At 62.3% G+C, this 53,880-nt stretch carries 60 protein-coding genes and 2 pseudogenes (1 of these 62 only partly in view); 33 read left to right on the forward strand and 29 right to left on the reverse strand.

Translation table 11 applies throughout. From position 1 onward, the window contains the following. Nucleotides 1-18 precede the first annotated feature (18 nt). Nucleotides 19-1,155, forward strand: a complete 1,137-nt coding sequence (locus tag NKH90_RS12750) for an IS91 family transposase (protein ID WP_352819760.1) — start codon at nt 19-21, stop codon at nt 1,153-1,155. A gap of 600 nt (nt 1,156-1,755) precedes the next feature. Here NKH90_RS12750 and NKH90_RS12755 read toward each other — a convergent pair. Beyond that, complete coding sequence (locus NKH90_RS12755; RefSeq protein ID WP_352541455.1) at nt 1,756-2,319, reverse strand: TetR/AcrR family transcriptional regulator; 564 nt, start codon at nt 2,317-2,319, stop codon at nt 1,756-1,758. A 110-nt stretch (nt 2,320-2,429) separates the two neighbouring features. Here NKH90_RS12755 and NKH90_RS12760 point away from each other — a divergent pair, with 110 nt between their 5' ends. Both NKH90_RS12760 and NKH90_RS12765 read left to right on the forward strand, forming a co-directional pair. After that, complete coding sequence (locus NKH90_RS12760; protein ID WP_352472053.1) at nt 2,430-3,218, forward strand: SDR family NAD(P)-dependent oxidoreductase; 789 nt, start codon at nt 2,430-2,432, stop codon at nt 3,216-3,218. 58 nt (nt 3,219-3,276) lie between these two features. Next, nucleotides 3,277-4,371, forward strand: a complete 1,095-nt coding sequence (locus NKH90_RS12765) for an alkene reductase (RefSeq protein WP_352501563.1) — start codon at nt 3,277-3,279, stop codon at nt 4,369-4,371. Between the two features lie 547 nt (nt 4,372-4,918). On the opposite strand, the gene tyrS is transcribed toward NKH90_RS12765, so the two are convergent. Then, nucleotides 4,919-6,172: a tyrosine--tRNA ligase gene (tyrS, locus tag NKH90_RS12770; protein ID WP_352501564.1), complete on the reverse strand. Its 1,254-nt coding sequence runs from the start codon at nt 6,170-6,172 to the stop codon at nt 4,919-4,921. 387 nt (nt 6,173-6,559) lie between these two features. On the opposite strand from tyrS, the gene NKH90_RS12775 reads away from it, so the two are divergent. Both NKH90_RS12775 and NKH90_RS12780 read left to right on the forward strand, forming a co-directional pair. Continuing rightward, on the forward strand, nt 6,560-7,288 hold the full coding sequence (locus NKH90_RS12775; RefSeq protein WP_352766841.1) for a glycosyltransferase family 2 protein: 729 nt from the start codon (nt 6,560-6,562) through the stop codon (nt 7,286-7,288). Continuing rightward, nucleotides 7,281-7,613 carry a lipid-A-disaccharide synthase N-terminal domain-containing protein gene (locus tag NKH90_RS12780; RefSeq protein ID WP_023674681.1) on the forward strand — a complete coding sequence of 111 codons (333 nt, stop codon included), beginning with the start codon at nt 7,281-7,283 and terminating at the stop codon, nt 7,611-7,613. The genes NKH90_RS12775 and NKH90_RS12780 overlap by 8 nt, the downstream gene beginning before the upstream one ends. Before the next feature lie 40 nt (nt 7,614-7,653). On the opposite strand, the gene NKH90_RS12785 is transcribed toward NKH90_RS12780, so the two are convergent. Then, nucleotides 7,654-8,304 (reverse strand): FMN-binding negative transcriptional regulator, encoded by a 651-nt coding sequence (locus NKH90_RS12785; RefSeq protein WP_352766839.1) that lies wholly within the window; start codon nt 8,302-8,304, stop codon nt 7,654-7,656. Between the two features lie 6 nt (nt 8,305-8,310). Then, complete coding sequence (locus tag NKH90_RS12790; RefSeq protein ID WP_023674683.1) at nt 8,311-8,985, reverse strand: alpha/beta hydrolase; 675 nt, start codon at nt 8,983-8,985, stop codon at nt 8,311-8,313. 255 nt (nt 8,986-9,240) lie between these two features. On the opposite strand from NKH90_RS12790, the gene NKH90_RS12795 reads away from it, so the two are divergent. From NKH90_RS12795 to NKH90_RS12835, 9 genes and pseudogenes are all read left to right on the forward strand, one after another. Beyond that, entirely contained in the window at nt 9,241-10,419 is a 1,179-nt protein-coding gene (locus NKH90_RS12795) for a cysteine desulfurase family protein (RefSeq protein ID WP_352766837.1), read from the forward strand. Nucleotides 10,420-10,607: 188 nt separating this feature from the next. Beyond that, on the forward strand, nt 10,608-12,125 hold the full coding sequence (sufB, locus tag NKH90_RS12800) for a Fe-S cluster assembly protein SufB (RefSeq protein ID WP_352745715.1): 1,518 nt from the start codon (nt 10,608-10,610) through the stop codon (nt 12,123-12,125). A gap of 19 nt (nt 12,126-12,144) precedes the next feature. Further along, nucleotides 12,145-12,411 carry a hypothetical protein gene (locus NKH90_RS12805; protein WP_352819639.1) on the forward strand — a complete coding sequence of 89 codons (267 nt, stop codon included), beginning with the start codon at nt 12,145-12,147 and terminating at the stop codon, nt 12,409-12,411. Next, nucleotides 12,411-13,166: a Fe-S cluster assembly ATPase SufC gene (gene sufC / locus NKH90_RS12810; RefSeq protein WP_023674687.1), complete on the forward strand. Its 756-nt coding sequence runs from the start codon at nt 12,411-12,413 to the stop codon at nt 13,164-13,166. The genes NKH90_RS12805 and sufC overlap by 1 nt, the downstream gene beginning before the upstream one ends. 25 nt (nt 13,167-13,191) lie before the next feature. Then, nucleotides 13,192-14,460 (forward strand): Fe-S cluster assembly protein SufD, encoded by a 1,269-nt coding sequence (sufD, locus tag NKH90_RS12815; protein ID WP_352819642.1) that lies wholly within the window; start codon nt 13,192-13,194, stop codon nt 14,458-14,460. A 179-nt stretch (nt 14,461-14,639) separates the two neighbouring features. Beyond that, nucleotides 14,640-15,881, forward strand: coding sequence for a cysteine desulfurase (locus NKH90_RS12820; protein ID WP_352819644.1), 1,242 nt, complete (start codon nt 14,640-14,642; stop codon nt 15,879-15,881). 5 nt (nt 15,882-15,886) lie between these two features. Beyond that, nucleotides 15,887-16,279: an SUF system Fe-S cluster assembly protein gene (locus NKH90_RS12825; RefSeq protein WP_352474719.1), complete on the forward strand. Its 393-nt coding sequence runs from the start codon at nt 15,887-15,889 to the stop codon at nt 16,277-16,279. 111 nt (nt 16,280-16,390) lie between these two features. Continuing rightward, nucleotides 16,391-16,777: a Fe-S cluster assembly scaffold SufA gene (sufA, locus tag NKH90_RS12830; protein WP_352474720.1), complete on the forward strand. Its 387-nt coding sequence runs from the start codon at nt 16,391-16,393 to the stop codon at nt 16,775-16,777. 80 nt (nt 16,778-16,857) lie between these two features. Beyond that, nucleotides 16,858-17,321, forward strand: a pseudogene (locus NKH90_RS12835) (DUF2199 domain-containing protein). On the opposite strand, the gene NKH90_RS12840 reads toward NKH90_RS12835, so the two are convergent. Continuing rightward, nucleotides 17,318-17,815: a GFA family protein gene (locus NKH90_RS12840; protein ID WP_352458423.1), complete on the reverse strand. Its 498-nt coding sequence runs from the start codon at nt 17,813-17,815 to the stop codon at nt 17,318-17,320. The pseudogene NKH90_RS12835 and the gene NKH90_RS12840 sit on opposite strands and share 4 nt — an antisense overlap. Nucleotides 17,816-17,905: 90 nt before the next feature. Between NKH90_RS12840 and NKH90_RS12845 the strand changes: the two genes are divergently transcribed. After that, nucleotides 17,906-18,229, forward strand: coding sequence for a TfoX/Sxy family protein (locus NKH90_RS12845; protein WP_023674693.1), 324 nt, complete (start codon nt 17,906-17,908; stop codon nt 18,227-18,229). A gap of 34 nt (nt 18,230-18,263) precedes the next feature. On the opposite strand, the gene NKH90_RS12850 is transcribed toward NKH90_RS12845, so the two are convergent. Then, nucleotides 18,264-19,187, reverse strand: coding sequence for a PfkB family carbohydrate kinase (locus NKH90_RS12850; protein WP_352819646.1), 924 nt, complete (start codon nt 19,185-19,187; stop codon nt 18,264-18,266). Between the two features lie 276 nt (nt 19,188-19,463). Between NKH90_RS12850 and recA the strand changes: the two genes are divergently transcribed. The 3 genes from recA to NKH90_RS12865 all read left to right on the forward strand — a co-directional run bounded on the left by recA (nt 19,464) and on the right by NKH90_RS12865 (nt 24,346). Continuing rightward, nucleotides 19,464-20,561 (forward strand): recombinase RecA, encoded by a 1,098-nt coding sequence (recA, locus tag NKH90_RS12855; RefSeq protein WP_023674696.1) that lies wholly within the window; start codon nt 19,464-19,466, stop codon nt 20,559-20,561. Between the two features lie 259 nt (nt 20,562-20,820). After that, the gene (alaS, locus tag NKH90_RS12860; protein WP_352819762.1) at nt 20,821-23,487 is read left to right on the forward strand and encodes an alanine--tRNA ligase; all 2,667 of its coding nucleotides are present in this window, start codon (nt 20,821-20,823) and stop codon (nt 23,485-23,487) included. Between the two features lie 64 nt (nt 23,488-23,551). Beyond that, nucleotides 23,552-24,346: a PhzF family phenazine biosynthesis protein gene (locus NKH90_RS12865; RefSeq protein WP_352819648.1), complete on the forward strand. Its 795-nt coding sequence runs from the start codon at nt 23,552-23,554 to the stop codon at nt 24,344-24,346. Between the two features lie 134 nt (nt 24,347-24,480). On the opposite strand, the gene NKH90_RS12870 is transcribed toward NKH90_RS12865, so the two are convergent. From NKH90_RS12870 to NKH90_RS12880, 3 genes are read right to left on the reverse strand one after another with little or no spacing between them, the layout of a single operon-like run. Then, complete coding sequence (locus tag NKH90_RS12870; RefSeq protein WP_352819650.1) at nt 24,481-25,062, reverse strand: demethoxyubiquinone hydroxylase family protein; 582 nt, start codon at nt 25,060-25,062, stop codon at nt 24,481-24,483. A 15-nt stretch (nt 25,063-25,077) separates the two neighbouring features. Further along, nucleotides 25,078-25,698: a glutathione S-transferase family protein gene (locus tag NKH90_RS12875; protein WP_352819652.1), complete on the reverse strand. Its 621-nt coding sequence runs from the start codon at nt 25,696-25,698 to the stop codon at nt 25,078-25,080. Nucleotides 25,699-25,709: 11 nt separating this feature from the next. Continuing rightward, a complete protein-coding gene (locus tag NKH90_RS12880) occupies nt 25,710-26,921 on the reverse strand; it encodes an NADP-dependent isocitrate dehydrogenase (protein WP_292659842.1) in 1,212 nt (403 codons plus the stop codon). A gap of 206 nt (nt 26,922-27,127) precedes the next feature. On the opposite strand from NKH90_RS12880, the gene NKH90_RS12885 reads away from it, so the two are divergent. The 4 genes from NKH90_RS12885 to NKH90_RS12900 all read left to right on the forward strand — a co-directional run bounded on the left by NKH90_RS12885 (nt 27,128) and on the right by NKH90_RS12900 (nt 29,935). Further along, a complete protein-coding gene (locus NKH90_RS12885) occupies nt 27,128-27,994 on the forward strand; it encodes an RNA methyltransferase (RefSeq protein WP_352819654.1) in 867 nt (288 codons plus the stop codon). A gap of 67 nt (nt 27,995-28,061) precedes the next feature. Continuing rightward, entirely contained in the window at nt 28,062-28,700 is a 639-nt protein-coding gene (locus tag NKH90_RS12890) for a DUF805 domain-containing protein (protein WP_352819656.1), read from the forward strand. A gap of 157 nt (nt 28,701-28,857) precedes the next feature. Next, complete coding sequence (gene murI / locus NKH90_RS12895) at nt 28,858-29,670, forward strand: glutamate racemase (RefSeq protein ID WP_352681936.1); 813 nt, start codon at nt 28,858-28,860, stop codon at nt 29,668-29,670. Nucleotides 29,671-29,746: 76 nt separating this feature from the next. Further along, on the forward strand, nt 29,747-29,935 hold the full coding sequence (locus tag NKH90_RS12900) for a DUF3008 family protein (protein ID WP_023674705.1): 189 nt from the start codon (nt 29,747-29,749) through the stop codon (nt 29,933-29,935). Nucleotides 29,936-30,025: 90 nt separating this feature from the next. Here NKH90_RS12900 and NKH90_RS12905 read toward each other — a convergent pair whose 3' ends face one another. After that, nucleotides 30,026-30,238 (reverse strand): hypothetical protein, encoded by a 213-nt coding sequence (locus NKH90_RS12905; protein WP_023674706.1) that lies wholly within the window; start codon nt 30,236-30,238, stop codon nt 30,026-30,028. A 379-nt stretch (nt 30,239-30,617) separates the two neighbouring features. Here NKH90_RS12905 and rpsD point away from each other — a divergent pair, with 379 nt between their 5' ends. The 4 genes from rpsD (at nt 30,618) to NKH90_RS12925 (ending at nt 33,552) form a co-directional block, all read left to right on the forward strand. After that, on the forward strand, nt 30,618-31,235 hold the full coding sequence (rpsD, locus tag NKH90_RS12910) for a 30S ribosomal protein S4 (protein ID WP_352772765.1): 618 nt from the start codon (nt 30,618-30,620) through the stop codon (nt 31,233-31,235). Nucleotides 31,236-31,389: 154 nt separating this feature from the next. Continuing rightward, nucleotides 31,390-32,277, forward strand: coding sequence for a tRNA 2-thiocytidine(32) synthetase TtcA (ttcA, locus tag NKH90_RS12915; protein ID WP_352819658.1), 888 nt, complete (start codon nt 31,390-31,392; stop codon nt 32,275-32,277). Continuing rightward, nucleotides 32,267-33,094: an inositol monophosphatase family protein gene (locus tag NKH90_RS12920; protein WP_352819660.1), complete on the forward strand. Its 828-nt coding sequence runs from the start codon at nt 32,267-32,269 to the stop codon at nt 33,092-33,094. Before ttcA ends, NKH90_RS12920 begins: the two co-directional genes overlap by 11 nt. Nucleotides 33,095-33,144: 50 nt before the next feature. After that, complete coding sequence (locus tag NKH90_RS12925) at nt 33,145-33,552, forward strand: UCP034077 family protein (protein WP_352501584.1); 408 nt, start codon at nt 33,145-33,147, stop codon at nt 33,550-33,552. A gap of 18 nt (nt 33,553-33,570) precedes the next feature. Here the strand turns inward: NKH90_RS12925 and NKH90_RS12930 are convergent, their stop codons facing one another. Together NKH90_RS12930 and grxD are read right to left on the reverse strand one after the other, a co-directional pair. Then, nucleotides 33,571-34,770, reverse strand: a complete 1,200-nt coding sequence (locus tag NKH90_RS12930; RefSeq protein WP_502893744.1) for a multidrug effflux MFS transporter — start codon at nt 34,768-34,770, stop codon at nt 33,571-33,573. 207 nt (nt 34,771-34,977) lie between these two features. After that, on the reverse strand, nt 34,978-35,313 hold the full coding sequence (gene grxD / locus NKH90_RS12935) for a Grx4 family monothiol glutaredoxin (RefSeq protein WP_023674712.1): 336 nt from the start codon (nt 35,311-35,313) through the stop codon (nt 34,978-34,980). Between the two features lie 163 nt (nt 35,314-35,476). Between grxD and NKH90_RS12940 the strand changes: the two genes are divergently transcribed. After that, on the forward strand, nt 35,477-36,271 hold the full coding sequence (locus NKH90_RS12940) for a phosphodiester glycosidase family protein (RefSeq protein ID WP_352474643.1): 795 nt from the start codon (nt 35,477-35,479) through the stop codon (nt 36,269-36,271). A gap of 2 nt (nt 36,272-36,273) precedes the next feature. On the opposite strand, the gene NKH90_RS12945 is transcribed toward NKH90_RS12940, so the two are convergent. The 4 genes from NKH90_RS12945 to NKH90_RS12960 all read right to left on the reverse strand — a co-directional run bounded on the left by NKH90_RS12945 (nt 36,274) and on the right by NKH90_RS12960 (nt 41,146). Next, nucleotides 36,274-37,008, reverse strand: a complete 735-nt coding sequence (locus NKH90_RS12945) for a class I SAM-dependent methyltransferase (protein WP_352541435.1) — start codon at nt 37,006-37,008, stop codon at nt 36,274-36,276. Nucleotides 37,009-37,028: 20 nt separating this feature from the next. Then, on the reverse strand, nt 37,029-37,262 hold the full coding sequence (locus NKH90_RS12950; RefSeq protein ID WP_023674714.1) for a BolA/IbaG family iron-sulfur metabolism protein: 234 nt from the start codon (nt 37,260-37,262) through the stop codon (nt 37,029-37,031). An 85-nt stretch (nt 37,263-37,347) separates the two neighbouring features. Then, nucleotides 37,348-39,585 (reverse strand): phosphoribosylformylglycinamidine synthase subunit PurL, encoded by a 2,238-nt coding sequence (purL, locus tag NKH90_RS12955; RefSeq protein WP_352819662.1) that lies wholly within the window; start codon nt 39,583-39,585, stop codon nt 37,348-37,350. A gap of 148 nt (nt 39,586-39,733) precedes the next feature. After that, nucleotides 39,734-41,146, reverse strand: a complete 1,413-nt coding sequence (locus tag NKH90_RS12960) for an aminotransferase-like domain-containing protein (RefSeq protein WP_352541433.1) — start codon at nt 41,144-41,146, stop codon at nt 39,734-39,736. Between the two features lie 187 nt (nt 41,147-41,333). Between NKH90_RS12960 and NKH90_RS34855 the strand changes: the two genes are divergently transcribed. Continuing rightward, complete coding sequence (locus NKH90_RS34855) at nt 41,334-41,486, forward strand: DUF1127 domain-containing protein (protein ID WP_502898832.1); 153 nt, start codon at nt 41,334-41,336, stop codon at nt 41,484-41,486. A gap of 27 nt (nt 41,487-41,513) precedes the next feature. Here NKH90_RS34855 and NKH90_RS12970 read toward each other — a convergent pair. From NKH90_RS12970 to purQ, 4 genes and pseudogenes are all read right to left on the reverse strand, one after another. After that, nucleotides 41,514-42,154, reverse strand: a pseudogene (locus NKH90_RS12970) (Pr6Pr family membrane protein). A 4-nt stretch (nt 42,155-42,158) separates the two neighbouring features. After that, nucleotides 42,159-42,569: a hypothetical protein gene (locus NKH90_RS12975; RefSeq protein WP_352474652.1), complete on the reverse strand. Its 411-nt coding sequence runs from the start codon at nt 42,567-42,569 to the stop codon at nt 42,159-42,161. A 2-nt stretch (nt 42,570-42,571) separates the two neighbouring features. Continuing rightward, entirely contained in the window at nt 42,572-43,237 is a 666-nt protein-coding gene (locus tag NKH90_RS12980) for a glutathione S-transferase family protein (protein WP_352819664.1), read from the reverse strand. Between the two features lie 31 nt (nt 43,238-43,268). Beyond that, nucleotides 43,269-43,937, reverse strand: coding sequence for a phosphoribosylformylglycinamidine synthase subunit PurQ (purQ, locus tag NKH90_RS12985; protein WP_352750203.1), 669 nt, complete (start codon nt 43,935-43,937; stop codon nt 43,269-43,271). Nucleotides 43,938-44,056: 119 nt separating this feature from the next. On the opposite strand from purQ, the gene NKH90_RS12990 reads away from it, so the two are divergent. Continuing rightward, a complete protein-coding gene (locus tag NKH90_RS12990; protein WP_352766805.1) occupies nt 44,057-44,803 on the forward strand; it encodes a hypothetical protein in 747 nt (248 codons plus the stop codon). Here the strand turns inward: NKH90_RS12990 and NKH90_RS12995 are convergent. The 3 genes from NKH90_RS12995 to purC are packed head-to-tail and all read right to left on the reverse strand — an operon-like array spanning nt 44,789 to nt 46,103. Continuing rightward, nucleotides 44,789-45,007: a hypothetical protein gene (locus tag NKH90_RS12995; protein ID WP_352766803.1), complete on the reverse strand. Its 219-nt coding sequence runs from the start codon at nt 45,005-45,007 to the stop codon at nt 44,789-44,791. The genes NKH90_RS12990 and NKH90_RS12995 overlap by 15 nt on opposite strands. Before the next feature lie 18 nt (nt 45,008-45,025). Then, complete coding sequence (gene purS / locus NKH90_RS13000) at nt 45,026-45,268, reverse strand: phosphoribosylformylglycinamidine synthase subunit PurS (RefSeq protein ID WP_352766801.1); 243 nt, start codon at nt 45,266-45,268, stop codon at nt 45,026-45,028. Between the two features lie 40 nt (nt 45,269-45,308). Further along, on the reverse strand, nt 45,309-46,103 hold the full coding sequence (gene purC, locus NKH90_RS13005) for a phosphoribosylaminoimidazolesuccinocarboxamide synthase (protein WP_023674725.1): 795 nt from the start codon (nt 46,101-46,103) through the stop codon (nt 45,309-45,311). Nucleotides 46,104-46,373: 270 nt separating this feature from the next. Between purC and NKH90_RS13010 the strand changes: the two genes are divergently transcribed. Both NKH90_RS13010 and NKH90_RS13015 read left to right on the forward strand, forming a co-directional pair. Then, nucleotides 46,374-46,694, forward strand: coding sequence for a DUF1476 domain-containing protein (locus NKH90_RS13010; RefSeq protein WP_254817651.1), 321 nt, complete (start codon nt 46,374-46,376; stop codon nt 46,692-46,694). A 120-nt stretch (nt 46,695-46,814) separates the two neighbouring features. Further along, complete coding sequence (locus tag NKH90_RS13015) at nt 46,815-47,588, forward strand: HpcH/HpaI aldolase family protein (RefSeq protein WP_352819666.1); 774 nt, start codon at nt 46,815-46,817, stop codon at nt 47,586-47,588. Between the two features lie 98 nt (nt 47,589-47,686). Here NKH90_RS13015 and NKH90_RS13020 read toward each other — a convergent pair whose 3' ends face one another. After that, a complete protein-coding gene (locus tag NKH90_RS13020) occupies nt 47,687-48,235 on the reverse strand; it encodes an RBBP9/YdeN family alpha/beta hydrolase (protein ID WP_352766961.1) in 549 nt (182 codons plus the stop codon). Nucleotides 48,236-48,509: 274 nt separating this feature from the next. On the opposite strand from NKH90_RS13020, the gene NKH90_RS13025 reads away from it, so the two are divergent. Then, nucleotides 48,510-49,322, forward strand: coding sequence for a VOC family protein (locus tag NKH90_RS13025; RefSeq protein WP_352819668.1), 813 nt, complete (start codon nt 48,510-48,512; stop codon nt 49,320-49,322). A 1-nt stretch (nt 49,323) separates the two neighbouring features. On the opposite strand, the gene NKH90_RS13030 is transcribed toward NKH90_RS13025, so the two are convergent. The 4 genes from NKH90_RS13030 to NKH90_RS13045 are packed head-to-tail and all read right to left on the reverse strand — an operon-like array spanning nt 49,324 to nt 52,500. Then, nucleotides 49,324-49,896, reverse strand: a complete 573-nt coding sequence (locus NKH90_RS13030; protein WP_352637835.1) for an alpha/beta hydrolase — start codon at nt 49,894-49,896, stop codon at nt 49,324-49,326. Continuing rightward, nucleotides 49,896-51,203 (reverse strand): adenylosuccinate lyase, encoded by a 1,308-nt coding sequence (gene purB / locus NKH90_RS13035; RefSeq protein WP_352819670.1) that lies wholly within the window; start codon nt 51,201-51,203, stop codon nt 49,896-49,898. Before purB ends, NKH90_RS13030 begins: the two co-directional genes overlap by 1 nt. A gap of 59 nt (nt 51,204-51,262) precedes the next feature. Then, a complete protein-coding gene (locus NKH90_RS13040; protein ID WP_352614092.1) occupies nt 51,263-51,763 on the reverse strand; it encodes a hypothetical protein in 501 nt (166 codons plus the stop codon). An 11-nt stretch (nt 51,764-51,774) separates the two neighbouring features. Continuing rightward, a complete protein-coding gene (locus tag NKH90_RS13045; RefSeq protein ID WP_352501595.1) occupies nt 51,775-52,500 on the reverse strand; it encodes a DUF2259 domain-containing protein in 726 nt (241 codons plus the stop codon). A 249-nt stretch (nt 52,501-52,749) separates the two neighbouring features. Between NKH90_RS13045 and NKH90_RS13050 the strand changes: the two genes are divergently transcribed. Continuing rightward, nucleotides 52,750-53,004 carry a DUF2171 domain-containing protein gene (locus NKH90_RS13050; protein WP_352474015.1) on the forward strand — a complete coding sequence of 85 codons (255 nt, stop codon included), beginning with the start codon at nt 52,750-52,752 and terminating at the stop codon, nt 53,002-53,004. 46 nt (nt 53,005-53,050) lie between these two features. Here NKH90_RS13050 and NKH90_RS13055 read toward each other — a convergent pair whose 3' ends face one another. Continuing rightward, nucleotides 53,051-53,880, reverse strand: partial view of a P1 family peptidase gene (locus NKH90_RS13055; protein ID WP_352819764.1) — the 3' portion only. 190 nt of this gene lie beyond the right edge of the window; only the last 830 of its 1,020 coding nucleotides appear in the window; its start codon lies beyond the right edge, outside the window; it ends in the stop codon at nt 53,051-53,053.

Genomic DNA, 53,880 nt, shown 5'->3' on the forward strand with positions numbered 1-53,880 from the left:
GCCGGCCCCGGATACCGGATCTCCCACGCCGGGCATCTGAGCTTGCAGCAGCTCAAGGTCATGTCGGCGATCGAACAGTGTCGCACCGCTGCATTGGGTGGTCATGTCGAAGCCTGTGCGGACTGCGGCCAATGGCGGATCGCCTATAACAGCTGCCGTAACCGGCACTGTCCCAGGTGCCAGGGCGCGGCCGCGCGTACATGGCTCGCCGAGCGCGAAGCCGACCTGCTGCCGGTCGGCTACTTCCATGTCGTATTCACGCTGCCGGCCGAAGTCGCCGAGATCGCGTTCCACAACAAGGCGCTGGTCTATGACCTGCTGTTCAAGGCGGCATCGGAGACGATGCTGACCATCGCCGCCGATCCGAAGCACCTCGGCGCGCGCATCGGCATCACTGCCGTGCTCCACACATGGGGCTCGGCAATGACCCACCATCCGCATGTCCACATGATTGTGCCGGGCGGCGGCATCGCGCCGGACGGGAGCCGCTGGATATCGTCGCGCGCGGCCTTCCTGCTCCCGGTCAGAGTACTGGGCAAGTTGTTCCGCCGCCTGTTCCTCACCCGGCTGATCGCGCTGCACGACGCCGATCGGCTCGCCTTCTTCGGCACCCTTGCTCGTCTCATCGAGCGGCAGGCCTTCCTGCGGCACCTGTCGCCGGTCCGGAACAAGCGCTGGGTGGTCTATGCCAAGGCGCCCTTCGCCGGGCCGGAAGCGGTGCTCGCCTACCTGTCGCGCTACACGCACCGGGTCGCGATCTCGAACCGCCGCCTGATCGCCTTCGACGAGGCTGGAGTCACCTTCCGCTACAAGGACTATCGCCGCGATGGTGTCGAGCGCCAGCGCGCCATGACGCTTGCCGCCGACGAGTTCATCCGCCGCTTCCTGCTCCATGTCCTGCCGCGTGGGTTCCACCGCATCCGTCACTATGGGCTGCTCGCCACCTCCGCCCGCAAGGCCAGCCTCGCACTCGCGCGCGAACTGCTGAACGTCGATCTGCCGCCCCAAGACGACACTTCGGAAGAACCGGCTGACGTCCGCCGGCCTTGCCCTTGCTGCGGCGGGCGCATGGTCGTCATCGAGAGGTTCGAACGGTGGTGCCAGCCTCGTGCACCGCCTGCCTCAAGGGCGCCGAACCGGGAGAACGCCCCATGACCCGGCATGGACCGTTTGTCCACACGGCCGCGCCACGCTGGCGCCGGTCAACGGGATGTTATGTGCACGTTGCCGTGACGCCGGTCGTCACGCACACCAATCCCGTCGGAATCAACGCTACAGGCTCTGCGACCTGGCCCGGAAGCCGCTTCCACGACATGCCCACCGCGTCCTATGCGGAAGTTCGCGACAGGCGCTGGCACACCCCGAAACACAAATCCCCATAGCTCACCGCCTGCGGCCCGCGGGTTCCTGCATCAGAGACTTTCGTACGCCTGACGGCACCCGAAACCCTTCAGCAATGTCGGCCGTTAAAGTTAGTTGTGCCACCGCCTTACAGCGGACATCACCGGCGATCGCGCTTGAGGACGTAGTTGCGCCAGGAGCGGTCATTCGATGTTCTGCCGTTGAACGGCTTCATTCGCCAGTTTAGCGGAAATTGGGCGACAGCATGGTTGCCTCAACAGGGAAGTTCGAAACCCTCTTGGTCCGCGGATCCCGCTGATTGCACGCTGCCCGTGCGATATTCTGCAAGATAGCCACCCAACCAACGCCGATAGCCGCATTGCTCTCGACAAGAGCACTCCTGCCGCAGACCACCTAGCTGGCAGACACTTGGCTGATCCCGGCATCGACCCAGGCGCGCGTCTGCTCAAGCACTTCATCCGACAGCGCGGGATCGTCGATCGCCCGGGCGAGGATTACTGCCCCCACCATCGCTGCCCAGCTTCCGATCGCCGTGCGGCGTCTGTCTGCCGGATCCAACTCCGGGAGCGCCTTGCCGATACGGTCGATCTGCGATCGTAGGCCTTCCGTCATGGCCGAGCGTGCAGCCGGGGTCTGATGGCGGATGGCTGCGGCAAGGCCCGCCGTCGGGCAACCGCCGGCGCAGTTGTCGCGATGCCGGGGCGAAAGATAGGAACCTACATAAGCGCGAAGATCGCCCCCTCCGCCTGAGTCCGCGGCGAGGACGTGGGCAAGGGTCTGCGCGATCAGGTCGTCCTTCGAACTGAAATGGCCATAGAAGCCGCCATGGGTGAGCCCGGCGGCCTTCATCACTTCCGCCACGCTGACCGCGTCGAACCCCTTCTCGCGAAACAGCCGGCTGGCCGCATCCAATATCCGGTGACGGTTCTCCGCCATCTGCTCTCGACTGACCTTCATTTCAAAATTCTCCGTCGGCCCCGTTGACATTTACATGATGCCCATCATATTTAGCCGCAATCATGATGATCGTCATGAATATAGGTTCCATCAGAGAAAAGAGCAATGCCATGACCACCATTCCATCAGTCCTCATCACCGGCGCCTCCACGGGCATCGGAGCTTCCTATGCCGAACGGTTCGCCCGCCGCGGACACGACCTCGTGCTCGTTGCCCGTGACGTGGCACGAATGGAGGCACTGGGAGCCCGGCTCCGTCAGGAAACTGGCGTTGCGATCGACATCATCCAGGCTGATCTTACGCAGCCTGCCGAGCTTGCAACGGTAGAGACGAGGCTGCGCGATGACGCCCGCATCGGGATTCTCGTCAACAATGCCGGAACAGCCATCGGCGGAAGCTTCATCGAGCAGAGTACCAATGACGTCGCCCGGCTCGTTGCGCTCAACACGACCGCGCTTCTGCGACTTGCCAGCGCCATCGCCCCGCGTCTTGCGAAAGCTGGCGAAGGGTCGATCGTCAACATCGGCTCCGTGGTCGGCCTGGCGCCGGAGTTCGGCATGACGGTCTACGGCGCAACCAAAGCCTTCGTGCTGTTTCTGTCGCAGGGGCTCAGCCTCGAGCTCGCACCGAAGGGTGTCTACGTCCAGGCCGTGCTGCCCGCCACGACGCGTACGGAGATCTGGGACCACGTCGGCGCCGACATCAACACGCTCTCCAACGTGATGGAGGTGGACGATCTGGTTGATGCGGCGCTGGTCGGCTTCGACCGCCGCGAACCGGTGACCATCCCGCCGCTTCCCGATGCCGGGCAGTGGGATGCGCTTCAGGCCGCGCGCCAGGCCATGCTTCCGAATTATCGGAACGAACATCCCGCCGAGCGGTACCGCAAGGTCGCCTGAGCACCAACGAAACCATTTGATAACGACCTCGTCGCGGCGGGGACAAACAAGGTGACCTATGACCAACAAAGCACTTTTTGAGCCTTATTCTCTCGGCTCGCTGACGCTCTCCAATCGTATCGTCATGGCGCCCCTCACGCGCAATCGCGCTGGCCCGGGCTTCGTTCCGGGCGACCTTGCCGCCGAGTATTACGGCCAGCGGGCCTCCGCCGGCCTGCTGATCTCCGAGGCCACGCAGATCTCGCGGCAGGGACAAGGTTACCAGGACACGCCCGGCATCTATTCTCAGGCTCAGATCGACGGCTGGCGAAAGGTCACGACCGCGGTGCACGCCAAGGACGCGCGGATTTTCCTGCAGCTCTGGCACGTCGGCCGCGTCTCGCACGTCGATCTGCAGGAGAACGGCGCCGCGCCCGTCGCGCCCTCGGCAATCCGGGCCGCGACCAAGACGTTCGTGAACAACGGCTTTGTCGAGGTTTCGGAGCCCCGCGCGCTGGCGCTCGACGAGCTTGCGGGGATCGTCAACGATTTCCGGCAAGCAGCCGCGAACGCCATTGAGGCCGGCTTCGATGGCGTCGAGATTCATGGCGCCAACGGCTATCTGCTGGACCAGTTCGCCAAGGACGGTGCCAATGTCCGCACGGATGCTTATGGCGGATCGGTCGAGAACCGCGCCCGGCTGATGCTGGAGGTTGCGACTGCGGTGGTCGAGGAGATCGGCGCAGAGCGCACCGGCATCCGGATTTCGCCCGTCTCGCCCGCCAACGGCGTCTCGAGCAGCGCCCCCCAGGCGCAGTTCGACTATATCGTCGATCAACTCGATGCTTTGGGCATCGTCTATATCCATGTCGTCGAGGGCGCCACGGGCGGATCGCGCGATGTCGCGCCGTTCGACTTCGGATCGCTCCGCCGGCGCTTCAACAATACCTATATCGCCAATAACGGCTATGACCTCAACCTCGCGGCGTCGCGGCTCGCCGAGGGCAAGGCGGACCTCTTCGCCTTCGGGCGCCCGTTCATCGCCAATCCCGACCTTGTGGAACGGCTGAAGACGCGCACGCCGCTGACGGAGTTCAACTCGGCGACGCTCTATGGCGGCGGCTCCGCTGGCTATACCGACTATCCCGCGATCGCCGCCTCAAGCCGCCCATGAGCTATCGGAGGGCGGCGCCTGCGAGGCAGCCATCCCACGTGACAGCAGCGCCTCAGGGCATCTCTCTGGCGCTCCGCTCGAACTGGTGTCCAAACCCAGGGATTCAGGAGGGCCATGGAGGGCTATAGCATAGACGTTAGCTCCTCTGGTCCGCCCAGGACCAGCCAGGCGAGATTCGTAGCACGTCGTACGTTCGCTTTACCGGCGCAAGCGGACCCGTTCACCGTGATTTCGACTGTCGTGAATGGGTCAGATCGCGTCGATGCATGGGGGCGCCTGAACGTCCGCTTCTCACATTCCAAGCCTCCAAGCCTCCAAGCCTCCAAGCCGCAAGTCCGCTTCCGTGCCCCGAACAAGACGTTCATCGAAGCGCCGCAGAACGTCCGCTATTTGCGCTACCTGCTCGATCCGATCGATGAGACGAATGGCACCTCGGCCATTCTCGGGAGCTAGCTGATTAGCCTCGGCGGTGATTCCGAACCGAAGGTCAGCGCCGCAAGATGAAACCGGTTTCGGAAAAGATCTAACAGGAAGTACCGGGCCCTGGTCAGACCGGCCGCACCAGAACGTGTTTCTTCTTGCCGAGCGACAGTTTCGCGACGTTTTCCGGGCCAAGGTCCTGCAGCGTCACCATCCTGCGATCGTCGGCCACGAGCTGGTCGTTGAGGCGCACGGCGCCGCCCTGGATATGCCGCCGTGCCTCGCCGTTGGACCCGGCCAGCCCGGCGGTGACGAACAGCGACAATATGCCGACGCCGGCTTCAAGATCGGTCCTGCCCACCTCGACGGTTGGCAGTGTTTCGGCGAGCGCCCCTTCTTCGAACGTCTTACGCGCCGTTTCGCTGGCCTCCTCCGCCGCCTCGCGGCCATGCAGCATGGCGGTGATTTCGGTGGCGAGGATCTTCTTGGCTTCGTTGATCTCCGAGCCGCCGAGCCGTTCGAGGCGTCCGACCTCGGCGAGTGGCAGGGTCGTGTAGAGCCTCAGGAAACGGCCGACATCGGCATCCTCGGTGTTGCGCCAGTATTGCCAGAACTCGTATGGGCTCAGCATCTCCGCATCGAGCCAGACCGCGCCCGAGGCCGACTTGCCCATCTTGGCGCCGGACGAGGTGGTGAGCAGCGGCGTGGTCAGCGCATAGAGCTGCGCGCCTTCCATGCGATGGCCGAGATCGATGCCGTTGACGATGTTGCCCCACTGGTCGGAGCCGCCCATCTGCAGCCGGCAGCCGAGGCGCTTGTAGAGCTCGACGAAGTCGTAGGCCTGCAGGATCATGTAGTTGAATTCGAGGAACGACAGCGACTGCTCGCGATCCAGCCGGAGCTTGACCGAATCAAAGGCCAGCATGCGGTTGACCGAAAAATGCCGGCCGACATCGCGCAGGAAATTGACGTAGTTGATGTCCATCAGCCAGTCGGCATTGTTGATCATGACGGCGTCGTTGGGGCCGCCGCCAAATTTGAGGTAGGGCGTGAAGTTGCGGCGGATGCCGGCGAGATTGTCCTCGATGTCCTGCGGCGTCAAAAGCTTGCGCGCCTCGTCCTTGAACGACGGATCGCCGATCATCGAGGTGCCGCCGCCCATCAGCGCGATCGGCCGGTGGCCGGTCTGCTGCAGCCAGTAAAGCATCATGATCTGGATCAGCGACCCGGCATGCAGGCTCCTGGCGGTGGCGTCGAAGCCGATATAGGCGCTCACCGTTTCCGTGGCGAAAAGCTGGTCGAGGCCGGCATCGTCCGAGGTCTGGTGGATGAAACCGCGCTCGCTCATCGTGCGCAGGAAATCGGATTTGAAGGCGGACATTTTCTTTCCCGAAAAGCTTCCGGCCGAACGCGGCTCGGCTATGCATGAAGGCGGGCGTTTAGCACTCAAGCGCGATCAGCAAAAGTGGAATCCGGTTTTGCGACACCCTCTTGCCTTCTCCCCTTGTGGGAGAAGGTGGATTGGCGCGCAGCGCCAAGACGGTTGAGGGGTGTTGGACGGAGTGCCGTCGTTGCCAAGCTGGAACACCCCTCATCCGACCGCGCTTCGCGCGGCCACCTTCTCCCACAAGGGGAGAAGGGAGAACCCCAAGCGTGCGGCCTGCTTGCGTCATTGTTTCGGCTGGCGTAATGAGGCGCCGCGCCAGCGGGGCTCTTCCACTGGACCGCGCGGCATCGATCGAATGCCATATCCTGTGACAGAGTCGAGATGCCGGAGATATCCATCGTCATTCCTTGCCGGAACGAGGCGGCGAACCTGCCGCTTCTGCTCGACGAGATCGGCACTGCCATGGCCGGGCGGGACTTCGAGGTCATTGTCGTCGACGACGGCTCGACAGACGATACACCTTCGGTGCTTGCCGCAGAGGCAGCGCTTCGCCGGTTTCCGCTGCGCCATCTCAGGCATGAAAAATCCGCCGGCCAGTCGCTCTCGGTGCGCTCAGGCGCCTGGGCGGCGCGCGGCGATATCGTCGCCACCATCGACGGCGACGGCCAGAACGACCCCTGTTATATCCCAGTGTTGATCGACGCGCTGCGGCAGGCTGGTCCCGAAGTCGGGGCCGCGCAGGGACAGCGTCTGAAGCGCCGCGACAGCAAGATCAAGCAACTGGCGTCGCGTTTCGCCAACGGGCTGAGAAAAGCCATCCTGCACGACGAGACGCGGGATACCGGCTGCGGCCTCAAGGCGATCTACACCGACATTTTGCGGAAATTGCCGTTCTTCGACGGCACCCACCGCTTTGTTCCGGCGCTGGTCATCCAGGAGGGCTACCGCGTCGTCCATTGCGATGTCGTCGACCGCTCCCGCCGTCACGGCAAATCGAATTACGGCATCTTCGATCGCGGCCTGCAGGGCGTGCTCGATCTTGCCGGCGTCTGGTGGCTGCGCCGCAGGCGCCGCAGAATGCCCAAAGTAGAGGAAATCAGGCATGGGTAACGTGCTTCAGGAATTGGCGACCTGGCTTCACGATGTTTTCGTCAAGCAATTCGATGCCTGGGTTCTGCTCGGCTTCGTCGCCCAGTTCTTCTTCACCATGCGCTTTCTGGTGCAGTGGGTGGCGTCGGAAAAGGCCAAGCGCAGCGTCGTGCCGATCGCCTTCTGGTTCTTTTCGCTGTTCGGCGGCGGCCTGCTGCTGATCTACGCCATCCAGCGTCAGGATCCGGTGTTCATCGCCGGCCAGGCCATGGGCCTGTTGATCTACATCCGCAATCTCTGGCTGATCGCCAACGAGCGCAAGGCGGCGATGACCAAGGTCGATTGAGTCCGCGACCGGCCTGAACCGGTCGAGCAAGCAATCCAGATTACTTGCCGTCCAGCCCGCCGTAAGACCTTACCAGCCGGACCATGTCGGCCGAATCGGCAGTCTCGCTCTCGAGCCCCTCGGCGACACCGACGCGGTCAGCGGCCGGGCGGTTCTGGCTGACTTTCCATTTGCCGCTGATTTCGGTGATTTCGATCTCCAGGCCGACGATGCCTTTGATCTGCGAGTGGATGAAGGGTGCCGGCGCGTCGGTCACCGCCCACGGCGCCGAGCGGCTGCCCTCCTGCGACATCGTCAGATCGGAAATCTGCTCGGCCAGCCAATCCTGGTTTTCGATCACCGTGACGCTGCCGCGCACCTGGACGATGGCGTAGTTCCAGGTCGGTACCACCTTGCCGGTTTCACGCTTGGTCTCGTACCAGGACGGCGTCACATAGGCATCGGCGCCCTGGAAGACGACCAGCACCGGCGCCGGGGGATTGTCGGCCAAAAGCCGCCATTGCGGATTGGCTTTGGCCAAATGGGCGCGCAGCCTGCCGTTCGGGGGCACATCCGCGTCAAGAAGAAAGGGAATCGCGTTGGCGACCGGCCCCTCGACGCCGTTCGACACCAGCAGGCCAAGCGGATGCGCCCGGATCAGCCCGTGCAGGACGTCCGGCCGTGTTTCCTGGAAGTGAGGCGGTTGGTACATCGCCGATTATCTCAGCCGCTTCGGCCGTGGGTCGGACAGTTCCCCGGCCAGCCGGCGATCCAGGTAGTCCGCGCATTCCTCGATCAGAAGCTCCGCATGGTTGGCAAAGAAATGGTTGGCGCCGGGCAGGGTCTTCTGGGTGATGGTAATGCCCTTTTGCGTGTGCAGCTTGTCGACCAGGCCCTGCACGTCCTTGGGCGGCGCGACCTTGTCGGCGTCGCCGTGGATGATCAGGCCGGACGACGGGCATGGCGCCAGGAACGAGAAATCATAGGTATTGGGCTGCGGCGCGACCGAGATGAAGCCCTCGATCTCCGGCCGGCGCATCAGAAGCTGCATGCCGATCCACGAGCCGAACGAATAGCCGGCAACCCAGCAACTCTTGGAATCCGGATGCAGCGACTGCACCCAGTCGAGCGCCGCGGCGGCGTCGGACAATTCGCCGGTGCCGTGGTCGAACTCGCCCTGGCTGCGGCCGATGCCGCGGAAATTGAAGCGCAGCGTGGTGAAATTGCGCTTCTGGAACATGTAGAAGAGGTCGTAGACGATCTTGTTGTTCATCGTCCCGCCGAACTGGGGGTGCGGGTGCAGGACGATGGCAATCGGCGCGCTCTTTTCCTTCGAGGGCTGATAGCGACCCTCCAGGCGGCCGGCCGGACCGGTGAAAATGACCTCAGGCATGAAATACTCCACTTGGCATAAATTGCGCGGCGCCCGGAACAACTCTTCCTCTGGCCCCAGTCTTCCCTAGGCCTTGACGCAGGGCGAGCGTCTTTCTAGAAGCTAGTTTAGAATTGTTCAAAACTGGGCGGCCAAAAATTGTGGCTCGGCCACCCGCGCCGCAAGCCGCGTAAATAGGACGTCTTGCCTTGCAATTTCAAGGAAATAACGCGCTATCTTCGCGGAACGGCTTTTGAAGGGACCAGTTGGACGGAAATGGCCGGAGCACGCGCCTATCTCGACTACAACGCCAGCGCGCCGCTGCTTGCCTCGGCGCGCGCGGCGGTGGTGGCTGCGCTCGACGTTGCCGCCAACCCGTCCTCGGTTCATGCCGAGGGCCGCGCTGCACGGCGGCTGATCGAGGACGCCAGGCGCGACGTGGCGCGACTGGTCAACGCCAAAGCCGAGCATGTCGTATTCACCTCCGGCGCGACGGAAGCGGCCTCGACGCTGCTGACGCCGGACTGGCAGATGGGGCGCGGCGCTGTCCGTATGAGCCGGCTCTATGTGTCCGAGGCCGATCATCCTTGCCTGCTGAACGGCGGGCGTTTCCCAGCGGCGCAGGTGACACGGATCGGCGTCGACACCGACGGCGTCGCCAGGCTCGACGTTTTGGCCGAGGCTCTCGCCCAGCATGACAAGGCCGAAGGCTTGCCGCTGGTGGCGATACACGCCGCCAACAACGAGACCGGCGTCATCCAGCCGGTTGGCCGCATTGCCGAAATCGTCAAGGCGGCGGGTGGCATCCTGGTTGTCGATGCCGTGCAGGCGGCCGGCCGCATTCCGCTCGATATGTCAGCGGGTTACGCAGACTATCTGATTCTCTCGTCGCACAAGATCGGCGGACCCAAGGGCGTCGGCGCCATTGTCGCGGCGTCGGACCTGATGATGCCAAAGCCGCTGGTCAGCGGCGGTGGCCAGGAAAAAGGCCATCGCGGCGGCACCGAAAACCTGGCGGCGATTGCCGGGTTTGGCGCGGCGGCGCGAGAGGCGTCTGCCGGCTTGCAAACGATCGAAACGGTGCGGCAGCGTCGCGACGAAATCGAGGCGATCGTGAAAACGCTTGTTTCGGACGCCGAAATCTTCGGGACCGGCGCGCCAAGGCTTGCCAATACGACATTCTTCGCTATTGCCGGCATCAAGGCCGAGACGGCGCAGATTGCCTTCGACCTGGCCGGTGTGGCGCTGTCGGCCGGATCGGCCTGTTCGTCGGGCAAAGTCGGGCCGAGTCACGTGCTGAAAGCCATGGGTTACGGTGACGGCCTCGGCGCGTTGCGCGTGTCCATCGGCCACGCGACCAGCGCTGAAGACATTGAGCTGTTTCGTTCGGCGCTGGCGACGATCGTCGCGCGCCAAGCCGGTAAGGAAAAGGCAAACAGCGAAAAGGCCGCCTGAGCGCGGCAACGGAACGTTTGGGCCTTGCGGCCTGGTAGAGCCGTGCGTTCGAATTTGGCCGGGTGAATTTCCGGCATGAACGCACTATATGAAACGTACGCCGCCTCGGGTGCCTGATGGGTGCTCGTTTGCGGTGCCATAGTTTGAAAACTGCCGGGCCTTGACCCCGGCGTGGATGGAGAACGCTGATGCCTGCTGTGCAGGAGACGATCGATCGAGTTCGAAAGATCGATGTCGACCAGTATAAATACGGATTCCAGACCGAAATCGCGATGGACAAGGCCCCCAAGGGCCTGAGCGAAGACATTATCCGCTTCATTTCGGCGAAGAAGGACGAGCCGTCCTGGATGCTGGAATGGCGCCTGGAAGCCTATCGCCGCTGGCTGACGCTGGACGAGCCGAAATGGGCGCGCGTCCACTATCCCAAAATCGATTTCCAGGACCTCCATTATTACGCCGCGCCCAAGAGCACGCCGGGGCCGACTTCGCTCAGCGAGGTCGATCCCGAACTGCTGAAGGTCTATGAGAAGCTCGGCATTCCGCTCAGGGAACAGGAAATCCTCGCCGGCGTGCAGAAGACCGATGCGTCGGAGCTCGAGGAAGCCAGCGACAACGTCTACAAGTCGGGCCGCGTCGCCGTCGATGCGGTGTTCGATTCCGTCTCCGTCGTCACCACTTTCAAGAAGGAGCTGGCGCAGGCCGGCGTCATCTTCTGCTCGATCTCGGAAGCCATCCGCGAGCATCCGGAGCTGGTGAAGAAGTATCTCGGCTCGGTCGTGCCGACCTCCGACAATTTCTACGCAACGCTGAATTCGGCCGTGTTCACCGACGGTTCGTTCGTTTTCGTGCCCAAGGGCGTGCGCTGCCCGATGGAATTGTCGACCTATTTCCGCATGAACGAGAAGAATACCGGCCAGTTCGAGCGCACGCTGATCATCGCCGAGGAGGGGGCTTACGTCTCTTACCTCGAAGGCTGCACGGCGCCGCAACGCGACGAGAACCAGCTTCATGCCGCGGTGGTCGAGCTGATCGCGCTCGATGATGCCGAGATCAAATATTCGACGGTGCAGAACTGGTATCCCGGCGACGCCGAGGGCAAGGGCGGAATCTATAATTTCGTCACCAAGCGCGGCGACTGCCGCGGCCATCGCTCGAAGATTTCGTGGACGCAGGTCGAGACCGGTTCGGCGATCACCTGGAAATATCCGAGCTGCATCCTGCGCGGCGACGATTCCTCTGGCGAGTTCTATTCGATCGCCGTCTCGAACGGCTACCAGCAGGTCGACAGCGGCACCAAGATGATCCACCTCGGCAAGAACACGTCGAGCCGCATCATCTCCAAGGGCATCGCCGCCGGCTACTCGCAGAACACCTATCGCGGCCAGGTCTCGGCCCACCGCAAGGCGACCAACGCCCGCAACTTCACCAATTGCGACTCGCTGCTGATCGGCGACCAGTGCGGCGCACACACCGTGCCCTACATGGAAGCCAAGAATTCGACGGCGCAGTTCGAGCATGAGGCCACCACCTCGAAAATTTCCGAGGACCAGAAGTTCTACGTCATGCAGCGCGGCATCCCGGAAGAAGAGGCGATCGCGCTGATCGTCAACGGCTTCGTCAAGGACGTCATCCAGCAGCTGCCGATGGAGTTCGCGGTCGAGGCGCAGAAACTGATCGGGATCAGCCTCGAGGGGAGTGTTGGGTGAGTTAACTGGAACGGCGATCATGGATTTGTTCAAGCGGATAGAAGGCTTGATATTTGCCGTTCTGATGCTCTTGCTGACATTGGCTGTTGGTGGTGCTGTGATGGCGTTGATAGGCGCAGTGTTTGGCTTGAGTTCGACAAAAAGTATTGGTGGTTCGATTGCAGGCTTAAGCGCGGCTGGGTTTTTTGGCTGGATGTTGGTCACCAGCAAGTTTGTACGCCCTTTTCGAGCTTTTAGAAAAGTTCCGTCGCAGGCCGGGCACCGCGAACAAGAAAGTGGAAAATAATGCTTGAAATCAGAAACCTCCATGCCCGTATCGTCGATGACGGCACCGAGATCATCCGCGGCCTGAACCTGACGGTCAGGGCCGGCGAGGTCGCCGCGATCATGGGGCCGAACGGCTCGGGGAAATCGACGCTGTCCTATATCCTCGCCGGGCGCGAGGATTATGAGGTCACCGAGGGCGACATCCTCTATAACGGCCAGTCGATCCTCGAAATGGATCCAGCCGAGCGCGCAACCGCCGGCATCTTTCTCGCTTTCCAGTATCCGATGGAGATACCGGGGGTGGCGACGATGGAATTCCTGAAAGTGGCGATGAACGAGCAGCGCAAGGCGCGTGGCCAGGAACCGCTGAAGATCCCGGAATTTCTCAAGCGCGTAAAGGAAGCTGCCGCCTCGCTCAACATGGACATGGCGATGCTGAAGCGGCCGCTCAATGTCGGCTTTTCCGGCGGCGAGAAGAAGCGCGCCGAGATCCTGCAGATGAAGCTGCTCGAGCCGAAGCTGTGTGTCCTCGACGAGACCGATTCCGGTCTCGATATCGACGCGCTGAAGATCGTCGCGGACGGCGTCAACACGCTGCGCTCGCCGGACCGGGCCATCGTCGTCATCACCCATTACCAGCGCCTGCTCCAATACATCGTGCCGGATACGGTACACGTGCTCTACAGGGGTCAGGTGATCAAGTCGGGCGACAAGTCGCTGGCGCTCGACCTCGAGGCCAATGGCTATGCCGGCGTGATCGGGCAAGCCGCGTGAGATGCCGGAAGGCAGGACGAAACTGATGAATATGCACACGACACCCCAGCGAACATTAGCTGAAACGGCACTGATCGACGCCTTTGGCGAGCGGCTGTCGCTACTGCCCGGCGACGGCGCGGTGATGCTGAAGCGCGACGACGCCATCGAGGCGATCAAAAGCGGCCTGCCGACGCGGCGCATCGAATCCTGGCACTATACGGACCTGCGCCGGCTGCTGACCTCGGTGCCGGACTTCGATCCGGCAGCGGTTGCGAAAGCCATTGCGCCGATCGTCGAAGGCTCCAGCGTTTTGCCGGTGCTGAACGGCGTGTCGAGTACGAAACTGCCCGGTATCAAAGGCGTTGCCGTGCAGCGCCTGTCGGAGAAGCTGACCGACGGCAGCATCGCCCCGGGGCTGGATTCCTATGGCAGCGACGATGCCATCGGCGCGCTCAACACCGCCTTTGTCGCCGACGGCTATTTCGTCGACATCGCCGACGGTGCCCAATTGGAAAAGCCGATCGAATTGCAGAATTTGCAGGCCGGTGGACAGACGCATGTACGCCTGGCCGTCCGTGTCGGTGCCGGCGCCAAAGCTGTCGTCGTCGAGCGCCAGGCAGGCGAGGGGGCGGCGCTGGTCAGTTCGGTCAGCCAGCTTGTGCTTGGCGAGGGCGCCGAAGTGACCTGGCTCATCGTGCAGGAGCAGCCGGATACGGCGACGCATCTCGCCCAGTTCAAGGCGCATCTCGGCAAGAATTCGAAACTGACGCTGTTCGTCATGAATGCCGGCGGCAAGCTGGTGCGCCAGGAGGTCGTTGTGAAGACGACCGGCGAGGGCGCCGAATTCACCTTGCGCGGCATCAATCTGCTCGCCGGCGACACCCATACCGACGTCACCATGGTGCTCGACCACGCCGTACCGCACACAGCCTCGACCGAAGTCATCCGCAACGTGGTGACCGGCAAGGCGCGCGGCGTCTTCCAGGGCCGCATCAACGTCCACCAATATGCGCAGAAGACCAACGCCAAGATGGCCTGCAACACGCTGCTTCTGTCGGATGACGGCGAGTTCTCGACCAAGCCGGAACTCGAAATCTTCGCCGACGACGTCGTCTGCGGCCATGGCGCGACCGTCACCGAGATCGACCACAGCCATCTGTTCTACCTGATGGCGCGCGGCGTCGACGAGAAGACCGCGCGCGGCCTGCTGGTCAAGGCCTTCGTCGCCGAAGTGATCGAGGAACTGGACGACGAGGCCATCGTCGAGGCGCTGGAAGCACGGCTCGACGATTGGTTTTTGACGCACGGGTAGAGGTGACTGAGGGGTTGGTGCCAACACCCCTCATCCGTCGCCTTCGGCGCCACCTTCTCCCACAAGGGGAGAAGGAGAGGCGCTCTTCCTTCTCCCCTTGTGGGAGAAGGTGGCCGAGCGAAGCTCGGTCGGATGAGGGGTGCTGGACGGAATGAGGCGGTGCCTCGAGAGAGCTTGTAATGGACCAGAAAGTCGAAAACATCCCCTACGACGTCGAGGCGATCCGCCGCGACTTCCCGATCCTGTCGCGGCAAGTCTACGGCAAACCGCTGGTCTATCTCGACAATGGCGCCTCGGCGCAGAAACCGCAGGCGGTGCTCGACGCCATCCAGCACGCCTATTCCCAGGAATATGCCAACGTCCATCGCGGCCTGCATTTCCTGTCGAATGCCGCGACCGACGCCTATGAGAACGCGCGCAAGATAGTGCAGAGATTTCTGAATGCGCCGAGCACCGACAATATCGTCTTCACCTCCAACACCACGGCGGCGATCAACACGGTTGCTTATGGTTTCGGCATGCCGAACATCGGCGAGGGCGACGAGATCGTGCTGTCGATCATGGAGCACCATTCCAACATCGTGCCGTGGCATTTCATCCGCGAGCGGCAGGGCGCCAAGCTGGTCTGGGTGCCGGTCGACGATCTCGGCGCCTTTCACATCGAGGAGTTCGAGAAGCGGCTGACCAACCGCACCAGGCTGGTTGCCATCACCCATATGTCGAACGCGCTGGGCACGGTGACGCCGATGAAGGAGATCGTGCGCATCGCGCACGCGCGCGGCATTCCGGTGCTGGTCGACGGCAGCCAGAGCGCCGTGCATATGCCGATCGACGTGCAGGATCTCGACTGCGATTTCTTCGTCTTCACCGGCCACAAGGTCTATGGCCCGTCGGGCATCGGCGTGCTCTATGGCAAGAAGGATATTCTGGAGCGCATGCGCCCGTTCATGGGCGGCGGCGAGATGATCGAGGAGGTGACGCAAGACATCGTCACCTACAACGATCCGCCGCACCGTTTCGAGGCCGGCACGCCGCCGATCGTGCAGGCAATCGGGCTTGGTGCCGCGCTCGAATACATGGAAAAGATCGGCCGCGAGCGCATCGCCGCGCACGAGGCCGATTTGAAGGACTATGCGCATCAAAAACTGCGCGCCATCAACTCGCTGCGCATCTTCGGCGATGCGCCCGGCAAGGGCGCCATCATCTCGTTCGAGCTGCAGGGTATCCATGCCCATGACGTGTCGATGGTCATCGACCGGCAGGGAGTGGCGGTCCGCGCCGGCACGCATTGCGCCCAGCCGCTGTTGAAACGCTTCGGCGTAACATCCACATGCAGGGCGTCGTTCGGCATGTATAATACCAGGGCCGAAGTCGATGCTTTGGCCGATGCGCTGGAAAAAGCGCGAAAATTCTTCGGGTGACGATCATGGATGATGCCAGCCACACCGCCGAGACCAATTCGGAAGCGACGACCAATGCGGCGGTTTCCGGATCGACAATCCCCGCCGACGAATTGGCGCGGCTGACCGACGACATCGTCTCGGCGCTGAAGACGGTCTACGACCCGGAAATCCCGGCCGACATCTACGAGCTCGGCCTGGTCTACAAGATCGACATCGAGGACGACCGCTCGGTCAAGATCGACATGACGCTGACCGCGCCGGGCTGCCCGGTGGCCGGCGAAATGCCGGGCTGGGTCGAAAACGCCGTCGGCGCCGTCGAAGGCGTCTCCGGCGTCGAGGTCAACATGACCTTCGACCCACCCTGGTCGCCCGACCGCATGTCGGAAGAGGCGCAGGTGGCGGTGGGCTGGTACTAGCATCCGACCAGACAGAGGCTGGCGCACTTGCGCCGGGTACAAAACTTCACCATTTTAGGTGAGGAATCATTCGGCAGGCCTTGAACCTGCAAAGAATGGAGAAGGAAAGACATGGGACGCTTCGCCGTCATCACGATGACCGAAAAGGCTGCCGACCGGGTGCGCGAGATCGTCGCGACCCGTGAGAATGCGCATGGCATTCGCCTTGGCATCAAGAAGGGCGGCTGCGCCGGCATGGAATATACGGTCGATCTGGTGACCGAGCCGAACACCAAGGACGACCATATCGAGCGCGATGGCGCCCATGTCTATGTCGCGCCGGAGGCGGCACTTTTCCTGTTCGGCACCGAGATGGATTTCGAGCAGACGACACTGCGAACCGGCTTCACCTTCCGCAATCCGAACCAGAGCTCGGCCTGCGGCTGCGGCGAATCGGTCGAATTGAAGCCGGCTGATCTGAAGGCACTGGCCGAGGCGCGCGAAGCAAGCGCGGCTTAGCGTCTCTGGTGATGAGTGCCGAGGCATATCGCTGGCGGTGTGCCTGTTGCGGTCAGGAATATACCGGGCTTCCAACAGATATGGCGTTCGGTGCGCCCGTGGACACGGACACGCTTGACGATGCCGCTCGAGCGACCTTTCGTAAGAATGAAGATTTCTGCGAGGTGCGCCGTGCGTCGGGGGTAACAGATCGGTTTGTTCGTTGCTTGCTGCCTCTGCCAGTGCCTCAGCTATCCAGCGAGTTCTGTTTCGGCGTATGGATGTCGCTCTCGGAAAAAAGCTGGAATCTATACCGAGATGGATATGACAGTGGCAGTATGAAGAAGAACTCTGTTTTGGATATCTGATGCACAACATTCCTGAGTATCCCGGCTCGTTGCATCTGCATGCCAATGTTGTATTTCAGCCCGGTGATCAGCGTCCGAAGGTGTTTCTGCATGATGCAGATCATCCCTTGGTTGCGGCCCAACGCAGTGGGGTGGATGTGGCGCAGATAGAGCGCTGGGTGGCTCTCACGCACCGACCTAAGGCCGGGAGCAACTAATCCACCCACATCCCCGTTCGCTTGTGCCAGTCTGCGATCGACTCCTCCGGGTAGACATCGAAAACCTTGTCGCCCTTGCCGATATCCGGCTCGACCCAGTTCGCCTTGTATTTCAGCATCAGATGCACCTTCTCCGGCGGCTTCGGCAGGTCTGTGTCGATCGCCGAGGCGAAGGGGTGCACCAGCTCCGGCCAGGTCGGATCGTAGAGCCAGAGTGCCGTCCCGCATTTCGTGCAGAAGTTCCGCTCGCCGGTCGAGGTCTCGCGTTGCGGGTGCTCGTCGTCCTCGATCTCGGCGCGGTAGACGCCGAGATGGCGCTTGCCCTGGATTTTCAGCGTCTCGTAATCGGCGCCGAGATTGATGGCAAAACCGCCGCCGCCCTGCTGCTTGCGGCAGATCGAGCAGTAGCACAGCATGAACGGCACCGGCGTGTGGCTTTCCACCTCGAAACGCACGGCATTGCACCGGCAGGACCCTTTGAGCAGAAGCGGCATGAGAAACTCCGACGAAAGTGATTTGCACTTTGTCAGGATGGCGCCGGTTGCGGCGATGACAAGGGGAAATCCGGGTGACATGATCGCCGCATGGACAACGAGCGCATAGAAGAGCTTTTCGAAGGCCTCGGCCCGGTCAGCATCCGCAAGCTGTTCGGCGGCAAGGGCATCTATTTCGACGGCGTCATCGTCGCCATCGTCATCGGTGGCGAATTGATGCTGAAGGCCGACGCCGAAAGCGCCCCGGATTTCGAAGCGGCCGGCTGCCGGCAATGGACCTATACCGGCTCGCGCCACGGCAAGCTCGTGTCGATGCCCTATTGGAGCGTTCCCGACAGCGCGTTCGACGATCCCGACGAGATGGCGATCTGGGCGCGCCGCGCCTACGAGGCAGGACGGCGCGCCGGCAAATAGGCTGCGTCATGCTTCGGCAATTCCGGGCCGCACTTCATGCCAGCTCCCGCGCCTCGGGCACGAGCGCCAGCGCTTCGGCAAAGCCAGCGCTGGTGAAGGCGGCACTCTCGACGACGAGCATCGCTGCGGCAATGCCTTCGCGCAGTGCCGCGCGCAGCGTCAGGCCGCGCAGCAGGGCAGCGATCGTGGCGCCTGCCAATGCGTCGCCGGCGCCGGCAGCATCGGTCCGCTTTTGCAGCGGCGGTGGCGAGATCGAGAACGCGCTCAATTCGTCGAAACCGAGCACTGGTTCGTCGCCGGCGGTGATCACGCCGCTTTTCAGCCCGGCGCGTCTCAGGCCGTCGACGATGCCTTGATCGATTTGGACGCCGGCGAGCACGCCGGCCTCGTGCCGGTTCATGAAGGCCATCGCCAGACGGTCGAGCACCGGCGTCAGCCGCGCCGCTTTGTTGGGCGAGACCGCAAGCGCAAACACCGGCTTGCCGGCGGCGAGTGCCGCTAGCCGCTCCAGCGCGGTCGACGGCAGGTTGGCGTCGCACAGCACCGCGTCGGCCGAACCGATCGCTTCCCGCACCTTGGCACGGCGGATCTGCTTGGGAAGCGCCAGCTCGTAGAGCACCATGTCGGCAAGGCCGGCGATCAGCCCGCCGTCGCTGTCGATCAGCATCGTATGGCTTGGCGTTGCTCGGTCGAGGAACACCGCCGACAGGTCGGCAACGCCGGCCTCGGTGACGGCGCGTAAGACCGTGTCGCCAAGGGCATCGCCGCCGCGCACCGAAAGCAGCGAGGCCGAGACGCCGCGGCGCACCGCACAGCGCAAGGCGTTGAAGACGGCGCCGCCGACATGCTCGCGCATCGTGCCCGGATTAGACGCTGCTGGCACGAAGGCGCCGGCAACCCGGCCGCGCCGCTCGATATAGGCGCCGCCCACGGCCAGGATCGTCGGGGATTTGATCATGCCGTCAAAATGCCCTTTAGCTGTTGCCCGGGGAGACTAGGTCGCCGGGCGGAACCCTGCAATCGCGGGTCCGATTCGGTTGGTAACGGCAACGGCGCCGCATGCGAGGCCAGACACATCGGAAGCGATAATTGCGAAACAAAAATAGAACAAATAGGGATATGCGTTATTTTTCAAACCCTTGGTGCTCATTGACAAATGAGAACAAATGAGGTACATTGTTTTAAGGATTGCGGGATTGTCCGGCCTCCATTGACGACCACGGGGTGATGTATCATGGCTCAGAATTCTTTGCGGCTTGTAGAGGACAAAGCGGTGGACAAATCAAAGGCTCTGGATGCGGCGCTGTCGCAAATCGAGCGTGCCTTCGGCAAGGGCTCGATCATGCGGCTCGGCGCGAACGAGCAGGTCGTCGAGATCGAAACGGTGCCGACCGGCTCGCTTGGGCTGGACATCGCGCTTGGCGTCGGCGGCCTGCCACGCGGCCGCATCGTCGAGATCTACGGGCCGGAAAGCTCGGGCAAGACGACGCTGGCGCTGCACACGGTGGCCGAAGCCCAGAAGAAGGGCGGCATCTGCGCCTTCGTCGATGCCGAGCACGCGCTCGACCCGGTCTATGCCCGCAAGCTCGGCGTCGATCTCGAAAACCTGCTGATCTCGCAGCCCGATACCGGCGAGCAGGCGCTCGAGATCTGCGACACGCTGGTGCGCTCCGGCGCCATCGACGTGCTGGTGGTCGATTCGGTGGCGGCGTTGACGCCGCGGGCGGAAATCGAAGGCGAGATGGGCGATTCGCTGCCCGGCCTGCAGGCCCGCCTGATGAGCCAGGCACTGCGCAAGCTCACCGCCTCGATCTCGCGCTCCAACACCATGGTCATCTTCATCAACCAGATCCGCATGAAGATCGGCGTCATGTTCGGTTCGCCCGAGACGACGACCGGCGGCAATGCGTTGAAATTCTATGCCTCGGTCCGCCTCGACATCCGCCGCATCGGCTCGGTCAAGGATCGCGACGAGGTCGTCGGCAACCAGACCCGCGTCAAGGTCGTCAAGAACAAGCTGGCGCCGCCCTTCAAGGTGGTCGAGTTCGACATCATGTATGGCGAGGGCGTCTCCAAGACCGGTGAGCTGGTCGATCTCGGCGTCAAGGCGGGCGTGGTCGAAAAGTCGGGCGCCTGGTTCTCCTACAATTCGCAGCGTCTTGGCCAGGGCCGCGAAAACGCAAAACTGTTCCTGCGCGACAATCCCGACACGGCGCGCGAGATCGAGCTGGCGCTACGGCAGAATGCCGGGCTGATCGCTGAGAAATTCCTTGAGAACGGCGGCTCCGAAAGCAGCGATGACGGTTTCGAGGACGACGCTGGGGTGATGTAGGGCAAGCGACGCCTCTCTGAGCCTCAGCCAGGTTTCGATTTGATGTTTTGATTTTGAGTTTGCGTAATCGATGCGTTTCGAACCGCCGGCCCTGGGCCGGCGGTTCGCGTTTGACGGCGAGGCAGACGCATTTCAAGGCGCTGGTGAAAGCCGGGATTTGAGCCCATTTGGTGTTTCTGGACAGGCTGCGGTGCGACCGCTAAAAGGCCATGTCTATTTTCCGCCGGCAGCCGGCGGTTCTCTCGAAAAGGCAGTATTCATGAGTGGCGTCAACGAGATCCGGTCGGCATTTCTCGACTATTTTCGCAAGGAAGGTCACGAGGTCGTCGCGTCAAGCCCGCTGGTGCCGCGCAACGACCCGACGCTGATGTTCACCAATGCCGGCATGGTGCAGTTCAAGAACGTTTTCACCGGTCTGGAGAAGCGGCCCTATTCGCGCGCCACGACTGCCCAGAAGAGTGTTCGCGCCGGCGGCAAGCACAACGACCTCGACAATGTCGGCTACACCGCGCGCCACCTGACCTTCTTCGAGATGCTCGGCAATTTCTCCTTCGGCGACTATTTCAAGGAGCGGGCCATAGAGCTTGCCTGGAGCCTGATCACCAGGGAGTTCGGGCTGAAGAAGGACAAGCTGCTGGTCACCGTCTACCACACCGACGACGAGGCGGCTTCGTACTGGAAGAAGATCGCCGGCCTTTCGGACGATCGCATCATCCGCATCGCGACTTCGGACAACTTCTGGGCGATGGGCGACACTGGACCTTGCGGGCCGTGTTCGGAGATATTCATCGACCGCGGCGAGCATATCTGGGGCGGCCCTCCCGGCAGCCCCGAGGAGGATGGCGACCGTTTCCTTGAATTCTGGAACCTGGTGTTCATGCAGTATGAACAGGTGGCGAAGGACGAGCGCATCGACCTGCCGCGTCCGTCGATCGACACGGGCATGGGCCTCGAGCGCATGGCCTCCATCCTGCAAGGGGTTGAAAGCGTCTTCGAAACCGACCTGTTCCGCCACCTGATCGACGCTGCGTCGTCGGCGCTTGGCAAAGGTCCGGATGCGGGCACCGTCGCATCGTTCCGTGTCATCGCCGACCATTTGCGTTCGTCCTGCTTCCTGGTCGCCGACGGCGTGCTGCCGTCCAACGAAGGACGCGGCTACGTGCTTCGTCGCATCATGCGCCGCGCCATGCGCCACGCGCAGTTGCTCGGCGCCCGCGATCCGCTGATGTGGCGCCTGGTGCCGGCACTGGTCCGCGAGATGGGTCAAGCCTACCCGGAACTGGTGCGCGGCGAACAGATGATCACCGAAACGCTGAAGCTTGAGGAAACTCGTTTCCGCAAGACGCTGGTGCGCGGCTTGGGCTTGCTTTCCGAGGCGACGGAAAAGCTGGCCTCCGGCGACATGCTGGATGGCGAGACAGCGTTCAAGCTCTACGACACCTATGGCTTTCCGCTCGATCTGACGCAGGATGCGCTGCGCCAGCGCAACATCTCGGTCAACCTTGCCGGCTTCACCGAGGCGATGGAGCGGCAGAAGGCGGAGGCGCGCAAAAGCTGGGCCGGCTCCGGCGACGTGGCGACCGAGACGGTATGGTTTCCGGTGCGCGAGAACGCCGGCGCCACCGAGTTCCTCGGCTATGAGACCGAGCAGGCGGAAGGCCTCATCCAGGCGCTGGTCAGGGACGGCAAGACCGTCGACAGCGCCGGCAAGGGCGACGCCGTTGCCGTGGTTGTCAACCAGACGCCGTTCTATGGCGAGTCCGGTGGCCAGATGGGCGACACCGGCGTCATTTCGGGCGACGGGTTCTCGATCGAGATATCCGATACCCAGAAGAAGGCCGATGGGCTTTTCGTCCATCTCGGCAAGGTGGCTAACGGCACGGTCAAGACGGGCGCGACCGTCGAGCTGAAGGTGGACCACGCGCGTCGCTCCAGGCTGCGCGCGAACCATTCCGCCACGCATCTGATCCATGAGGCGCTGCGCGAGGTGCTGGGTACCCATGTGGCGCAGAAGGGCTCGCTGGTCGCGCCCGAGCGTCTGCGCTTCGACATCTCCCACAACAAGCCGATCTCGCCTGACGAGCTCGAAGAGGTCGAGCGCATGGCAAACGAGATCGTCGTTCAGAACGGCCCTGTAACCACGCGGCTGATGTCTGTCGACGACGCCATTGCCGAAGGCGCCATGGCGCTGTTTGGCGAGAAATATGGCGATGAAGTGCGCGTCGTTTCGATGGGCACGGGCTTGCATGGCGCCAAGGCCAACCGGCCTTATTCGGTCGAGCTATGCGGCGGCACGCATGTCAGGGCGACCGGCGATATCGGCCTGGTGCGCATCGTGTCCGACAGCGCGGTCGCTGCCGGCGTACGCCGCATCGAGGCGTTGACCGGCGAGGCGGCCAGAAAGCATCTCGACGAACAGGACAAGCGGTTGAAGGCGGCCGCCGCCGCGTTGAAGATATCGCCGGCCGATGTGCCGGCCCGCGTCGAGGCGCTGCTCGACGAGCGCAAGAAGCTCGAAAAGGAGCTGATCGAGGCGCGCAAGAAGCTGGCGCTGGGCGATCGCTCGCCAGCCGGTGTGCCGGCGGAAAACGAAACCATTGCCGGTGTCGGTTTTCTCGGCAAGGCGGTATCGGGCGTCTCGCCAAAGGATCTGAAACCACTGGCCGATGCCGGCAAGAAGTCGCTCGGCTCCGGCATCGTCGTCTTTGTCGGCGCCGGCGAGGACAACAAGGCAAGCGTCGTCGTCGCCGTCACCGATGATCTGACCGGCCGCTTCAGCGCCATCGATCTGGTGCGCGTCGCGTCCGCGGCATTGGGCGGGCAGGGCGGCGGCGGGCGACCCGATATGGCTCAGGCCGGCGGCCCGGACGCCTCGAAGGCCGAAGACGCGATCGCTGCGGTGAAGGCGGCTCTCGAAGCGGCGTGAACCTGCACCGGGGGCGGCACGGCCGAAATGGCGCGTCGCCCAGTGGATATCTTTGAGGGCCGATATGCCGACGCTGACGATGTATCAGGTCGATGCCTTTGCCGAACGGGCCTTCCAGGGTAACCCTGCCGCCGTTCTCCTTTTAGAGGAATGGCTGTCGGAGCAGGTAATGCAGGCCATCGCCAACGAAAACAATCTTGCTGAAACCGCGTTTGTGCGGCCGAATGGCAAAGGTTGGGATTTGCGCTGGTTCACGCCGGTCCACGAAGTCGACTTCTGCGGCCACGCCACTCTTGCGGCCGCCCATGTGCTGGCTACGGAATACAATGGTCAGGGCGAAATGGCCTTCGCCACCCGGGTCGGCGAGCTGCGGGTTTCCCGGTGGGAAGGGGGCTATCAGCTCGATCTGCCTTGTTTTCCGCCGCAGCCCGTCGAGGAAGAGCTGGACTCGGCGCTGCAAGCGATATTGCCTCAGCGGCCGGTTGCGAGCTTCCGCAATTTCGAGAACCTGTTTGTCGAGCTTGCCGACGAGACAACCGTGCGATCTTTCGTTCCCGATCTGCTCAGGATCGGACGTTTTCATCCTCTCGGCCTGGTCATTACCGCGCCTGGGCGAGCCCACGATTTCGTCTCCCGTTACTTCGTGCCCGGGGCGGGCATTCCCGAGGATCCGGTAACCGGCTCCATTCATGCGACGCTGGTGCCTTACTGGTCTGAAAAACTCGGCAAGACGCATCTGTCGGCATTCCAATGCTCGCAGCGCGGCGGGCATTTGCTATGCGAACTGGCCGGAGATCGCGTGCTGATCACAGGCCGTGCGAAGACCTTCATGAAGGCGGAGATCTACCTTCCCGATTGAGCGGCTTGCCAATTCGGTGGCTGCTTCGCCTGAGCCAGGTGTCCAGATCACGGTATGGCGTTAGGGCCGGGCGGCGGCCCGATGGCGCAGGGCAGTGGCCCCAAAGAGGCGGCGCTAGAACGGCATAGCGCTCATCAGAGATGCCTTGATGCCTTCAGGGCACGCGTCATTCGCGTCGAGTCCCCCCAGGTCGACAGCCAAATCAGGCAGTCGGTGGTAACGGAGATCGCTGCGCGCAGGCGGTTCAGCAACGGTCCAGGCGAGGTCAGCTGCTCTTCGGCGTGACGCAGATGGGCAAGCTCTTCTTCGCGGATGGACAGGATGATGCCGTGCAACTCGTGATCGCGTCCGGTGAGAAAGAACAGCTGATCATCGAGATGGCGGTGCACCGCCGCTTCGACAGCTGCGGTGCAGGCCCAGACGCCTTGCGGGCCGAGCAGGGCAGTGAGGAAACCCAGCAGCCAGCCGCCCCAGCTCCAGAATTGCATCACGCGACACGGTCGGGAATTTCGCAGTGGCATGGCTGCATGGAAACACGCGCAATGGGTGCGCTCGTGCCCAAGCATCTCCGACAAAGACGGCACGCAGTCCGGCCAGAAACGCTTCGCGACAAGAATCTGTGCCGAATAGATTCTGATCGCGCCGTACTCGCCGGCGTGGTTGACTCTGACTATTCTGGCCACCGTCAGTGCGTCCTGGTGAGAGAGCTTGGCCATGAATGCGCTCGAGAGTTAAGTCAGCCTGCCGGCAACGCTCGCACGCGCCGCAATGCGGGTCCACCAATTCTGGATCTCGGCAAACTCGGCCAGCAGGGCTTGTCCCTCGGCGACCTTGACGAAATAGCCGATGATCGGTGCGGCGTGCAGGTCGGCCAGCGTCAGGTCCGTTCCCAACAGCCAAGGCCCTTCGGCTTTCAGCGAGGAGAGCGCCTGCAATGCCGTTCTTGCCTGCCGCAACCCGTTGGCGATCACCGCTTCGTTGGGCGGCGTTGTTTCCAGCCGCTCGACAGCGACATCCCAGACCATGGTCCTGTAGGCATAGGCGTCGAGCAGGCCGGTGATCTGGTTCATGCGTGCTCGAGGCCGGGCTTCGACCGGTTGCAGCGCCGGGCCGCCAAAGGCTTCGTCGACATAACGGGCAATCGCGCCGGTCTCGTAGAGGCGAAAGCCGTCATGCTCGAAGGCCGGGATGCGGCCGAACGGCTGGTGCTCGAAATACCAGCCGGGAATGCCGTCCGCGGCAAAGATGTCGACGGGCACGAGCTCGTAGCCGACGCCCTTTTCCTCCAGCACCAGCTGGACGATGCGCACATAGACGCTGTAGTCCGCGCCGTAGACGACGGGCTTGCCCATGCCGGTTGGGCTCAGGCCATCGCTTTCTGCAAATTCTCGTCGATCTTGTCGAGGAAGCCGGTGGTCGAAAGCCATGGCTGGTCGGGGCCGATCAGCAGCGACAGGTCCTTGGTCATGAAGCCGGACTCGACCGTCTGGATGCAGACCCTTTCCAGCGTCTCGGCAAAGCGCCTCAGTTCGGCATTGTCGTCGAGCTTGGCGCGGTGCGCGAGGCCGCGCGTCCAGGCAAAGATCGAGGCGATCGAATTGGTCGAGGTCTCCTCGCCCTTCTGGTGCTGGCGATAGTGGCGGGTGACGGTGCCGTGCGCGGCTTCCGCCTCGACGGTCTTGCCGTCCGGCGTCATCAGCACCGAGGTCATCAGGCCGAGCGAGCCGAAGCCTTGCGCCACCGTGTCGGACTGCACGTCGCCGTCATAATTCTTGCAGGCCCAGACATAGCCACCCGACCATTTCAGGCTGGAGGCCACCATGTCGTCGATCAGCCGGTGCTCGTACCAGAGTTTCTTCGCTTTGAATTCTGCTTCGAACTCCGCCTCGTAGACCTCCTGGAAGATGTCCTTGAAGCGGCCGTCATAGGCTTTGAGGATGGTGTTCTTGGTCGAGAGGTAGACGGGGTAATTGCGCAGCAGCCCATAGTTCAGGGAGGCGCGGGCGAATTCGCGGATCGATTCGTCGAGATTGTACATGGCCATGGCGACGCCGGCGCCGGGTGCGTCGAACACATCGTGCTCGATCACCTGGCCGTCCTCGCCGACGAATTTGATTGTCAGCTTGCCCTTGCCGGGGAAGCGGAAGTCGGTGGCGCGGTACTGGTCGCCGAAGGCGTGGCGGCCGACGATGATCGGCTTGGTCCAGCCGGGCACCAGCCGCGGCACGTTCTTCATGATGATCGGCTCGCGAAAGATGGTGCCGCCGAGGATGTTGCGGATGGTGCCGTTCGGCGACTTCCACATCTTTTTCAGCTTGAATTCCTCGACGCGCTGCTCGTCGGGCGTGATCGTCGCGCATTTCACGCCGACGCCGTATTTCTTGATGGCATTGGCCGAATCGATGGTCACCTGGTCGTTGGTGGCGTCGCGGTGCTCGATGCCGAGGTCGTAATATTCGAGCTTGAGGTCGAGATAAGGGTGGATCAGCTTGTCCTTGATGAACTGCCAGATGATGCGGGTCATCTCGTCGCCGTCGAGTTCGACGACCGGGTTCGCCACCTTGATCTTCGCCATGGAAAGAATGCCTCACTTTTGGGGAACGGAACGGCCTTGCCCGCACGGCTGCCGGCCCTGGGATGCGGCCCGTATATCAAAGGCTTTTTGGCCGCGCAAACGGCGAACCGCGCCGTAGTGTCGGCATTCCTTGCGAAAGCTTCATTTTCGCCGCCAAATGTGGCAGGGGACTGCGAAATGCCGCAAACAGCAGTTCACTGACAACCATGGCCGCTACCCAGGATCCCGCCACCCCTCTTGCCTCCGGAACTCCAGCGTCCGGACCGGCGATCATCCTGGTCGAGCCGCAGCTCGGCGAGAATATCGGCATGGTTGCGCGCGCCATGGCCAATTTCGGCCTTACCGAGCTGCGGCTCGTCAATCCGCGCGACGGCTGGCCGAGCGAGAAGGCGCGTGCCGCCGCAAGCCGCGCCGACCACGTCATCGATGCAGTCAAGGTGTTCGACGACCTCGCCTCGGCGGTCGCCGATTTGAACTTCGTCTTCGCCACCACGGCGCGCGCGCGCGACAATTTCAAGCCGGTGCGCGGGCCGGTCGAGGCGGGCAGGGCGCTGCGGGCGCGGCAGCGGGCCGGCCAGCGCACCGGCATCCTGTTCGGCCGCGAACGCTTCGGCCTCTATAATGACGAGGTCGGGCTTGCCGACGAGATCGTCACTTTCCCCGTCGATCCAGCCTTCTCCTCGCTCAACATCGCCCAGGCGGCCCTGCTGATGTCCTATGAATGGATGAAGTCCGGCCTGGAAGACGAGACCAGGACCAACTTCTCCGGCCCCGAAATGCCGCCGGCCACCAAGGAAGAATTGCACGGCCTGTTTGCGTATCTGGAAGGTGCACTGGAGGCGCGCGGCTATTTCCGCCCGGCAGCGAAGAAGCCGAAGATGGTCGACAATTTGCGTGCAGTGCTGACCCGCCCCGGCTTTGCCGAGCCGGAGCTCAAGGTGCTGCGCGGCATAATATCATCGCTGGACAGGTTCTCGCCGGCCATGCCGCGCGGCGACGGATCGCCCGGCGACGATCCAAGGCGGCTCCCGGCGGCCGCGGCACGCGCTGCGAGGGCGAAAGACAAAGAATAGCCTCGGAACTACCCATACCTCACCAGTAACCGAATGTTATTTGGTGTGATCCATTGTCTGGAAAACGATGGATCTTTCGATGTTCAATTCAAATATCGGGCGTCTTCGCTTTTTCTTCTATTCCGCGGCCCTGCTGGTTGCGGAAATCGTGACATTCGTGCTGTGCGTCGTGGGGAGCGTCGGCTTCGAGGGTTTGGCCAATTCGAAGCCCGGACCTTCCAGGGAAGGGCTGGCCGCGGCTGTTCTCGTTACCTCGCTGGTGATCGTTCTGTTCCGCGCGAATTTCGCCTGGCGTCGAAGCCGCGACGCGCAAGGGTCGGGTTGGATCCTTTGGTCGTATATCGTGTTCTCGACGCTGTTCGCGATCCTGCAGGCCGGCACTGTTCTTGTCGTAAAATTCGACGGCGAAGATTCGCATTCCGGCCTTAACCTGCTGGGATTAGCTCTTGTCGGGCTGTGGGCCGTCATCTTGGCGGGCAAGCAGGCGGGCGGTGGCTCTGCGGATATGGCGTCATCCCTGAGTTTCGACGATTTCGACCCGCCCGGGCCGCTCCATTCAGCGTCAGCCACCGGCGCGACGGCCCTGGCTCCAGCCTACGCCACGCGGGCCGCGCCGGTGCCGTCGAACCACCCTGCATCTCAACCTGCATCTCCGGCGAACGGCCGGCCGCGGCCCGGCGGCTTCGGCAAGCGCGGCCTTGTGTGACCGGCTCGCCGCATCAAGGCCATGATGCTTCCACATAGAAGCGGCCGGGATAAAGCATCATTGGCCGAAGCAGAAAGCATGGGCCGGGCCTTCCCTCGTGATCTCGTTTGTGATTCCCAGCCCTTAGTGATTCCCAGCCCTTAGTGACTCAATGACAATGACCGATCCATCGAGCGCCCGTCCGATCCTGATGTTCGATTCCGGCATTGGCGGCCTGACCGTGCTGCGGGAGGCGCGCGTGCTGATGCCTGATCGCCGCTTCATCTATGTCGCCGACGACGCGGCGTTCCCCTTCGGCGGCTGGGAGGAGCCGGCGCTGAGAACACATATCCTGGAGTTGTTCGCCAGGCTGCTCGACCGGTTTTCGCCGGCCATCTCGGTCATCGCCTGCAACACTGCCTCGACGCTGGTCATCGATGCCTTGCGCGAGAGGTTTCCCGGCCACCCTTTCGTCGGCACCGTGCCGGCCATCAAGCCGGCGGCGGAACGCACGCGCTCAGGCCTGGTTTCGGTGCTGGCTACGCCCGGCACCGTCAAGCGCCAGTACACGCGCGACCTGATCAGCAAATGGGCGCAGAAATGCCATGTCCGCCTGGTCGGCAGCGACAAGCTGGCGGGATTGGCCGAAGCCTATATGCGCGATGGCTTTGTCGACGAGGACGCCGTGCGCGCCGAGATCGCGCCGTGCTTCGTCGAGCATGACGGGCTGCGCACCGACATCGTCGTGCTTGCCTGCACCCATTATCCGTTTTTGGCCAACCGCATGCGCAAGACAGCACCGTGGCCGGTCGACTGGCTCGACCCGGCCGAGGCGATCGCACGCCGGGCGCTGTCGCTGCTTGCCGATACCGAGGCCCGCTATCGCAGAGAGGCACTGCCGGAAGGCGCCGACCTTGCATTCTTCACCTCGAACAGCGCCGATTTTCCGACGCGCCGGCTGATGCAGGGATTTGGCCTGGCGATATCCTGATCGCAGGCAATTTTCGCTTTGGGAACATCACACCGGACAATGCGTTTTCCTCTCATTGGAAACGGGAGAAACCATCATGCCAGCCACCTCAAAAGCCCAGCAGAAAGCGGCCGGCGCGGCATTGTCAGCCAAGCGCGGCGAGACCAAGAAGGGCGCGCTCAAAGGCGCGTCGAAGGGAATGTATAAATCCATGAGCGAAAAACAGCTCGAGGAATTCGCCGAGACCAAGCGCAAGGGCCTGCCGGAAAAGAAGTCGAAACACTGATCGACTGGCCATTCTGACGGCGGATGCCGGTCAATAAAAGGCCCGCGGCTGAGCCGCGGGCCATGAAGTCTCAACGGGCGAGGACGAAAATTACCAGTTCCAGCCCCACCCGCAGCGCCGCACTTTGTAGCGGATCACCTTGCGATGACCGTGGCGCCACACCACCTTCTTCTTGACCACGATGCGGCAGACCTGGTGATGCCTGTGCCCATGCCAATGCCGGGCCTGCGCCGGCTCGGGCGCGACCGCCATCGTGCCGGCCATCACCGCGGCGCCTACCAACGTAAGGAAGAACTTCTTCATGCGAATTCCAGCTCCTCTGATTTCAGTCCCTTCCTGATGCCGCTGGCGCAACCTCCCGCCACATCCGGCACGTTCTACAACCGTAACACTATCCGGTTCGGCGATTCGCGCCAGCCGGAAGCTTGACAGCGGTTAAATCTCCGTTTAACCAGCCCACCAACACCGGGCCGCAATGCCCGGTGGTTTTCTTTATGTGTGCAAGACGTTTGGGAAGCCGGTTTACTTTCCCTATGTCTTGTTTGAAATGACGTGTCCCGTGGGTTTTCCGTCGCGTTGCGTGGAAAACCCTGTCAGGTCTCGAAAACGGAGGCCAGAGGAGGGCGCGTTTCCTTCGCCCGGACCATGAGGTTCCGGGTGTGTTGTTTTGAAAGGGAATGCGATGAGCAAGCGCGAATCCGCGAAGTACAAGATCGACCGCCGTCTTGGCGAAAACATCTGGGGCCGCCCGAAGTCCCCGGTCAACAAGCGTGAATACGGCCCCGGCCAGCATGGCCAGCGCCGCAAGGGCAAGCTTTCCGATTTCGGCCTGCAGCTGCGCGCCAAGCAGAAGCTGAAGGGCCACTATGGCGACGTTTCGGAAAAGCAGTTCCGCAAGGTCTATGAAGAGGCGGACCGCCGCAAGGGCGACACCTCGGAGAACCTGATCGGCCTGCTCGAATCGCGCCTCGACGCAGTCGTCTATCGCGCCAAGTTCGTGCCGACCATCTTTGCGGCGCGCCAGTTCGTCAATCATGGCCACGTCAACGTCAACGGCAAGCGCGTCAACATCGGCTCGTACCGCTGCAAGCCGGGCGATGTCATCGAAGTGCGCGAGAAGTCGAAGCAGCTGGTCATCGTGCTGGAATCGGTGGGCCTGGCCGAGCGCGATGTGCCCGATTACATCGACGCCGATCACAACAAGATGACCGCGGCTTTCACGCGCATCCCCGGCCTGGCGGACGTTCCGTTTGCCGTGCAGATGGAACCGAACCTAGTCGTCGAATTCTATTCGCGCTGATCGGCGCGTTCGTCGCGATACAATCGAAGGCCGCCCGTCGAGGCGGCCTTTTCTTTTTTCGTTTCCTTTTCCGCGGCGTGATTCCGAAATCGATTTCGGTTTTCGGTCCGATGCGCTACTGCGGGCGGCAACAGGATCTTGGGGCCGACGCGCCATGAATATGCTGCCAGACGCCGAAACACTCGAACCGGTCGCCGACACCGAAGGCGGCTTTCATCCGCTGTTTGCCGATGTGCCGTCCTCCGTCGAGTTCAACAAGCTGCGCAAGCGGCTGTTGCGGCTTGCCCGCCAGGCGATCGACGATTTCGCCATGGTGAGACCCGGCGACCGTTGGCTGGTCGCACTGTCGGGCGGCAAGGATTCCTACGGCCTGCTTGCCGTTCTGCTCGATCTCAAATGGCGCGGGCTGCTGCCGGTCGAGCTGTTGGCCTGCAATCTCGACCAGGGCCAGCCGAACTTTCCCAAGCACATATTGCCCGACTATCTCGACAGCTATGCCATTCCGCATCGCATCGAATATCAGGACACCTATTCGGTGGTCACCGACAAGCTGGCCGAGGGCAGCACCTATTGCTCGCTGTGCTCGCGGCTGCGGCGCGGCCATCTCTATCGCATTGCCCGCGAGGAGGGGTGCTCGGCGCTGGTGCTCGGTCATCACCGCGAGGACATACTGGAAACCTTCTTCATGAACCTGTTCCATGGCGGACGCCTCGCCGCCATGCCGCCGAAGCTGCTCAACGACGAAGGCGATGTCATGGTGCTGCGGCCGCTCGCCTATTGTGCGGAAGCGGATCTCGAGAAATTCGCCGGCGCCATGAAATTCCCGATCATTCCGTGCGATCTGTGCGGTAGCCAGGAAGGCCTGCAGCGCAACGCCATGAAGGCGATGCTCGACGACATCGAGAAGCGCATGCCCGGCCGCAAGGACACGATGATCCGCGCCATGACCAATGTGCGGCGTTCGCATCTGCTCGACAGGAAGCTGTTCGATTTCGCCGCCCTCAACGAAACCCTCACCACCAGGCGTCCCGATGACATTTGACGATAGCGCGATCGACTGGCTTGCCGACCTTCTGTCGGAAGCCGCCGTCGCCGAGATCATGCCGCGCTTTCGCCGGTTGAGCGAGGGCGACGTCCGTCGCAAGACCTCGGCCGCCGATCTCGTCACCGAGGCCGACGTCAATGCCGAACGGCTCATCACCGCCAGGCTGCGCCAGCGTTATCCCCACGCAATGATCGTCGGCGAGGAGGCCTGCTCCGACGACCCGACGCTGCTCGACGGTCTCGGCGATGCCGAACTCGCCTTCGTCATCGACCCGGTCGACGGCACCTTCAACTTCGCCTCCGGCGTGCCGCTTTTCGGCGTCATGCTTGGCGTCGTGATCAAGGGCGAGACGGTCGCCGGCATCATCCACGATCCCGTCGGCAAGGATTGGCTGATCGGCGTTAGTGGCGCCGGCAGCCATATCCGCCATGCCCATGGCAATCTGGAAAAGGTCCATGTCGCCAAACCGGCGCCGATGTCGGAAATGACCGGTGCGGTCTCATGGCACTACGTGCTCGAGCCGGACCGCTCACGTTTGGCGCGCAACCAGACCAAGTCGCTATCGCAGTTCAATTATCGCTGCGCCGCCCACGAATACCGCCTGCTGGCCAGCGGCCACGGCCATTTCGTCGTCTACAACAAGCTGATGCCCTGGGATCACCTGCCTGGCGTGCTGATCCATGCGGAGGCGGGCGGCCATGCCGCGCGCTTCGACGGCAGCGCCTATCTGCCGTCGCATGTCGGAGGTGGCCTGCTGGTCGCGCCGGACCGGGAGAGCTGGCGGGAGCTGCGCCGCGAGCTCTGGGCGGAATAACTCTTCGCTGCCAAAAGTTGTCCAATCCTGTGCGAAACCGGAGACCTCGAATGAAACCTCGGTCCGCAATTGTTGCAACGGCCTTTGCCCTTGCCTTGGTTGCCGGTGTCAATGAAGCAAGCGCTGGGGAACGCGCATGTCGCAGTCCCGACTCCGTCGACACCATAGACGAGATGTTCTCCGCGATCTTCGCCTGTTGGAAGCCGCCGCCCGGAACCGCGGGCATGACCCTGACGCTGCAGTTCTCAATTCGCCGAAACGGCACGCTTATCGGCAAGCCGCGCGCCACTTACTCCCATCTAGGGGACGATGGTCCGCTCAATCGGGCCTTCGTGGCTTCCGTCCTCGAGGCGCTCGACAAGGCTCTTCCACTGCCCGTTTCGGACAGTATGGGTGGAGCAATCGCAGGACGTACGCTGTTCCCCCGCTTCACCGCGGTCAGTGAGGGTGCATCCTAGGCGCACGCGCAATGTGCATTAAACCGGCGGGTTATGCGGCTGGAACAGTCTGCCGCGCTCGGCCAGCAGGATCATCAGCAGCGCCGCCACCGACACGCTGCAGAACCCGGCGGCCAGCGGCGTCACCGTGCCGTTGAAGGCTTGGCCGATCAGCGTACCGAGAATGCCGCCAAGAAATGTCTGCATGAACCCAAGGATCGACGACGCAGTGCCGGCCAGGTGCCCCAGCGGCTCCATAGCAAGCGCGTTGAAGTTCGCGCCAAGCGCGCCGAACGGGACCATGGCGCAGGCAAAGAAGGTAATGAAGAGCCAGAGCGGCATCTTTATTTCGATGGAAACGACCAGCCAGGCAAGGCTGATGGCCAGAAACAGCAGCAGCGCGCTTTGCGACAGACGGCGCATGCCGATGCGGCCGACGAGGCGCGAGTTGAGGTAGTTCGAAAAAGCAAGTACGCCGGCAACCCCCGCGAAGATGACGGGGAACATCTCGCCGACATTGAACACGCTGACATAGATCTGCTGGGCCGAGGCGATGAAGCCGAACATGGCGCCGAAGATGAAGGTGCTGGCGAAGGCATAGCAGAGCGCGATGCGGTTGGTGAGAACGATGCGGAAGCCGCCGATGATGGAGGACAGCGTCAGCGGCCGGCGATATTCGGGGTGTAGTGTCTCGGGCAGGCGCAGCAGCGACCAGGCGGACACGATCAGCGCGCCGGCTGCCATGGTGACGAAGATCACATGCCAGGTCGCAAACAGCATGATGAACTGGCCGATACCGGGCGCCACCACCGGAATGGCCATGAACACCATGAAGATCAAGGACATGACTTCGGCCATGCGCCTTCCGTCGAACGTATCGCGCACGATCGAGACGGCAATGACGCGCGTCGCCGCCGCGCCGATGCCTTGCACCGCCCGGCATAGCAGAAGCGTGGCGAATGACGGGGCGATTGCCGCAGCGCCGGCCGCCAGGACGTAGATCACCAGCCCTGCGACAAGCGGCGCGCGGCGCCCGAAGCGGTCCGAGATCGGCCCGAAGAACAGCTGTCCGCCGCCAAAGCCAAGGATATAGGCGGTGACAACATATTGCCGGTGGTTTTCATTTTCGATGCCAAGCGAAGCGCCGATCTGCTGCAGCGCCGGCAAAATAATGTCGATTGCCAGCGAATTGAGCGCCATCAGCGCCGCGCACAGCGCAATGAATTCCCAGCGCGGAATGGGCAAGGTGCTTGCCTTTTGCTGCGCTTGTGCTTGCTGATCCAAGGCCAGTCCGATCCTCAAACGAAAATGCGCCGGCTGGCCGACGCATCCATTCGTTGATTGCCCGATAGCGGGCAGAACTTTTTGCCAAGGTGGGGGCTGCCCCGGCGCTTAGCGCATGACCCCCGAAAATCGCAGGCGGAAGGTCATACGCAGAAACAGAAGTCAGGCGGCGCCTTTGACGCTGACGCCCTTTTCGACGAGGAAGGTCTGCAATTCGCCCGCCTGGAACATCTCGCGGATGATGTCGCAGCCGCCGACGAACTCGCCCTTGACGTAGAGCTGCGGGATGGTCGGCCAGTTGGAATAGTCCTTGATGCCTTGCCGCAGTTCGGCCGACGTCAGCACGTCGACGCCCTTATAGTCGGCGCCGATATAGTCGAGGATCTGCACGACCTGGCCGGAAAATCCGCATTGCGGGAAGCCGGGCGTGCCCTTCATGAAGAGAACGACGTCGTTGCCCTTCACTTCATTGTCGATGTAGTCGTTGATGCCGCTCATGGAATACCCTTTCATGCCTGTGGGAGTCAGGCTCGAACATTACCCTTCAAATAAACCCATGGGTTGCGCGAAACAAGATGTTTGCCGCCTTGCCATGCAAATGGCGCAAAGGAACGTCTGATCTTGGGCCAAGAGCGTTGGCCACCATCTTTCCCGAGGCGCGATGAAAAGACGATATCTCGCCGGGTTCCTCCTCGCCGTTCTGTTCGCCGCACTGTCCTTGATCTGGTGGGCCAGGTCGCCGAGACAGCCATCTCTCGTCGTCGGCGGTGAATTACCGGCGCCGTGCCGCGACGCGAGCTTCGAGGCGGTCGCCTATGTCGTCTGCGAAATCGATCTGCGCCACTATGACATCGGTGTGTTCCATGCAGGCCTTGACGGCAAGGCTTTCGGTTCACTGGACAAATTCGACAAGGCGATGGCGGATCATGGCCGGCCGGTGCTGCTCGCCATGAACGCCGGCATGTATCACCAAGACCTGACTCCGGTCGGCCTTCTCGTCGAAGACGGCCGGGAGAAGGCGCCGATCAACGTCGCCGACAGCGAAGGGAATTTCTTCCTGAAACCGAATGGCGTCTTCCTGGTCCGGAAGGACGGCAAGGCGGCGGTCATGGAGACAAGCGCCTATGCTGCGACCAGACTGGACGTGATGTTTGCCACGCAATCCGGCCCGATGCTGGTGATCGACGGCCGGCTTCATCCCCGCTTCGAGCAAAACGGCACATCGCGCTATATCCGCAATGGCATCGGCGTGCGTGACGAAAACACTGTCGTGCTGGCGATCTCGCGCTCTGAGGTCAGCCTCGGCAGCTTCGCGCGACTGTTTCGAGATGCGCTCAATTGTCCCAACGCGCTTTTCTTCGACGGGGTCGTTTCGGCGCTGTCGAACGGCGAGCGGATGATTGTGGGTGGAAGCTATCCGGTCGGGCCGATCATCGCCGTGTCGGCGAAAAGGTGAATTTATTTATGCGCACGTACGCATATGAATGCCGGCGCCAAACTCAGTTCGGCAAAATGCCTGGAGTCGACCATTTCCATCTCGGGCGCGGGAACCGGCTCGACGAAACGATCGAGCGTCCAGCCTGTGTCGGCAAGCCCGTTGAGGATATCGCCGAGCGGCCTGCGATAGGATTCGACATAGGGCTTGGGCTCCCCAAAACCTCCCCAATACATGCCCCAGCGATTCGTTTCAAAATAGGTTTTCGTCCCGCGCGTGCGCGTGTCCTGCCAGTCGCGCATTGGATGGCCCATAGAGAACACCAGCCAGCCGCCCGGGCAGGCCACGCGATGAAACTCAGCGAATACCGGCTCCAGTTTTTCGACATAGTCGAGCGCCAGCGAGCAAAGTATTCGGTCGAAACTGCCATCCGCGAGCCAGTCGAGAGCCCTTTCGAGGTTGCCAAGCCGGATATCGACATCGAGCCCAGCGCATCGCTGACGTGCCAGAGCCAGCATTTCCGGCGTAATGTCGAAGGCACTTACCCGCGCACCTGAGCCAGCCAGCTTTTCCGAGCAGATACCGGAGCCGCAACCGGCGTCCAGTATGTTCAGACCCGTCACGTCGCCCAGCAACTCCAGCGAGGCTGGCCGTTCATAAAGGGCGTTGTGCGGCTTGATCGGCGCCAGCGCGTCATAGCGCTCGGCGAAGGAAGCATAGGCACTGACTGCAACCGGATCGCTGTCGCCTTTGGCCATGACTTCCCGCTTGCGTAGAATTAGTCCGGCACGCTGGTCTGCAGGGCAAGCGCGTGCAACACGCCGCCCATATTGCCCTTCAGCGCGTCATAGACCATCTGGTGCTGCTGGACCCGGCTTTTCCCGCGAAAGCTTTCGGCCACAACCTCAGCCGCATAATGGTCGCCGTCGCCGGCCAGGTCGCGAATCGTCACCTTGGCGTCGGGAATGCCTTCCTTGATCAGCCGTTCGATGTCGTGGGCGTCCATTGCCATATGAGGATTCCTTGTTCAGGTCGTGATCTCATAGATATGGTCGAAATGGCGGATGAACCACAGGGAAAGAGCCCACTCGATCACATCACGGGTCCACGACCTCATTTGCCATGAAGCGAGGGAACCAGGATTCGTGGGCGGCGGTCAATTCGCTGACCGGTATCGCACGCGCCTCGCCCAGCTTCAGGTCGCTGCCGCCGGTCGAGCCGATCCACGGCGCAAAAACGCCGAGCTTGTTTTGTTGTTCGCGAATGGCGTCCCATTGCTCGCTCTGCGGGTCGATCGACAGCGTCAAGAGATAGCGGCCCTGGTCCTCGCCGAACCAGACGGGGATTGGATCTGTGCCGATCAGGCCGGGGATGGTCGCGCCGATGCCGGAGGCCATCGCCATCTCGGCCAGCGCTACCGCGATGCCGCCATCGGAAACGTCATGCGCCGCGGTAACGACACCGGAGGCGATCAGTGCCCGCACATGGTCGCCGACCCGCTTCTCGTGGCCGAGATCGACCGGCGGCGGCGGGCCGTCGGCGCGGCCAAAGATGTCGCGCATATAGACCGACTGGCCAAGATGCGAGCCCCATATCGTCGGCGCGCCGACCAGCACGATCATCTGGCCTTCGGCGGCAAAGCCGATGCGCACCATTTTCGACCAGTCGGCAATCAGACCGACGCCGCCGATGGTTGGTGTCGGCAGGATGCCCTGTCCGTTGGTCTCATTATAGAGGGAGACGTTGCCGGAGACGATCGGAAAGCCAAGCGCCCGGCAGGCATCGCCGATGCCTTTCACAGCACCAACCAGCTGGCCCATGATCTCCGGCCGTTCCGGATTGCCGAAATTGAGGTTGTCGGTGGCCGCGAGCGGCAGAGCGCCGGTGGCGGTAAGATTGCGCCAGCATTCGGCAACCGCCTGCTTGCCGCCCTCGTAAGGGTCGGCCTCGCAATAGCGCGGCGTCACGTCGGAGGAGAAGGCGAGCGCCTTGGTCGGGTGGCCATCGACGCGCACGACACCGGCGTCGCCGCCGGGAAGCTGCAGGGAATTACCCTGGATCAGCGTGTCGTACTGCTCCCAGACCCAGCGGCGCGAGGAAAGGTCCGGTCCGCTCAGCAGCTTGAGCAGTGCGTCAGCCACATCGGCTTGCGGTGCATCGCCGGCCAGCGGCGCCGGCTTCTTCGGCTCGACCCAGGGACGGTCATATTCCGGCGCTTGATCGCCGAGATCCTTGATCGGCAGGTTGGCGACCTCGTCGCCCTGGTGCAGCACGCGAAAGCGCAGATCGTCGGTAGTCTTGCCGACGATGGCAAAGTCGAGGCCCCATTTGTGGAAGATCGCCTCGGCCTGTTTTTCCTTTTCGGGGCGCAGCACCATCAGCATGCGCTCCTGGCTCTCCGAAAGCATCATCTCATAGGCGCTCATGCGCTCTTCACGCACCGGCACCTTGTCGAGATCGAGCTCGATGCCGAGGTCGCCCTTGGCGCCCATCTCGACCGCCGAGCAGGTGAGGCCGGCGGCACCCATGTCCTGGATGGCGATAACGGCGCCGGACGCCATCAGTTCGAGGCAGGCTTCGAGCAGGCATTTTTCGGTGAACGGATCGCCAACCTGCACGGTGGGCCGCTTCTCGTCGATCTTGTCGTCGAACTCGGCCGAGGCCATGGTGGCGCCGCCGACACCGTCGCGCCCGGTCTTGGCGCCGAGATAGACCACCGGCAGGCCAACACCCTTGGCTTCCGACAGGAAGATCGCATCAGTCTTGGCAAGCCCCGCCGCAAAGGCATTGACCAGGATGTTGCCATTGTAGCGGGCGTCGAAATTGACCTCGCCGCCGACTGTCGGCACGCCGAAGGAATTGCCATAGCCGCCGACGCCGGAAACGACACCGGCAACGAGGTGCCTGGTTTTGGGGTGGTCCGGCGCGCCGAAGCGCAGCGCGTTCATCGCCGCGATCGGCCGCGCGCCCATGGTGAAGACATCGCGCAGGATGCCGCCGACGCCGGTCGCAGCTCCCTGATAAGGCTCGATATAGGAGGGGTGGTTATGGCTCTCCATCTTGAAGACGACGCAGTCGCCGTCGCCGATGTCGACCACGCCGGCATTCTCGCCCGGGCCCTGGATGACTTGCGGCCCGGTGGTCGGCAGCGTGCGCAGCCACTTCTTCGAGGATTTGTAGGAACAATGCTCGTTCCACATCGCCGAAAAAATACCAAGTTCGGTAAAGCTCGGTTCGCGCCCGACTAGGTCGAGGATGCGCTGGTACTCGTCGGGCTTCAGCCCGTGCGCGGCAACGAGTTCAGGAGTGATCGGCACGGAATTGGAAATGGTCATGATCGGCAATTGTGTCCTTGGGATCGAGTCCCGTCTTATCGCAAGCGTTGCAGCCGATACACCCCGTTGGATGACTAAAACGATGGAAAGCAACAGCTGACCGCAAGTAGCGAAAGATCGCCACTCGACCCGCCGGTTTCAAGCCGGTTCAGGAAAAGCTGTCGTAGCCGGCGCGGCCTTCGTCCAGAAGCCGCCGGATTACCGCGACGCCGTGCGCGATATCGTCCCGCTGTCGCGGTTGCGAGATGCCAAACCGTACGCCGTGAAAGGCCTGTTCGGAACGCCCTGCCTTGAACTCGTCCTCGTCGTCGATGAGCACGCCATGTTCGAGGCAGGCCTGCTTGAAAGTGCCGGAAAGCCATGGGTCCGGCAAAGTGAGCCAGACGAACGGCACATTATCCAGCGCCTTGAAATCGAAGCCGTCGAGTGTCTCGCGCACGATCGCGATGCGCGCACCGATCTCGGCAATGCTGCGCTTGCGCATCTCGGCGGCCTGACCGGACAGCACCAGCCGGCTGCCCACCTCCGCCAGCAGAAAGGGCAGGCCGCCCGTCATCATCTTGTGGGCAACCCGGATGCGGTGACGGTAAGCCGGCGGGCAAGCGAGCCAGCCGCCGCGAACACCCGCCGCAACCGATTTCGACAGGCCGCCGGCAACGATGGTCCGTTCGGGAGCATATTCGGCCATTAAAGGCGTTGGGTCATCGGTCAGTCCGCCATAGAGATCGTCCTCGATCAGGACGACGTTATATTGACGGGCGACATGCGCGATTGCCTCGCGGCGCGATGCCGACAGCGTAGTCAGCGTCGGGTTCTTGGCCGTCGGCATCAAAAACATCATTTTCGGATGCTTTTGTGCACAGACGCGCTCGAAATCCTGGGGATCGATGCCCTCGTCGTCAGCCGCCACCAGTGCGGTCCGGCGACCGATCAGGCCGGCACTGCGCGAGATCTGCGAATAGGTGAGGTGCTCGAAGACGACATAGTCGCCGGGGGCGGTGAGCCCCGCAATGGTTGCCATCACCGCGGCGTGGGTGCCGAGCGTGGGAACGATGGCATCTACCGCCGGGCGATAGGAATTGCGCGACAGCCAGCGCCTGCCGGCTTCGAACCAGCGGTCCGGGAAATCACGCGTATAGCTTGAAATCTCATGCGGATGGTCTTGCGCCGTGCGTGTCAACACGTCGGCGACGATGGCACCCTGGCCGACGTCCGGTGCGGCCGTGCTATCGAAGCGCAGCTTGTCGCCGGGCGCATCCATATAGCGCGTGCCTTGTTCGACCGGCCCCAGGAAATCCGGCTTTGCGCTCTCCGACTGTTGAGCGAGAACATAGGTTCCGCGGCCGACCTCGCCGCTGACCAATCCCCGCTCGCGCAGCAATTGATACGCCCTGCCGACGGTGCCGACGGTCGTGCCGATGTCGTATGCCAGATCGCGCTGCGGCGGCAGCTTTGCCCCTGCGCCGATCAAGCCGCGGTCGATGTCCGTCTCGATGGAATCGGCAAGCCTCTGATAGAGCGGGCCGGTGCCGGCGGTAAGGTCTGGAAGCCAAGTTGTCATGGTGACAATTTTCTACATTGCACCGAAATGAGAGTCAATACATATAAAACGGGCGATACAAAAGGGCACAATTGCAGTTTTGGTAAGAAAGAAAATGGGTACAATAGGCACAATCCATAGCACGGCAGCTGAATTGCCCGGACTCGGTCCTTCAGGCCGGAGATCCTATGTTCGCCGGCTCGTGCAAGTGGTCACGTCATTCGCCCGATGGATCGGCGGTCTCCTGGAGCGCCGGCGCAGTCGGCTGCTCCTGCTCGAGATGACCGACGATCAGCTCAAGGACATCGGCATTTCGCGCTGCGATGCCCATCGTGAGGGGCTGAGGCCGTTCTGGGACTGAGAAGTTCGACGGGGCGGCTATCGCACTTTAGCGGATGCCCGCCGCCCTGATCCGCGTGACACCGTGGTCCACAAGCACCGCCACAATGCACAGCATCAGAAAGAGCCCGGTGATGGCCAGAGCCGAGACGGCGACGCTGGTCGCGCCGTTCTTGGCGAGATCGAGGAACGGGTAGGGCACTTCACCGGCAATCGGCGCCCGCAGCAGCGCGTAGGCCAGATAGGCGATCGGATAGATCATCCACCAGGAGATGTCGCGCCACCGCGTCGAGCCGTCGGCGCCTGCCACAAGCCACCACAGCACGAACAACACCGGCGTCACATAGTGCAGGAGCACATCGCAGAGCAGGAACAGCCCTTGCGGCTGCCAAAGCTGCGCCAGGACCGTTGCATAAACGATGAGGACCAGCGTTATGGCGACGGCTACGCCCGCCCGCATCCGTGGCGCGGAAAAGGCCGGAAACCATGCATACCCGTCGACGACAGCAACGAGGCATGGACGAGCACCGCGCCGATGTTGGTCAGGATGGTGAAGAAGCTGAAATAGAAGACCAGCGAGCCGGCAAAGCCGCGGCCGGCTTCCATTGATGCCGGGACGGTGATGCAGAGCTGCAGGACGAGCCCGGCCAGGCCGACGACCAGACCGATGATCTGCAGCACGCGACCCATTGGGCTAGGCAGCAGCGCCGCAGGCCGGATTGCCCGCCTGCCAGCGGGCAATGTCCGAGCCGATGCGGGCGCCGAGCGGTTCCGCCATCAATGGGCCGAACACGTCGACGCGGCTCGAATTGCCTTGCGCCTGCACGACCAGCAACGGCTTTCCACCATAATGTTTGGCCGGCACCAGCAGGAAGCGCGGCGTGCCGCTGAACGAATTCAGCTCGTTGGCCATCTGGTACGATTTGAAGGCAGGGTCCTTGCTGGCGATCCAGCATTTGTGGGCAGCTATTGCCACCTGCTCCATGGCAAGCAGTGACGCGCTCTTGCCCGCCGGCGCCGGCGCGCTCTTCGGGCCTGACTGGCAGGAGGCGAGTACAAGACCGGCGGAAGCGGCGAGGGCGAGGCGGGCGAGTGTCGATCGCATGGTCAAGCGGCGCCCATCTCGAGTTCGGACAGAAACACCTTCAGACCGTCTGTCATCTCACCCCAGACGCGCGACAGCGCCGGATGCTGCAGGGCGATTTGCTCATAGGCATCGAATTTCGGATAGCCATCAAGCAGGTCGGGGCGGCCGATCGTCGCCCTGAAATTGTTGAAGACGAAGCGGGTCGGCGTCAGCCAGGCATCGGCGAAGGAGATGTCGTCGCTGAGCGCGAACGGGCCATGCGCCATGCGCGCCTCGATTGCCGCAAGCCCGTGATGCAATCGGGCGAACTGTGCCTTGATCTCCGCCTCGTTGCGCTGCGGCACGAAATGGAGCTCGAACAGCTTCATGGTCGGGGCGAGCACGTCGAGGTCGGTGATGCGGGCGAACATGCGCACCAGCGCCCGGTCCTTCGAGTCCCTCGGCAGCAGCGCCGGCTCGGGAAAGCGCTCCTCCAGATATTCGGCGATGACCACCGATTCGACGATCGTTTCGCCGGAGCCGGTGATCAGCACCGGAATCCGGTTCAACGGCGAGATGGCACGAAATGCCTCGGGGATGGGAAACCCCGGCGGCGGTGCAATGAGCTTGAGCGGCACGTTCTTGATGTAGGCCAACGCCCGCACGATCGACGAATAGGGCGACAACGGCCGCGAATAGAGTTTCATGACCGTGGCTCCAGGAGGAAAATTGAAGGTATCAAGCGGCGATGCCCAGCGCGCTTTCGAACAGCGCCCGGCCGTCGCTGCCGCCATGCGCCGCTTCGATCAGGTTCTCGGGATGCGGCATCAGGCCGAGCACGTTGCCGCGGCCGTTGACGATGCCGGCAATGTCGTTGATCGAGCCGTTGGGATTGGTGCCTTCGGCATAGCGGAACACCACCTGGCCTTCGCCTTCGAGGCGGGCCAGCGTTTCGGCATCGGCGAAATAATTGCCGTCATGGTGCGCCACCGGCGCGCGGATGACCTGGCCCGGCTGATAGCGGCGGGTAAACATCGTGTTGGCATTAGCAATCTGCAGCTTGACTTGCCGGCAGACGAATTTCAGCGAGGTGTTTCGCATCAATGCGCCCGGCAGCAGGCCTGCCTCGACCAGGATCTGGAAGCCGTTGCAGACGCCGATGACCATGACGCCCTTGGCCGCCTTTTCGGCGACAGCCCGCATTACCGGCATGCGCGCGGCAATGGCGCCGCAGCGCAGATAATCGCCAAAGGAAAAGCCGCCGGGAATGGCGATCAGGTCGACATCGGGAATTTCGGTGTCGGTCTGCCAGACGGTGACCGGCGGCGTGCCGGAAATCTTGGTCAGCGCCGCGATCATGTCGCGGTCGCGATTGAGGCCGGGGAGCAGGACGACGGCTGATTTCATGGCGTGTCCAATTGAATCAAGAGGCATATCCAAGTTTGGCGTATCGGCGGCGTATTCACGGGTCAAGCGGCAGTTAAGGCTTTTGGGCTATTTAACGACGGCAAACCGGGCGAACGCATTTGAAGAGCGGCTGGGAACTGAAATTCGAAGACCGACACTGGGCCGCCGGGGTCTCCGGTGCGATTGTCCTGCTTGTTTCCGCATTTATCTATGCGTTCTTTTCTCAAGCTGACGCAACCTTTGCGACGGCGTTTTCGAAAGCGCTTTCTCTGAAAGTCGATCTCGGGCGGTGCTCCTCGTCTTTTGCCAATCTGATCATGGCGCAGATTTCCTATGCATTGACGATCTGCCTGGTGCTTCTGGGCCTCATGGCGTGCCTTGCCGTGGTTTGTGTTCGAGACGCTGCGAACAGGGCCGGATATCTCAAGCTTCTGCTTGGGACATCTGCGTTCATTCTCATCTTGCTGGCAATGGCGATGAACGACGACGGGTTTTGGCTAAGTTCAACAGGCCGCAGATTTTTCGGGCGGCGATTGAGCATAGCTGACGCATGCCTACAGAGTCACAATACTAATTTTATTCGCATTTACGTGATGAGCATCTGGCTTGGTTTTGGGTCTTGGATGCTTATTATGATGGATATTCTGTGCTTTCGAGCGATAGCTCTCCGTCGAAACCATAACGATTTGCCAACTGACTCGGGGCTGCATGCCGAAATACTGGACATTCATGCTAAATACGGCGGTGTGAGGCGGCCAACCCAGGCTCGACGATGGAAGTTATCGGCAGTGGTAGTGGCGGGCCTCTTTTTGGCCGCAGGAATTCACGGGCTGTACAAACTGGCTCTCGTTTTAGGCGCGCTCTAAGCGGCGTTCGCTATGCCCAAGGCGATCGTCCTGCCGCGCCAGCACACCGTAAATGTTCTTCACATCGCCCTCGGTGGCGATGAGATGACCACGGATCGAACCCAACTCGGACTTTACTTCGCCAAGTGTCAAATCCATCCTGTCCAGCCGCGACTGAATGGATTTGAGGACTTCAAAAATCAGGCTTCCATCGATCTCGGTCATCTACCCTCCGGGACAACCTCAGGTAATGGCCACACTATAATTCTCAATCACCGTATTCGCCAGAAGCTTGTCGCACATGGCTTTCAGATCCGCCTCGGCCTTGGCCTTATCGCCCTCGGCAAGCTCGATATCAAAAACCTTGCCTTGCCGCACCTGGCCGACGCCGCCGAAACCCATTCCGGACAGCGCATGCTCGATTGCCTTGCCTTGTGGGTCGAGCACGCCGTTCTTGAGGGTTACGGTAATGCGGGCCTTGATCATGCTGGACATGCTCCTGTTCACCTGTTGAGCTGGCAAGCCATCAATGTGGCTTGCCTTTGACGCCGTCGGTCGATGCGACGAGCACCGGTCCGGCCGGGCGCGGCGGCTCGTTCTCGTTCATGATGCCGAGGCGGCGGGCAACTTCCTGATAGGCTTCGACCAGCCCACCCATGTCACGGCGGAAACGATCCTTGTCGAGCTTATCCTGTGTCGCCACGTCCCACAGCCGGCAGGAATCCGGCGAGATCTCATCGGCAACGACGATGCGCATCATATCGCCTTCGAATAGGCGGCCGCATTCGATTTTGAAATCGACGAGCTGGATGCCGACGCCCATGAACAGGCCGGAAAGGAAGTCGTTGACGCGAATGGCCAGTGCCATGACATCGTCGATCTCCTGTGGGCTCGCCCAGCCGAAGGCGGTGATGTGCTCTTCCGAGACCATCGGATCGTCGAGCGCATCGGCCTTGTAATAGAATTCGATGATCGAGCGCGGCAGCACGGTGCCTTCCTCGATGCCCAGGCGCTTGGCCAGCGAGCCGGCGGCGACGTTGCGCACCACCACTTCGAGCGGGATGATCTCGACTTCCTTGATCAACTGCTCGCGCATGTTGAGCCGGCGGATGAAGTGGGTCGGAATGCCCATCCGGTTGAGATGGTTGAAGATGTGCTCGGAAATGCGGTTGTTGAGCACGCCTTTGCCATCGACGATTTCATGCTTCTTCTTGTTGAAAGCGGTAGCGTCGTCCTTGAAGAACTGGATCAGCGTGCCAGGCTCCGGTCCCTCATAAAGGATCTTGGCCTTGCCTTCATAAATGCGGCGGCGATTTTTCATCTGATTTTTCTCTGGATTTGCGGGCAGGCGGCAAGCGACCAGTTCCTGTCCGTCTGCCTAAAATAAGACGGCGACGGTGGGGTTCAATGCCGGTGTCTATCCCAATCGCACTGTTTGCTCAATCGGCAAATCCTTTCAATCAACCGCTTTCGGGCACCGAAATGCCGCAGCGCAGCAAGCAATGTAGCATATTGACCGGCCTGCGCCCTTTTGGTTTGTGCTCCGGCAACACATATTGGCACAACGAATCGGATTTCACGGAGGGATGCCATGAGCAGCATGAAAGACCGCGAAGAGGGCTTTGAGCGCAAATTCGCATTCGACGAGGAACTTCGGTTCAAGGCTGCGGCACGCCGCAACAGAGCGCTCGGCCTGTGGGCTGCCGAAAAGCTCGGCAAATCCGGCACCGATGCCGACGCTTATGCCAGGGAAGTGGTCGTCAGCGACATCGAGGAAGCCGGCGATCACGACGTTTTCCGCAAGATACGCAAGGATTTCGATGCGGCGGGCATCGACCAGTCGGACCATCAGATCCGCCGCACCATGGATGAATTGATGGCGCAGGCGATCGAGCAGATCAAGAACACCTGATTTTTCAGCCGGTACCGATCGAATGCTGGACCAATCGACCGCCTGGCCTAACCGCGCGGTTTTTCTTTGCCTTTGCGGTCATTTCCGGCTGAATTGCTGCAAGCAAAGAGGAAATCGCCAATGTCCCTGAAGTCACGCCTTGCGGTCGACGAGACGCTGTTCACCGCATGGTCCGGCGTGCCGGATGCCTTGACGGTCGAGATACTGGCCAGGCAAGGATTCGACGCGGTTACGCTCGACATGCAGCATGGGGGCCATCACGAGGACAGCGTGCTGCGCGGGCTTGTGCCGGTGCTGGCCGCCAACAAGCCGGCTTTGGTGCGCATCCCGGTCGGCCGCTTCGACATGGCCAGCCGCGCGCTCGACTTCGGCGCCGAAGCTGTGATCGCGCCGATGGTGAATTCAGTGGCGGACGCAAAGCTGTTTGCCGCCGCCATGAAATACCCGCCGCTCGGCGAGCGCTCCTGGGGGCCGACCTATGCTTTTCCGCGCCATGGCAAGGGCGACTATGCCGACTGGCTGCGCGACAGCAACCAGCGCACCATGGCGTTCGCCATGGTCGAAACGCGCGCCGCGCTTGATTCACTCGACGGCATCCTCGACACGCCGGGCATCGACGGGATATTCCTTGGCCCGTCGGATTTCTCGATCGCCTGGTCGAAGGGCACCACCGTCAGTTCGACGCTGGAGAGCATGATGGAGACCGTCGCCTCGATCGCCGAGCGCACCCGCAAGGCCGGCAAGCATGCGGCGATCTATGTGATGGAACCGGCCGTTGCCGGTCGCGTGGTGTCGATGGGCTACCGGCTGCTGGCGTTGGGTTCCGAGCATTCGCTGATTTCGCTTGGGGCAAAGACCCTGCTGAGCAGCGTCAGGGATTCGATCGCTTCCTAGAGCAATTCCAGGAAAAGTGTGAAACGGTTTTCCGTCCGGAATTGCGTCAAAACAAAGAGATAGAGCGGTTCGCCGTTTCCGTGAAACGATGAACCGCTCTAGAGATCCGTGAGGAATTTCGCGAACGTCATCGAGCCTTCAGGCCAGGGGCCGAAGCCGGAATCCGTGTTGAGATGACCGGCATCCCCGGCGTCGATGAACAGCGAGCCCCACGCCGCGGCAATGTCCTCGGCGACGCCGAAGGCGCAGAACGGGTCGTTGCGGCTGGCGATCACCACCGACGGAAACGGCAGCGGGTCGCGCGGATAGGGGCCGAAGGTCATCAGGTGCCTCGGCTTTATCTCTGGATTGGCGACATCGGGCGGCGCCACGAAGAAAGCGCCGGCGACCGGCCTCTCGAACCGAGGCAATGCTTGAATGACCGCCGCGACGCCAAGCGAATGGGCGACGATGACGACCGGCCGCTCGGCCTCGTTAACCGCCTTGGCGACACCGGCCGTCCAATCCTCGCGCACCGGCTTCGACCATTCCGCCTGTTCGACGCGGCGCGCTGTCGATAGTTTCGACTGCCAGCGGCTCTGCCAATGATCAGGGCCGGAATTGGTGTAGCCCGGCACGATGAGAATATCTGCTTCCCTGACTTTCATGGCGCGCATGTAGCGAGAGGCGCTGTCGGGTGCAACCGGATATGAACTAAACAGCGACACGCAAACGGCCGCTCATGAGCCCGGTTCTGCTCGCTATTGTGAACACCCTGTTCGCTTCTTGCGCTCTTGTGTGAACGATCGCGATCAACGATCTGTCGCCAGGAAAGAAGAATGGCTGTTCCGAGATTTTGGCACGGACATGGCGTAGAATGATTGATGGCGCCGGATTGCTGTGTTGGAAGCTTGTCGAGCGCCGCCTGAACGGAGCACTTTGATGAGCGAACTGCCTTTTGCCGCGACGACCCCGGTCAGCGTTGCCCGCGTCGGCTTGCGGGCGCGCGATGCAGACAATCTCGCTGCCTACTATCGCAAAGTCGTCGGTTTGCAGGAACTGAGCCGCGCCGGCGGCACGATTACGCTCGGCGCAGTCCATCGCCCTTTGCTCGACATCGAAGCGGATCCGGCCGCGAAACCCGATGACCCGCGCAGCGCCGGTCTTTTCCACACCGCCTTCCTGCTACCCAGCCGGGCCGATCTCGGCCGCTGGATCAATCACGCCATCGCCGGCAAGATCGGCATCGAGGGCGCATCCGATCATCTGGTCAGCGAGGCTCTTTACCTAACCGATCCGGAAGGCAACGGCATCGAGATCTATGCCGACCGCCGTCCGCAGGACTGGAAATGGAACGGTGACAAGATAGCGATGGCGACGGAGCGGCTGAACATTCCGTCGGTTGTTGCCGAGGTGCCGGCCGGCGACACCGGCTGGCAGGGCGCGCCGGAAAACAGCATTATCGGCCACGTCCATTTGCGGGTCGGCAGCCCGGAAGAAGCCGAAGCATGGTGGCATCAGGAGTTCGGTTTCGACACTGTGGCAAAATACGGTGGCGCGGCGGTGTTCCTGTCGTCCGGCGGCTATCATCACCACATTGGCGCAAATGCGTGGCAGAGCGCCGGCGCCGGTCGCCGCGATCCCGCCCGCTCCGGCTTGGCCTGGGTCGAGATGCGCTCGGACAATGCCGCAAGCGAGACCACCCGCGAGGATCCGTGGGGCACGGTAATAAGGACGGTTCCCGGTAAGGCGTAGGTTAGAGGTTCGCTTTTTCGAGCAAGCGGCCAAGCATGAGCAGGCCCGCTGGCCATACGCCCAGGCGCGCCTCGTTTCCCATATGGCCGAGATCGCCGGCATCGGCGATATCCGCGCCCCAGGCTGCGGCAAAAGCGGTCGCCTTGTCGAAGGTGACGCGTGGGTCGCTGCGGCTCGCCACCACCAATGTCGGGAAGGGCAGGCGCTTCAGCGGCATCGGCGCGAACGGGCGCACCGCGTCGAATGAGGGATCGGTATCCTCGACATTGGTCGCGGCAACCAGGAATGCCGCCGCGACCTTGTCGAGTTGGCTTTGACTGGCGCCGGCAGCCCACTTCACCGCCGTCGCCACCGCCAGCGAATGCGCAAGCAGCACGACGCGGCGCGGTGCGGCGGCCACCGCGGCATCCACCTGGCCGATCCAGTCTTCAGGCTTTGGCCGGTCCCACTCGGCCTGCAGCACGCGGCTCGAATTGGGGAACACCCGGCACCAATGCGACATCCAATGATCCGGCCCGGAATTGCCGCGCCCGGGCAGGGCGAGGAAATCGAAATCTCCGGCCGACGAAATCATCAGGCTTCTCCAAACACTCGGCTAAAGATCGTATCGACGTGCTTGGTATGATAGCCCAAGTCGAATTTCTCGCGGATCTCGGCCTCGGGCAAGGCTGCGACAACGTCCTTGTCGGCCAAAAGTTCCTCAAGAAAATCAGCGCCTTGCTCCCACACCTTCATGGCGTTGCGCTGCACCAGCCGGTAGGCGTCCTCGCGCGAAACACCGGCTTGCGTCAGCGCCAGCAGCACGCGCTGCGAATGCACAAGGCCACGGAATTTGTTCATGTTCTTCAGCATGTTGTCGGGGTAGACGAGCAGTTTGTCGACAACGCTGGTCAGGCGTGAGAGCGCGAAATCGAGCGTCACCGTCGCGTCGGGCCCGATCATGCGCTCGACCGAGGAATGCGAGATGTCGCGTTCGTGCCAGAGCGCCACATTCTCCATTGCCGGCAATGCGAAGGAGCGCACCATGCGGGCAAGGCCGGTGAGGTTCTCGGTCAGCACCGGGTTGCGCTTGTGCGGCATCGCCGACGAGCCCTTCTGGCCGGGTGAAAAGTACTCTTCTGCTTCGAGTACCTCGGTGCGCTGCAGATGGCGCACCTCGATCGCCAGCCGCTCGATCGACGAGGCGATGACGCCGAGCGTGGCGAAGAACATCGCATGGCGGTCGCGCGGAATCACCTGCGTCGACACCGGCTCGGGCTTCAGTCCGAGTTTCTTGGCCACGTATTCTTCGACGTAGGGGTCGATATTGGCGAAGGTGCCGACCGCACCCGAGATGGCGCAGGTGGCGATGTCCTCGCGTGCGTGCACCAGCCGCTCGCGGCAACGCGAGAATTCGGCATAGGCCTGCGCCAGCTTGACGCCGAAGGTGGTCGGCTCGGCATGGATGCCGTGGCTGCGGCCGATGGTGATGGTGTCCTTGTGCTCGAAGGCGCGGCGCTTGAGCGCCGCAAGCAGCCCGTCAATGCCGGCCAGCAGGATGTCGCTGGCGCGGGTGAGCTGCACGGCAAAACAGGTGTCGAGAACGTCGGAGGATGTCATGCCCTGGTGGATGAAGCGGGCATCCGGCCCGACGAATTCAGCAAGATGGGTGAGAAAGGCGATGACGTCATGCTTGGTGACGCGCTCGATCTCGTCGATGGCGTCGACGTCGAACTTCGCCGCTCCGCCTTTCTCCCAGATGGTCTTGGCGGCCTCCTTCGGGATGACGCCGAGCTCGGCCAATGCGTCGCAGGCGTAGGCCTCGATCTCGAACCAGATACGGAACCGGGTTTCGGGTGACCAGATGGCCACCATTTCCGGCCGGGAGTAGCGAGGGATCATCAGTCGGTCCTGACTTGTGAGAGCATTTGCCCGCGTCCTAACAGAGGCAGGCAAAATGCTCAACGTTGCTGGCGCGCAAACCAGACACTGGCGACAGCGAGTGCAACGAAACCGAGCGGAAAATACAGCCGGATGCCGAGGACGACGAACTGGTAAAGCGCCGTCAACATCGTGAACACGAACTGGAAAACCCAGGTGATGGTGAGCGCGGGTGCATGCCATTGGACATAGTAGGAGCGGTATTGCAGCCCAAAGAGGCCGCCGGTGAAGGTAATTGTCGCGGCGAGAAGGCAGACGAAGGCGGCGGCGAGGGCGATTTCCCAGTGGCGTCCGAGCGAGACGAGCCGCGCCAGAAACAGCCCAACCGGGAAGGCCAGCGCGCCGCCGGCAGCATAAAGCAGCGAGACGAAGCGGACCTTTGCCGGGGTCTCCCAATCGTACTGCAGCAGATTGAGCAGCGCGCTGGCGCCCATCGCTGCCGCCCACAGCAAGGCACCGGCAAATGCGGTGCGCAGCGACGGCAGAGCACGGCGGAGACGGCGCAGAGCGCGATAGCGCATGGCGGGGAACGTCACAGGCGACCGGTTACCGCGATCCAGCGATAGTCCGGCCCTTCGAAGCCGTATTGGCGCACCGCGATCAGCACGGCATAAGCGCTGAGGCTATCCAGCGAAAATGTCTGAACCGCGCCGATCTGGTAGCCATTCGGACAGCCTCTGCTTTGCGGGATCGATTTGTCCTCGTGAATGATCCTCGTCTGGCCGCCATCCTTCGCCTCGATGCGCAGCAGGCGAAAGCCATTGATCTCGCCCTGGCTCTGGCAGCGTTCGGTGTCATTCATGCCGATCTGGTCGAGCCGGAACTCGAGCGGATCGTCGACCGGCGAGAAGATCGGGCGCGGATTGACCACCATGCGGAAGGGATCGGCAGAAAGCTCGGTCACCGGGTTGAAGCCGGCGGTGATGCCGCGATTTGCCGTGAGTTCCGCCTGACTGACGATCGCTTCGCCCCTTTGCCGGGCCTGCAGCCGCGCTGCGGCCACCGTGGCATTCTCGTCGTCGAGCCGGACACGTATCGGCGAGCCCTTCAGGAAACTGTCGTCGGCCGTGTCGATATAATAGCGTGTCGCATAGGGAAATCCCGATCCGTCCTGGACGCCGTATTCCTCGAAGGCAAAGACCCCGCCATCACTGCTGAAGCCGAGGATCTCAAGCTCGGCGACATCGCCTGCGAAGGCGGCGGCCAAAGTTGCAAGCGGGGCAAGCAGGCAGACTGCAAACAGGGCAAGATTTCGCATGGGGCTTTCCATTCCGACGGTCGACGCCCTCAAATTCCTATTACGATGCCGTCAAAAGATCGTGCTGACTGAAACACAAAGTCGATGCATCCAATCCGGCCGTCGTTTGTTATTGTCGGCAACTTCACCGCATCGTGCCTTCCGAAAATCAGGATCGATTTTCGGAAGGCGCGATGCATTGATTCAAAAATGTTTAGAGCGTCCTTTGCGCGTTCAAAGGGACGCGCGGCGCTCTAAGGGAGACCCCCAATGATTGATGCAGCCAAGATTCGCGAACGTATGGAAGTGATCGGCGCCGACGGCGTCCATGTCGGTACCGTCGACAAGGTTGACGGAGATCGCATAAAGCTGACCAAGCGCGACAGCGGCGAGGGCGCTCACAGGGGCCATCACCACTTCATTCCTCTCAGCCTTGTCGCCGAGGTCGAGGGCCAGAAGGTGCGGCTGTCGGCAAACTCGGATGTTGCGGTCACGTTCGAGGAAGAAAAATCCGAACCCACCTGATCATAATCCAGTCTGACTACGGCTCACCCGAATGAGCGTTGCGCGTTCAGCGCGACGACCAGACCGGGAACAGATCGCCCTCGGCCGGCGTCGCGGCAAAGACGCCGCGGCTGATGGCGCGTGCCATCGTGGCGCCGGCCGCGGCGTAGAGATCGACGGCATCGTTGGGTGTGAGCTCAATGCCGCTCTTGCCCGTTGCCAGCGCGAAGACCAGATCGCCGTCTGCGGGCGTGTGTGTCGGCCAAATGGCACGGACAAAGCCGTCATGCGCCGATATCGCCAGACGTTTGGCGGCGGCCTTCGTGAGTACCGCATCGGTGGCGATCACGGCGATGGTCGTGTTGGCGCCGGTTTCCGCCTGTTCTGCCGCATGCTTGTCACGGAACTTCAGCAGGACCTTTCTGGCATCGTCAGGCATCGGGTGGGGATAGCCTAACCCGCCGAACTCGTCGCCGATCTCGAACGGCGCCGCCCAGAAATGGCGGGTCCCTGCGACCGTCACCGAGCCGGTCGGGTTGACGGCGGCGAGCGCGCCGATGGTGACGCCGCTGTCCAGCACTGTCGAGGCCGAGCCGAGCCCGCCCTTCAGGCCGGAACTCAAAGCCCCGCTACCTGCGCCGGCAGTGCCGAGCGCAAAGTCTATCGCAGCGGCTTGCGCGGCTTCGTAGCCAAGGTCACGGTAAGGCGGATACCGGCCCCAATCCTTGTCGCCGCCATTGCGCAGGTCGAACAGGATCGCCGCCGGCACGATCGGCACGCGAAAGCCGCCGACCTCGACGCCGATGCCCCTTTCACGCAGTGCCGCCTGCACCCCCGACGCGGCGTCGAGGCCAAAAGCAGACCCGCCCGAAAGCACCAGGGCATGGATGGCGTGGA

Source organism: Mesorhizobium sp. M0898, assembly GCF_040319695.1.
Lineage (GTDB): Bacteria > Pseudomonadota > Alphaproteobacteria > Rhizobiales > Rhizobiaceae > Mesorhizobium.

Coding starts and splice junctions, on each gene's coding strand:
- NKH90_RS12925 (WP_352501584.1), top strand. CDS start 33,145: ATGAAACCTCGGTCCGCAATTGTTGCAACGGCCTTTGCCCTTGCCTTG.
- NKH90_RS12995 (WP_352766803.1), bottom strand. CDS start 45,007: ATGACCGAGATCGATGGAAGCCTGATTTTTGAAGTCCTCAAATCCATT.
- NKH90_RS12845 (WP_023674693.1), top strand. CDS start 17,906: ATGGACAACGAGCGCATAGAAGAGCTTTTCGAAGGCCTCGGCCCGGTC.
- NKH90_RS12980 (WP_352819664.1), bottom strand. CDS start 43,237: ATGAAACTCTATTCGCGGCCGTTGTCGCCCTATTCGTCGATCGTGCGG.
- rpsD (WP_352772765.1), top strand. CDS start 30,618: ATGAGCAAGCGCGAATCCGCGAAGTACAAGATCGACCGCCGTCTTGGC.
- purS (WP_352766801.1), bottom strand. CDS start 45,268: ATGATCAAGGCCCGCATTACCGTAACCCTCAAGAACGGCGTGCTCGAC.
- NKH90_RS12890 (WP_352819656.1), top strand. CDS start 28,062: ATGGATCTTTCGATGTTCAATTCAAATATCGGGCGTCTTCGCTTTTTC.
- NKH90_RS12760 (WP_352472053.1), top strand. CDS start 2,430: ATGACCACCATTCCATCAGTCCTCATCACCGGCGCCTCCACGGGCATC.
- NKH90_RS12805 (WP_352819639.1), top strand. CDS start 12,145: ATGGATTTGTTCAAGCGGATAGAAGGCTTGATATTTGCCGTTCTGATG.
- sufB (WP_352745715.1), top strand. CDS start 10,608: ATGCCTGCTGTGCAGGAGACGATCGATCGAGTTCGAAAGATCGATGTC.
- NKH90_RS12755 (WP_352541455.1), bottom strand. CDS start 2,319: ATGAAGGTCAGTCGAGAGCAGATGGCGGAGAACCGTCACCGGATATTG.
- NKH90_RS13020 (WP_352766961.1), bottom strand. CDS start 48,235: ATGAAAGTCAGGGAAGCAGATATTCTCATCGTGCCGGGCTACACCAAT.
- purB (WP_352819670.1), bottom strand. CDS start 51,203: ATGATCCCTCGCTACTCCCGGCCGGAAATGGTGGCCATCTGGTCACCC.
- NKH90_RS12940 (WP_352474643.1), top strand. CDS start 35,477: ATGAAAAGACGATATCTCGCCGGGTTCCTCCTCGCCGTTCTGTTCGCC.
- recA (WP_023674696.1), top strand. CDS start 19,464: ATGGCTCAGAATTCTTTGCGGCTTGTAGAGGACAAAGCGGTGGACAAA.
- grxD (WP_023674712.1), bottom strand. CDS start 35,313: ATGAGCGGCATCAACGACTACATCGACAATGAAGTGAAGGGCAACGAC.
- NKH90_RS13025 (WP_352819668.1), top strand. CDS start 48,510: ATGAGCGAACTGCCTTTTGCCGCGACGACCCCGGTCAGCGTTGCCCGC.
- murI (WP_352681936.1), top strand. CDS start 28,858: ATGACCGATCCATCGAGCGCCCGTCCGATCCTGATGTTCGATTCCGGC.
- NKH90_RS12975 (WP_352474652.1), bottom strand. CDS start 42,569: ATGCGATCGACACTCGCCCGCCTCGCCCTCGCCGCTTCCGCCGGTCTT.
- NKH90_RS12840 (WP_352458423.1), bottom strand. CDS start 17,815: ATGCCGCTTCTGCTCAAAGGGTCCTGCCGGTGCAATGCCGTGCGTTTC.
- NKH90_RS12785 (WP_352766839.1), bottom strand. CDS start 8,304: ATGTACCAACCGCCTCACTTCCAGGAAACACGGCCGGACGTCCTGCAC.
- NKH90_RS12875 (WP_352819652.1), bottom strand. CDS start 25,698: ATGGGCAAGCCCGTCGTCTACGGCGCGGACTACAGCGTCTATGTGCGC.
- NKH90_RS13050 (WP_352474015.1), top strand. CDS start 52,750: ATGATTGATGCAGCCAAGATTCGCGAACGTATGGAAGTGATCGGCGCC.
- NKH90_RS13045 (WP_352501595.1), bottom strand. CDS start 52,500: ATGCGAAATCTTGCCCTGTTTGCAGTCTGCCTGCTTGCCCCGCTTGCA.
- NKH90_RS12870 (WP_352819650.1), bottom strand. CDS start 25,062: ATGGCCAAGCTCTCTCACCAGGACGCACTGACGGTGGCCAGAATAGTC.
- NKH90_RS12865 (WP_352819648.1), top strand. CDS start 23,552: ATGCCGACGCTGACGATGTATCAGGTCGATGCCTTTGCCGAACGGGCC.
- NKH90_RS12790 (WP_023674683.1), bottom strand. CDS start 8,985: ATGCCTGAGGTCATTTTCACCGGTCCGGCCGGCCGCCTGGAGGGTCGC.
- NKH90_RS12795 (WP_352766837.1), top strand. CDS start 9,241: ATGGCCGGAGCACGCGCCTATCTCGACTACAACGCCAGCGCGCCGCTG.
- NKH90_RS12820 (WP_352819644.1), top strand. CDS start 14,640: ATGGACCAGAAAGTCGAAAACATCCCCTACGACGTCGAGGCGATCCGC.
- NKH90_RS12920 (WP_352819660.1), top strand. CDS start 32,267: ATGACATTTGACGATAGCGCGATCGACTGGCTTGCCGACCTTCTGTCG.
- sufD (WP_352819642.1), top strand. CDS start 13,192: ATGAATATGCACACGACACCCCAGCGAACATTAGCTGAAACGGCACTG.
- purL (WP_352819662.1), bottom strand. CDS start 39,585: ATGACCATTTCCAATTCCGTGCCGATCACTCCTGAACTCGTTGCCGCG.
- sufA (WP_352474720.1), top strand. CDS start 16,391: ATGGGACGCTTCGCCGTCATCACGATGACCGAAAAGGCTGCCGACCGG.
- NKH90_RS13040 (WP_352614092.1), bottom strand. CDS start 51,763: ATGCGCTATCGCGCTCTGCGCCGTCTCCGCCGTGCTCTGCCGTCGCTG.
- NKH90_RS12775 (WP_352766841.1), top strand. CDS start 6,560: ATGCCGGAGATATCCATCGTCATTCCTTGCCGGAACGAGGCGGCGAAC.
- NKH90_RS13010 (WP_254817651.1), top strand. CDS start 46,374: ATGAGCAGCATGAAAGACCGCGAAGAGGGCTTTGAGCGCAAATTCGCA.
- ttcA (WP_352819658.1), top strand. CDS start 31,390: ATGAATATGCTGCCAGACGCCGAAACACTCGAACCGGTCGCCGACACC.
- NKH90_RS12900 (WP_023674705.1), top strand. CDS start 29,747: ATGCCAGCCACCTCAAAAGCCCAGCAGAAAGCGGCCGGCGCGGCATTG.
- purC (WP_023674725.1), bottom strand. CDS start 46,103: ATGAAAAATCGCCGCCGCATTTATGAAGGCAAGGCCAAGATCCTTTAT.
- NKH90_RS12905 (WP_023674706.1), bottom strand. CDS start 30,238: ATGAAGAAGTTCTTCCTTACGTTGGTAGGCGCCGCGGTGATGGCCGGC.
- NKH90_RS12950 (WP_023674714.1), bottom strand. CDS start 37,262: ATGGCAATGGACGCCCACGACATCGAACGGCTGATCAAGGAAGGCATT.
- NKH90_RS12885 (WP_352819654.1), top strand. CDS start 27,128: ATGGCCGCTACCCAGGATCCCGCCACCCCTCTTGCCTCCGGAACTCCA.
- NKH90_RS12945 (WP_352541435.1), bottom strand. CDS start 37,008: ATGGCCAAAGGCGACAGCGATCCGGTTGCAGTCAGTGCCTATGCTTCC.
- purQ (WP_352750203.1), bottom strand. CDS start 43,937: ATGAAATCAGCCGTCGTCCTGCTCCCCGGCCTCAATCGCGACCGCGAC.
- NKH90_RS13030 (WP_352637835.1), bottom strand. CDS start 49,896: ATGATTTCGTCGGCCGGAGATTTCGATTTCCTCGCCCTGCCCGGGCGC.
- NKH90_RS12960 (WP_352541433.1), bottom strand. CDS start 41,146: ATGACAACTTGGCTTCCAGACCTTACCGCCGGCACCGGCCCGCTCTAT.
- sufC (WP_023674687.1), top strand. CDS start 12,411: ATGCTTGAAATCAGAAACCTCCATGCCCGTATCGTCGATGACGGCACC.
- NKH90_RS13015 (WP_352819666.1), top strand. CDS start 46,815: ATGTCCCTGAAGTCACGCCTTGCGGTCGACGAGACGCTGTTCACCGCA.
- NKH90_RS12825 (WP_352474719.1), top strand. CDS start 15,887: ATGGATGATGCCAGCCACACCGCCGAGACCAATTCGGAAGCGACGACC.
- NKH90_RS12880 (WP_292659842.1), bottom strand. CDS start 26,921: ATGGCGAAGATCAAGGTGGCGAACCCGGTCGTCGAACTCGACGGCGAC.
- tyrS (WP_352501564.1), bottom strand. CDS start 6,172: ATGTCCGCCTTCAAATCCGATTTCCTGCGCACGATGAGCGAGCGCGGT.
- NKH90_RS12780 (WP_023674681.1), top strand. CDS start 7,281: ATGGGTAACGTGCTTCAGGAATTGGCGACCTGGCTTCACGATGTTTTC.
- alaS (WP_352819762.1), top strand. CDS start 20,821: ATGAGTGGCGTCAACGAGATCCGGTCGGCATTTCTCGACTATTTTCGC.
- NKH90_RS12850 (WP_352819646.1), bottom strand. CDS start 19,187: ATGATCAAATCCCCGACGATCCTGGCCGTGGGCGGCGCCTATATCGAG.
- NKH90_RS12765 (WP_352501563.1), top strand. CDS start 3,277: ATGACCAACAAAGCACTTTTTGAGCCTTATTCTCTCGGCTCGCTGACG.